The organism is Chryseobacterium formosum (assembly GCF_026460885.1).
GTDB lineage: Bacteria > Bacteroidota > Bacteroidia > Flavobacteriales > Weeksellaceae > Chryseobacterium > Chryseobacterium formosus.
Map to the genome: position 1 here is coordinate 230,687 of NZ_JAOVZW010000001.1, position 57,671 is coordinate 288,357.

61 protein-coding genes (2 of these 61 running past the window's edge) are annotated in these 57,671 nt (G+C 34.0%); 38 read left to right on the forward strand and 23 right to left on the reverse strand.

Annotation, left to right across the window (positions count from 1 at the left end; all coding sequences use genetic code 11):
- The 12 genes from OF897_RS01025 to ypfJ all read left to right on the forward strand — a co-directional run.
- Window positions 1–1,288 carry the 3' portion of a c-type cytochrome gene (locus OF897_RS01025; RefSeq protein ID WP_267263834.1) on the forward strand. Its footprint begins 71 nt before the window's first position, so the window shows 1,288 of its 1,359 coding nt (coding positions 72–1,359); its start codon lies off the left edge, out of view; it ends in the stop codon at window positions 1,286–1,288.
- Between the two features lie 23 nt (window positions 1,289–1,311).
- On the forward strand, window positions 1,312–4,368 hold the full coding sequence (locus OF897_RS01030; protein WP_267263835.1) for a TAT-variant-translocated molybdopterin oxidoreductase: 3,057 nt from the start codon (window positions 1,312–1,314) through the stop codon (window positions 4,366–4,368).
- A gap of 29 nt (window positions 4,369–4,397) precedes the next feature.
- Complete coding sequence (nrfD, locus tag OF897_RS01035; protein ID WP_267263836.1) at window positions 4,398–5,795, forward strand: NrfD/PsrC family molybdoenzyme membrane anchor subunit; 1,398 nt, start codon at window positions 4,398–4,400, stop codon at window positions 5,793–5,795.
- Complete coding sequence (locus OF897_RS01040; protein ID WP_267263837.1) at window positions 5,782–6,303, forward strand: DUF3341 domain-containing protein; 522 nt, start codon at window positions 5,782–5,784, stop codon at window positions 6,301–6,303. The genes nrfD and OF897_RS01040 overlap by 14 nt, the downstream gene beginning before the upstream one ends.
- Window positions 6,296–6,988: a c-type cytochrome gene (locus tag OF897_RS01045; RefSeq protein WP_267263838.1), complete on the forward strand. Its 693-nt coding sequence runs from the start codon at window positions 6,296–6,298 to the stop codon at window positions 6,986–6,988. The genes OF897_RS01040 and OF897_RS01045 overlap by 8 nt, the downstream gene beginning before the upstream one ends.
- Window positions 6,989–6,996: 8 nt before the next feature.
- Window positions 6,997–8,328, forward strand: a complete 1,332-nt coding sequence (locus OF897_RS01050) for a quinol:cytochrome C oxidoreductase (RefSeq protein ID WP_267263839.1) — start codon at window positions 6,997–6,999, stop codon at window positions 8,326–8,328.
- A gap of 140 nt (window positions 8,329–8,468) precedes the next feature.
- Entirely contained in the window at window positions 8,469–9,488 is a 1,020-nt protein-coding gene (locus tag OF897_RS01055) for a hypothetical protein (RefSeq protein ID WP_267263840.1), read from the forward strand.
- Window positions 9,489–9,540: 52 nt separating this feature from the next.
- Window positions 9,541–10,728: a hypothetical protein gene (locus OF897_RS01060; RefSeq protein ID WP_267263841.1), complete on the forward strand. Its 1,188-nt coding sequence runs from the start codon at window positions 9,541–9,543 to the stop codon at window positions 10,726–10,728.
- Window positions 10,729–10,731: 3 nt separating this feature from the next.
- Window positions 10,732–11,268 (forward strand): adenine phosphoribosyltransferase, encoded by a 537-nt coding sequence (locus OF897_RS01065; RefSeq protein WP_267263842.1) that lies wholly within the window; start codon window positions 10,732–10,734, stop codon window positions 11,266–11,268.
- A 160-nt stretch (window positions 11,269–11,428) separates the two neighbouring features.
- Window positions 11,429–12,139 (forward strand): tetratricopeptide repeat protein, encoded by a 711-nt coding sequence (locus OF897_RS01070; RefSeq protein ID WP_267263843.1) that lies wholly within the window; start codon window positions 11,429–11,431, stop codon window positions 12,137–12,139.
- A 3-nt stretch (window positions 12,140–12,142) separates the two neighbouring features.
- Window positions 12,143–12,670: a 6,7-dimethyl-8-ribityllumazine synthase gene (gene ribH, locus OF897_RS01075; protein ID WP_267263844.1), complete on the forward strand. Its 528-nt coding sequence runs from the start codon at window positions 12,143–12,145 to the stop codon at window positions 12,668–12,670.
- A 47-nt stretch (window positions 12,671–12,717) separates the two neighbouring features.
- Window positions 12,718–13,575, forward strand: coding sequence for a KPN_02809 family neutral zinc metallopeptidase (gene ypfJ / locus OF897_RS01080; protein ID WP_267263845.1), 858 nt, complete (start codon window positions 12,718–12,720; stop codon window positions 13,573–13,575).
- 38 nt (window positions 13,576–13,613) lie between these two features.
- On the opposite strand, the gene OF897_RS01085 is transcribed toward ypfJ, so the two are convergent.
- Window positions 13,614–14,453, reverse strand: coding sequence for a GLPGLI family protein (locus tag OF897_RS01085; RefSeq protein ID WP_267263846.1), 840 nt, complete (start codon window positions 14,451–14,453; stop codon window positions 13,614–13,616).
- Between the two features lie 145 nt (window positions 14,454–14,598).
- Between OF897_RS01085 and OF897_RS01090 the strand changes: the two genes are divergently transcribed.
- The 7 genes from OF897_RS01090 to sufD all read left to right on the forward strand — a co-directional run bounded on the left by OF897_RS01090 (window position 14,599) and on the right by sufD (window position 19,506).
- Window positions 14,599–14,928: a HesB/IscA family protein gene (locus tag OF897_RS01090; RefSeq protein ID WP_267263847.1), complete on the forward strand. Its 330-nt coding sequence runs from the start codon at window positions 14,599–14,601 to the stop codon at window positions 14,926–14,928.
- A 180-nt stretch (window positions 14,929–15,108) separates the two neighbouring features.
- Complete coding sequence (locus OF897_RS01095) at window positions 15,109–15,345, forward strand: four helix bundle protein (RefSeq protein ID WP_456064443.1); 237 nt, start codon at window positions 15,109–15,111, stop codon at window positions 15,343–15,345.
- A 38-nt stretch (window positions 15,346–15,383) separates the two neighbouring features.
- Complete coding sequence (sufB, locus tag OF897_RS01100) at window positions 15,384–16,832, forward strand: Fe-S cluster assembly protein SufB (protein WP_267263848.1); 1,449 nt, start codon at window positions 15,384–15,386, stop codon at window positions 16,830–16,832.
- A 30-nt stretch (window positions 16,833–16,862) separates the two neighbouring features.
- Entirely contained in the window at window positions 16,863–17,072 is a 210-nt protein-coding gene (locus OF897_RS01105; RefSeq protein WP_191736885.1) for a DUF2683 family protein, read from the forward strand.
- Window positions 17,063–17,335, forward strand: a complete 273-nt coding sequence (locus OF897_RS01110; RefSeq protein WP_267263849.1) for a Txe/YoeB family addiction module toxin — start codon at window positions 17,063–17,065, stop codon at window positions 17,333–17,335. Before OF897_RS01105 ends, OF897_RS01110 begins: the two co-directional genes overlap by 10 nt.
- 5 nt (window positions 17,336–17,340) lie before the next feature.
- Window positions 17,341–18,084 (forward strand): Fe-S cluster assembly ATPase SufC, encoded by a 744-nt coding sequence (gene sufC / locus OF897_RS01115; protein ID WP_267263850.1) that lies wholly within the window; start codon window positions 17,341–17,343, stop codon window positions 18,082–18,084.
- Between the two features lie 114 nt (window positions 18,085–18,198).
- Window positions 18,199–19,506 carry a Fe-S cluster assembly protein SufD gene (sufD, locus tag OF897_RS01120; protein ID WP_267264212.1) on the forward strand — a complete coding sequence of 436 codons (1,308 nt, stop codon included), beginning with the start codon at window positions 18,199–18,201 and terminating at the stop codon, window positions 19,504–19,506.
- Window positions 19,507–19,582: 76 nt separating this feature from the next.
- Here the strand turns inward: sufD and OF897_RS01125 are convergent, their stop codons facing one another.
- A complete protein-coding gene (locus tag OF897_RS01125) occupies window positions 19,583–20,515 on the reverse strand; it encodes a DUF3078 domain-containing protein (protein WP_267263851.1) in 933 nt (310 codons plus the stop codon).
- Between the two features lie 216 nt (window positions 20,516–20,731).
- Between OF897_RS01125 and OF897_RS01130 the strand changes: the two genes are divergently transcribed.
- The 4 genes from OF897_RS01130 (at window position 20,732) to OF897_RS01145 (ending at window position 24,704) form a co-directional block, all read left to right on the forward strand.
- Complete coding sequence (locus tag OF897_RS01130) at window positions 20,732–21,499, forward strand: rhomboid family intramembrane serine protease (protein ID WP_267263852.1); 768 nt, start codon at window positions 20,732–20,734, stop codon at window positions 21,497–21,499.
- Window positions 21,500–21,538: 39 nt separating this feature from the next.
- Window positions 21,539–22,648: a DNA-processing protein DprA gene (gene dprA, locus OF897_RS01135; protein WP_267263853.1), complete on the forward strand. Its 1,110-nt coding sequence runs from the start codon at window positions 21,539–21,541 to the stop codon at window positions 22,646–22,648.
- Window positions 22,649–22,839: 191 nt separating this feature from the next.
- Window positions 22,840–24,198, forward strand: a complete 1,359-nt coding sequence (gene gdhA / locus OF897_RS01140; RefSeq protein WP_267263854.1) for an NADP-specific glutamate dehydrogenase — start codon at window positions 22,840–22,842, stop codon at window positions 24,196–24,198.
- A gap of 143 nt (window positions 24,199–24,341) precedes the next feature.
- A complete protein-coding gene (locus OF897_RS01145; RefSeq protein ID WP_267263855.1) occupies window positions 24,342–24,704 on the forward strand; it encodes an iron chaperone in 363 nt (120 codons plus the stop codon).
- A 125-nt stretch (window positions 24,705–24,829) separates the two neighbouring features.
- On the opposite strand, the gene OF897_RS01150 is transcribed toward OF897_RS01145, so the two are convergent.
- The gene (locus OF897_RS01150; RefSeq protein ID WP_267263856.1) at window positions 24,830–25,318 is read right to left on the reverse strand and encodes a YkgJ family cysteine cluster protein; all 489 of its coding nucleotides are present in this window, start codon (window positions 25,316–25,318) and stop codon (window positions 24,830–24,832) included.
- Window positions 25,318–26,289, reverse strand: a complete 972-nt coding sequence (locus OF897_RS01155; protein WP_267263857.1) for an ion channel — start codon at window positions 26,287–26,289, stop codon at window positions 25,318–25,320. Before OF897_RS01155 ends, OF897_RS01150 begins: the two co-directional genes overlap by 1 nt.
- 170 nt (window positions 26,290–26,459) lie before the next feature.
- On the opposite strand from OF897_RS01155, the gene OF897_RS01160 reads away from it, so the two are divergent.
- Window positions 26,460–26,840: a group III truncated hemoglobin gene (locus OF897_RS01160; RefSeq protein WP_267263858.1), complete on the forward strand. Its 381-nt coding sequence runs from the start codon at window positions 26,460–26,462 to the stop codon at window positions 26,838–26,840.
- A 24-nt stretch (window positions 26,841–26,864) separates the two neighbouring features.
- The gene (locus OF897_RS01165; protein ID WP_267263859.1) at window positions 26,865–27,389 is read left to right on the forward strand and encodes a hypothetical protein; all 525 of its coding nucleotides are present in this window, start codon (window positions 26,865–26,867) and stop codon (window positions 27,387–27,389) included.
- Between the two features lie 29 nt (window positions 27,390–27,418).
- On the opposite strand, the gene OF897_RS01170 is transcribed toward OF897_RS01165, so the two are convergent.
- From OF897_RS01170 to hflX, 9 genes are all read right to left on the reverse strand, one after another.
- On the reverse strand, window positions 27,419–28,489 hold the full coding sequence (locus tag OF897_RS01170; protein WP_267263860.1) for a calcium:proton antiporter: 1,071 nt from the start codon (window positions 28,487–28,489) through the stop codon (window positions 27,419–27,421).
- Window positions 28,490–28,554: 65 nt separating this feature from the next.
- Window positions 28,555–28,893 (reverse strand): DUF6122 family protein, encoded by a 339-nt coding sequence (locus OF897_RS01175; RefSeq protein ID WP_267263861.1) that lies wholly within the window; start codon window positions 28,891–28,893, stop codon window positions 28,555–28,557.
- Between the two features lie 4 nt (window positions 28,894–28,897).
- The gene (locus tag OF897_RS01180) at window positions 28,898–30,127 is read right to left on the reverse strand and encodes a hypothetical protein (RefSeq protein ID WP_267263862.1); all 1,230 of its coding nucleotides are present in this window, start codon (window positions 30,125–30,127) and stop codon (window positions 28,898–28,900) included.
- Between the two features lie 84 nt (window positions 30,128–30,211).
- A complete protein-coding gene (locus OF897_RS01185; protein WP_267263863.1) occupies window positions 30,212–32,191 on the reverse strand; it encodes a hypothetical protein in 1,980 nt (659 codons plus the stop codon).
- Between the two features lie 93 nt (window positions 32,192–32,284).
- Window positions 32,285–32,953 carry a hypothetical protein gene (locus OF897_RS01190; RefSeq protein WP_267263864.1) on the reverse strand — a complete coding sequence of 223 codons (669 nt, stop codon included), beginning with the start codon at window positions 32,951–32,953 and terminating at the stop codon, window positions 32,285–32,287.
- Between the two features lie 63 nt (window positions 32,954–33,016).
- A complete protein-coding gene (locus tag OF897_RS01195) occupies window positions 33,017–33,736 on the reverse strand; it encodes a DNA alkylation repair protein (RefSeq protein WP_267263865.1) in 720 nt (239 codons plus the stop codon).
- 14 nt (window positions 33,737–33,750) lie between these two features.
- The gene (locus OF897_RS01200; RefSeq protein ID WP_267263866.1) at window positions 33,751–35,037 is read right to left on the reverse strand and encodes a cation:proton antiporter; all 1,287 of its coding nucleotides are present in this window, start codon (window positions 35,035–35,037) and stop codon (window positions 33,751–33,753) included.
- Window positions 35,038–35,058: 21 nt separating this feature from the next.
- A complete protein-coding gene (locus OF897_RS01205; RefSeq protein WP_267263867.1) occupies window positions 35,059–35,682 on the reverse strand; it encodes a DUF4919 domain-containing protein in 624 nt (207 codons plus the stop codon).
- Window positions 35,682–36,911: a GTPase HflX gene (gene hflX / locus OF897_RS01210; RefSeq protein WP_267263868.1), complete on the reverse strand. Its 1,230-nt coding sequence runs from the start codon at window positions 36,909–36,911 to the stop codon at window positions 35,682–35,684. The genes OF897_RS01205 and hflX overlap by 1 nt, the downstream gene beginning before the upstream one ends.
- Window positions 36,912–37,119: 208 nt before the next feature.
- Between hflX and OF897_RS01215 the strand changes: the two genes are divergently transcribed.
- From OF897_RS01215 to OF897_RS01225, 3 genes are read left to right on the forward strand one after another with little or no spacing between them, the layout of a single operon-like run.
- The gene (locus OF897_RS01215; RefSeq protein ID WP_267263869.1) at window positions 37,120–37,599 is read left to right on the forward strand and encodes a T9SS type A sorting domain-containing protein; all 480 of its coding nucleotides are present in this window, start codon (window positions 37,120–37,122) and stop codon (window positions 37,597–37,599) included.
- Between the two features lie 4 nt (window positions 37,600–37,603).
- Window positions 37,604–40,150 carry a beta strand repeat-containing protein gene (locus OF897_RS01220; protein ID WP_267263870.1) on the forward strand — a complete coding sequence of 849 codons (2,547 nt, stop codon included), beginning with the start codon at window positions 37,604–37,606 and terminating at the stop codon, window positions 40,148–40,150.
- A gap of 7 nt (window positions 40,151–40,157) precedes the next feature.
- Entirely contained in the window at window positions 40,158–40,562 is a 405-nt protein-coding gene (locus OF897_RS01225) for a hypothetical protein (RefSeq protein WP_267263871.1), read from the forward strand.
- A gap of 60 nt (window positions 40,563–40,622) precedes the next feature.
- Here OF897_RS01225 and OF897_RS01230 read toward each other — a convergent pair whose 3' ends face one another.
- Window positions 40,623–40,985 (reverse strand): META domain-containing protein, encoded by a 363-nt coding sequence (locus OF897_RS01230; protein WP_267263872.1) that lies wholly within the window; start codon window positions 40,983–40,985, stop codon window positions 40,623–40,625.
- Between the two features lie 158 nt (window positions 40,986–41,143).
- Between OF897_RS01230 and OF897_RS01235 the strand changes: the two genes are divergently transcribed.
- Window positions 41,144–43,342, forward strand: coding sequence for a S46 family peptidase (locus OF897_RS01235; protein WP_267263873.1), 2,199 nt, complete (start codon window positions 41,144–41,146; stop codon window positions 43,340–43,342).
- 109 nt (window positions 43,343–43,451) lie between these two features.
- Window positions 43,452–44,333, forward strand: coding sequence for a GLPGLI family protein (locus tag OF897_RS01240; RefSeq protein WP_267263874.1), 882 nt, complete (start codon window positions 43,452–43,454; stop codon window positions 44,331–44,333).
- 8 nt (window positions 44,334–44,341) lie between these two features.
- Here the strand turns inward: OF897_RS01240 and OF897_RS01245 are convergent, their stop codons facing one another.
- Window positions 44,342–45,877, reverse strand: coding sequence for a YifB family Mg chelatase-like AAA ATPase (locus tag OF897_RS01245; RefSeq protein WP_267263875.1), 1,536 nt, complete (start codon window positions 45,875–45,877; stop codon window positions 44,342–44,344).
- A gap of 130 nt (window positions 45,878–46,007) precedes the next feature.
- On the opposite strand from OF897_RS01245, the gene OF897_RS01250 reads away from it, so the two are divergent.
- From OF897_RS01250 to OF897_RS01265, 4 genes are read left to right on the forward strand one after another with little or no spacing between them, the layout of a single operon-like run.
- The gene (locus tag OF897_RS01250) at window positions 46,008–47,003 is read left to right on the forward strand and encodes a phosphotransferase (RefSeq protein WP_267263876.1); all 996 of its coding nucleotides are present in this window, start codon (window positions 46,008–46,010) and stop codon (window positions 47,001–47,003) included.
- 47 nt (window positions 47,004–47,050) lie between these two features.
- Complete coding sequence (locus tag OF897_RS01255; RefSeq protein ID WP_267263877.1) at window positions 47,051–47,398, forward strand: tRNA-binding protein; 348 nt, start codon at window positions 47,051–47,053, stop codon at window positions 47,396–47,398.
- 30 nt (window positions 47,399–47,428) lie between these two features.
- Entirely contained in the window at window positions 47,429–48,130 is a 702-nt protein-coding gene (locus tag OF897_RS01260; protein ID WP_267263878.1) for a 3'-5' exonuclease, read from the forward strand.
- A gap of 36 nt (window positions 48,131–48,166) precedes the next feature.
- Entirely contained in the window at window positions 48,167–48,493 is a 327-nt protein-coding gene (locus OF897_RS01265; protein WP_066677091.1) for an SUF system Fe-S cluster assembly protein, read from the forward strand.
- 127 nt (window positions 48,494–48,620) lie between these two features.
- Here OF897_RS01265 and OF897_RS01270 read toward each other — a convergent pair whose 3' ends face one another.
- From OF897_RS01270 to OF897_RS01290, 5 genes are all read right to left on the reverse strand, one after another.
- On the reverse strand, window positions 48,621–49,457 hold the full coding sequence (locus tag OF897_RS01270; RefSeq protein ID WP_267263879.1) for a sulfurtransferase: 837 nt from the start codon (window positions 49,455–49,457) through the stop codon (window positions 48,621–48,623).
- Window positions 49,458–49,672: 215 nt separating this feature from the next.
- Window positions 49,673–50,074: an OsmC family protein gene (locus OF897_RS01275; protein ID WP_267263880.1), complete on the reverse strand. Its 402-nt coding sequence runs from the start codon at window positions 50,072–50,074 to the stop codon at window positions 49,673–49,675.
- A gap of 10 nt (window positions 50,075–50,084) precedes the next feature.
- The gene (locus OF897_RS01280) at window positions 50,085–50,849 is read right to left on the reverse strand and encodes a DUF6000 family protein (protein WP_267263881.1); all 765 of its coding nucleotides are present in this window, start codon (window positions 50,847–50,849) and stop codon (window positions 50,085–50,087) included.
- 41 nt (window positions 50,850–50,890) lie between these two features.
- Complete coding sequence (locus OF897_RS01285; RefSeq protein ID WP_267263882.1) at window positions 50,891–51,739, reverse strand: hydroxymethylglutaryl-CoA lyase; 849 nt, start codon at window positions 51,737–51,739, stop codon at window positions 50,891–50,893.
- Window positions 51,740–51,947: 208 nt separating this feature from the next.
- Entirely contained in the window at window positions 51,948–52,259 is a 312-nt protein-coding gene (locus OF897_RS01290) for a helix-turn-helix domain-containing protein (RefSeq protein WP_267263883.1), read from the reverse strand.
- A 119-nt stretch (window positions 52,260–52,378) separates the two neighbouring features.
- Between OF897_RS01290 and OF897_RS01295 the strand changes: the two genes are divergently transcribed.
- The 3 genes from OF897_RS01295 to pepT all read left to right on the forward strand — a co-directional run bounded on the left by OF897_RS01295 (window position 52,379) and on the right by pepT (window position 54,853).
- Window positions 52,379–52,699, forward strand: coding sequence for a hypothetical protein (locus OF897_RS01295; RefSeq protein WP_267263884.1), 321 nt, complete (start codon window positions 52,379–52,381; stop codon window positions 52,697–52,699).
- Window positions 52,700–52,732: 33 nt separating this feature from the next.
- Window positions 52,733–53,521, forward strand: a complete 789-nt coding sequence (locus OF897_RS01300) for a GLPGLI family protein (RefSeq protein WP_267263885.1) — start codon at window positions 52,733–52,735, stop codon at window positions 53,519–53,521.
- An 84-nt stretch (window positions 53,522–53,605) separates the two neighbouring features.
- A complete protein-coding gene (gene pepT, locus OF897_RS01305) occupies window positions 53,606–54,853 on the forward strand; it encodes a peptidase T (RefSeq protein ID WP_267263886.1) in 1,248 nt (415 codons plus the stop codon).
- 58 nt (window positions 54,854–54,911) lie between these two features.
- On the opposite strand, the gene OF897_RS01310 is transcribed toward pepT, so the two are convergent.
- The 3 genes from OF897_RS01310 to OF897_RS01320 all read right to left on the reverse strand — a co-directional run bounded on the left by OF897_RS01310 (window position 54,912) and on the right by OF897_RS01320 (window position 56,881).
- Window positions 54,912–55,181 carry a CPCC family cysteine-rich protein gene (locus OF897_RS01310; protein WP_267263887.1) on the reverse strand — a complete coding sequence of 90 codons (270 nt, stop codon included), beginning with the start codon at window positions 55,179–55,181 and terminating at the stop codon, window positions 54,912–54,914.
- 65 nt (window positions 55,182–55,246) lie between these two features.
- Window positions 55,247–56,311 carry a thiamine-phosphate kinase gene (gene thiL / locus OF897_RS01315; protein ID WP_267263888.1) on the reverse strand — a complete coding sequence of 355 codons (1,065 nt, stop codon included), beginning with the start codon at window positions 56,309–56,311 and terminating at the stop codon, window positions 55,247–55,249.
- A gap of 75 nt (window positions 56,312–56,386) precedes the next feature.
- On the reverse strand, window positions 56,387–56,881 hold the full coding sequence (locus tag OF897_RS01320; RefSeq protein ID WP_267263889.1) for an acyl-CoA thioesterase: 495 nt from the start codon (window positions 56,879–56,881) through the stop codon (window positions 56,387–56,389).
- Between the two features lie 267 nt (window positions 56,882–57,148).
- Here OF897_RS01320 and OF897_RS01325 point away from each other — a divergent pair, with 267 nt between their 5' ends.
- Window positions 57,149–57,671, forward strand: the start of a protein-coding gene (locus tag OF897_RS01325) for a BaiN/RdsA family NAD(P)/FAD-dependent oxidoreductase (RefSeq protein ID WP_267263890.1). The gene runs 680 nt beyond the window's last position; only the first 523 of its 1,203 coding nucleotides appear in the window; its start codon is at window positions 57,149–57,151; the stop codon falls past the right edge of the window.

The following is a 57,671-nucleotide window of genomic DNA, read 5'->3' on the forward strand; positions in this document are numbered from 1 at the left end:
AATTTACGGGCAAGACGGCGATCCTAAAAATGGTGAAAAACTTTTTAAGGCAAACTGTACAGCATGTCACGCTTTAGACAAACAAGTTGTGGGACCTGCACTGAAAGGTGTAGTAGCAAGACTTAAAACTGAGCAAGGACTTGATACAGATTGGCTTCACAAGTGGATTAAAGACAACGTAGCATTGAGGGCTTCTGGTGACAAGTATGCTAATGAAGTTTTTGAGAAGAACAACAAAACTGTTATGCAGCAATTTCCGAATCTTTCAGATAAGGATATTGACGATATTTTAGCATATACAACTAATCCTCCTGAGCCAGCTCCTCCAGTTGATGATAAAAAAACTTCTACTGTTGATACGGCAAATGCAGCACCTGCAAACAATACAACTTCAAGTGTTGTAATCATTTCACTTATTGCTATTGCTGGTCTTTTAGTTTGGATCTTGGTTAAACTGAGACAGTTAGTAAAACTAGGTCAGTCTGAAGACTTGGCTGGACTTAACGAAACAAGAGTAAAATCTTTCAGCGAAATTTACGAAAAGTACCACTTTATTGGTAAAGGAGCTTTAGCAATTCTTGCTATTCTAGCGACTTATGGTATTTGGAACTGGATTATGTGGATTGGTGTTTACAAGGGTTATAAGCCTGAGCAACCGATTTACTTCTCTCACAAAATTCACGCTGGAGAAAACAAAATTGACTGTCAACTGTGTCACTCAAGTGCTAAGTACGGTAAAGTATCTGAAATTCCTTCTATGAACGTTTGTATGAACTGTCACAGATCTATTTCTGAATACAACGGTAAATACATTGAGCCAGGAAAAGACAAAGCATTCTACGACGGAGAAATCCAGAAAATTTATGCTGCGACAGGTTGGGATTCTGAAAAACAACAATACACAGGTAAAACAACTCCTGTAGAATGGACAAGAATTCACAATATGCCGGATTTCGTTTACTTCAACCACTCTCAACACGTAGTAGCAGGTGAGCAAGCGATTATCAATTCTTTCAACAAGAAAAATCCAGACAACAAAATCGACGTAGTTTGTAAAGCTTGTCACGGAAAAATCGATACAATGAACGTTGTACAAATGGCAAACGATTTCACTATGGGATGGTGTATCGAATGTCACAGAACAACCGAAATTGATATGAACAACGGTTATAATAAAGAATACTTCAAAAATCTACACGAAAAGCTTAAAAAGCAATACCCGAAAGATGGTGGTAAAATCACTGTAGATGCAATTGGAGGTCTTGAGTGTGGTAAATGTCATTATTAATAACTAAAAAATTAGAAGTATAAATGGCTTCAAACAAAATACAATTTAGAAGTATTCACGAACTTAAAGACCCTGCCTTAAACGGTAAGCTGGCTCTTAAAGAGTTCCAAGAAGAAATTCCGGTAGAGGATTTTGCAGAAGGTGCAGAAAAAACTGACGGTACGTCTAGAAGAGATTTCTTAAAATTATTAGGATTTTCTACAGCAGCAGTAACATTGGCTGCTTGTGAAGCCCCAGTAATCAAAACGATTCCTTATGTAGTAAAACCACACGAAATTATACCTGGGGTTCCCAATTACTACGCATCAACATATTTTGATGGTTTCGACTTTGCAAGTGTTTTAGTAAAAACAAGAGAAGGTAGACCCATTAAAATAGAGGCAAACCCTATTGCAGGTGATTTAGGTAAAACCAACGCAAGAGCTCAAGCAAGTGTACTTTCGCTTTATGATAACGATAAAGTAAAGCAACCAAAACTTGACGGTAAAGACGAAACTTTCGATAAAGTAGATGATTTCGTTTTGAAAGGATTAAATGAAGCTCAGTCTGCAGGTAAAAAGATTGTTCTTTTATCTCAGTCTTTTGCTTCACCTACATTCAAAAAATTATTTGCTGAATTTAAAGCAAAATATCCTACAGCTGAATTAGTAACTTATGATGCTTTCCCTTATTCTGCAGCTTTAGATGCAGCTCAGGAAGTTTTCGGACAAAGAGCATTACCAGTTTACGACCTTAAAGGTTCTGAATTGGTGGTTGCTTTCCAAGCTGATTTCTTAGGAGACTATAACGCAGCTAGCTTAGAGACTTCTTACGCAGCAGCAAGAGTTCCGGGAGCAACGATGTTGAGACACATTCAGGTGGAATCTAATATGTCTTTAACGGGTGCAAACTCAGATTCAAGATACAGAGTAAAACCAAGTGATGTAAACAAAGCTTTGGTTGAAGTTTACAACGCTATCGTTACAGGAGCTAACCCTACAAGCAAAGTTGCTACAGAAATCGTAAAAGAATTAAAAGCTAAAGGAAGCAAAGCTGTTATTTTAGCTGATGGTTCTAAAGGTGCTCAGGTTTTAGCACACTTAATTAACCAAAAATTAGGTTCAGTTGCTTTCACTGGTAAAGCAAACTTCTTAAAAGAATTTGACAACGCAAGATATCAGGAATTTTTAGGATGGGTAAATGCAGGACAGGTTGGAGTATTGATTACAAACAACGTTGACCCAATTTATTCTCACAACAAAGGTCAGGATTTCAAAAAATCTTTGACAAAAGTTCCTCACGTAATTGCGGTTACAGATAAGAAAAACGAAATGTATAAAGCAGCGAAAGCTGTAATTCCTGTAGCTAACTGGCTAGAATCTTGGGGTGATATGGAGCCTCAGACTGGAGTTTATACATTAATGCAGCCAACAATCCAGAAAATTTACAAGTCAAGACAGATTGAAGAATCTCTATTGGTTTGGAAAAATGGTAAAAACAATGCTGCTAATAATTATTACGATTATTTAAAAGCTAATTCGGCTTCTGTTTTAAGTGGAACATCTTTCAACAAAGCTTTATACAACGGTATCGTTGCTTCTGCTAATGCTACTACTCTATCTTATGCAGGTGGAAATGGTGCTCAAGCTGTTGCAGAATTAGGAAACTTTAAAGCATCAGATTTAGAATTAGTTCTTTATACTAAGACTTCAATCGGTGACGGTACTCAGGCAAACAACCCTTGGTTGCAGGAATTACCGGATCCTATTACAAGAATGTCTTGGGACAACTATTTAACAATGTCTCCAAAAGATGCAGAAAGATTAGGAATTGATAACGATCTTAATGCAAGAATGCAGTTAGACGGTTCTCTTGTAAATCTTACCGTAAACGGAGTAAAAATAGAAAACGTACCTGTATTTGTTCAGGCTGGTCAAGCTGACGGTTCTGTTGGTTTAGCTTTAGGATACGGTAAAAAAGATTCAGGAGCAACGGCAGATACCGGAGTAAATGCTTATCCTTTATTTGATGGTTCAAACTTGGTAATTTCTAATGTTACTCTTCAGAAGACAGGTGAAGACCATGAATTTGCAGGAGTACAACTTCAAAATACAATGATGGGACGTTATGATATCGCTAAAGAAGTTCCTTTGGCAGATTTCCTTAACGTTGCATTTGATGATGAGCATAAAGGATGGAACAAGCCTTTGGAATATCACACTATCAGTGGCGCTCTTCCAGCAGGTAAAATTGACCTTTGGGATGCTTTTGATGATACAGACGGGCCTCACTTTAACTTATCAGTAGACTTGAACTCTTGTACTGGTTGTGGAGCATGTATTATTGCTTGTCAGGCAGAAAACAACGTTCCTGTAGTAGGTAAAGAAGAGATCAGAATGTCTAGAGATATGTTCTGGTTAAGAATTGACCGTTATTATTCTTCTAAACAAGATTTGACAGTTTATGATGGATTGGCTCAAGGAAAAGCAGTTCCAGAACTTTACGGAAGTAGCGTTTTAGGAATTGAAGGAGCTTTAGAAAATCCTGCAGAAAATCCCGATGTAATCTTCCAGCCGGTAATGTGTCAACACTGTAACCACGCTCCATGTGAAACTGTTTGTCCGGTAGCGGCAACTTCTCACAGTAAGCAAGGTCAAAACCATATGGCTTACAACAGATGTATCGGTACAAGATATTGTGCAAACAACTGTCCTTACAAAGTAAGAAGATTCAACTGGTTTACATATAACTTGAACGACAAGTTCGATTTCAACATGAATAACGACCTTGGAAGAATGGTACTTAACCCAGATGTTGTTGTAAGAACAAGAGGGGTAATGGAGAAATGCTCACTTTGTATTCAAATGACTCAGGCAACAATTCTTGAGGCTAAAAAAGAAAACAGAAAAGTGAAAGATGGTGAATTCCAGACAGCTTGTTCTAAAGCTTGTTCTACAGGTTCATTACAGTTTGGAGATATGAATGATAAAGAATCTCACGTTAGAAAAATTTATTCTGACAATAGAAGATATCATTTACTTGAAGAGATCGGAACAAAACCAAATGTGTTCTATCATACTAAAGTAAGAAACAGAGTATAAATAAAGTTTAAATAATAAATAGGTAAAAAATGTCAGGACATTACGAAGCTCCGATAAGGGAACCTCTGATTATTGGTCACAAAACTTATCACGATATCACAGAAGATATTGCACGACCTATCGAAGAAAGAGCAGGTAAATTATGGTGGATCTCACTATATGCAGCCTTAGTTCTATTCATCTACGGATTCGGCTGTATCGCCTACACTATCGGAACAGGTATTGGAGCATGGGGGCTTAACAGAACTATTAACTGGGGTTGGGATATTACCAACTTCGTATGGTGGGTAGGTATCGGTCACGCCGGAACACTTATCTCCGCAGTATTATTATTATTTAGACAACGTTGGAGAATGTCTGTAAACCGTTCTGCGGAAGCAATGACAATCTTCGCTGTTGTACAGGCAGCAATCTTCCCGCTTATTCACATGGGTAGAGTTTGGGTAGGATATTGGGTATTCCCTCTTCCTAACCAGTTTGGTTCACTTTGGACTAACTTCAACTCTCCTCTACTTTGGGATGTATTTGCAATCTGTACGTATTTCTCAGTATCAACAGTATTCTGGTTTATCGGTTTGATTCCTGACTTTGCAATGATCAGAGACAGAGCTAAAACTCCTTGGACTAAGAAGATTTATACATTCCTAGCATTCGGTTGGGGTGGTAAAGCAAAACACTGGCAGAGATTCGAAGAAGTATCTTTGGTTCTTGCAGGTTTGGCAACTCCGCTTGTATTCTCAGTACACACTACTGTATCTTTTGACTTCGCAACTTCAGTTATTAAAGGATGGCACTCTACGATCTATCCTCCTTACTTCGTTGCAGGAGCAATCTTCTCAGGATTTGCAATGGTACAAACACTATTGTTAATTGCTAGAAAAGTTTGTCACCTTGAAGATTACATCACAATGTATCATATCGAAATTATGAACATCGTAATTGTATTAACTGGTGGTATGGTAACTGTAGCTTACGCAACTGAATATTTCATCGGATGGTACTCTGGTTCAAGATATGAAGACTTTACTTATCTTTCTCCGGGTGCAGCTGTTGGACCTTATTGGTGGGCTTTCTGGGCATTGATTATTTGTAACCTTGTTATTCCAGCATTATTCTGGTTTAAAAAAGTAAGAACAAATATTATTGCAACATTTATCATCGCATTAATCATCAACATCGGTATGTGGTTTGAGCGTTTCGACATCATCGTTATCAACCTTTCAAGAGATTACTTGCCTGGTTCTTGGACGATGTTTAAACCAACAATTATTGATGTAGGTGTATATTTAGGAACTATCGGATTCTTCTCTGTATTATTCTTACTATACGCAAGAACATTCCCTGTAATTGCACAGGCTGAATTGAAATCGATTTTGAAAATCTCAGGTGAAACATATAAAGTAAAAGAAGGAGATGAGCACCACTAAAATTGTATACGGACTTTATGCGGACGACGACGATCTAATGAACGGCGTTAAAGCATTCAACGATAAAGGGATTGCAATAAACGAAGTTTATACACCATTTCCTGTTCACGGGCTAGACAAAGCTTTGGGTTTAAAGAAAACTAGAATTTCTGATGCTGCTTTTATCTACGCACTTTATGGAGTTTCTATCGGTTTGACGGTTACTTGGTATATTATGAATCATGACTGGGCTCAAAATATTGGTGGTAAACCATCTTTTAGCTGGGTAAATAACTTCCCTGCTTTTATTGACCCGATGTTTGAATTAATGGTATTCTGTTGTGCTCACTTGATGTCTTTGACTTTCTTTGTAAGAAATAAAATGTATCCTGCTGCACCAGCTCAAAACCCAGATCCGAGAACTACAGATGATAAATTTCTTATGGAATTCATTACTGAAGATGTAGAATCTGTAAAACAGTTGCTAATTGAAACCGGAGTAGAAGAAATAACTGTTAAAGATGCTTAAAATGAAAAAGAATGTATTAAAAATTACAGCAATTTTAGGTTTAACTACAGTTTTACTTAATTCTTGCGGACCAAATGAAAATGCACCTCTAGTTTATTTCCCGGATATGTATTTCCCAGTGGCTTACGATCCGTTGATGAAAGCTCAGGATGCTTATTCAGATCATGAAAATGAAATTCCTGCATTTGTAAAAAATAACGGTGCAACTGGTCTTTCTCCTGTAGAAGGTTCAGTAGCTCAAAATAAAGATGGTGTATTCGAGGAAAGTAAACTTCCAAAGACACCAGACGAATATAACACTGGTTATGATGCTTCAAAAGCAATCAGCGCTTCTCCTCTAAATCCTGCAAATGCAGCTAAAGATATAGAAAGAGGTAAAATGCTTTTTGACCGTACTTGTTCAGCTTGTCACGGAACTGGTGGTGACGGACAAGGGCCAATTGTACAAAGTGGAGCTTATTCTGGTGTACCAAATTATGCAGACAGAGAAATCACTGTAGGATCTGTACACTATGTATTAACAAACGGTAGAAATGCGATGGGATCTTATGCAGGACAATTGAATGCAGGAGATAGATGGAGAGTGGCAATGTATGTAATAAATGCTTTTAAAAAGAGCGCAGCTCCGGCTCCAGCAGCAGCAGCGACTCCAGCTAAAACTGAGACTACCGAAACTAAAAAATAAGAAAAGAAATGTATAGTTTTTCACCAAAATTAAAATCAACTTCTATAATCCTTCTTGTTGTAGGTGTAGTTCTTTTTGCTGCAGGTTTCTTTTTAAACAGAGGACTTTCTACAGAAAAAATTGAGCATATGATGGAAGCAGTACATTCTGCAGGTCATACTTCTCCTACACACTCTAGCGAAATGGTAGGGCCTCAAGATCACACTGCTCACTTAGAGCACGCAGAAATGCAGGTTCACAATCAGCCATTAGCTTCACTTCACTTTGTAGCAGTATTTTTCTTCGGAGTAAGTGCGGCAGTATTATTTTTCTACTGTATCCAGCACGCCGCTCACGCAGGATGGCCAATCATTATTACAAGAGTAATGGAAGCTATTGCTTCTTATATTCCTTGGGGTGGTGCAATTTTAATTATCATTATGATTCTTAACATTACACATAACGGTCACCTTTTCCATTGGATGGATCCTGAATTGACAGACCCAGAGTCTGGTCACTTCGATGTGATCTTATATGAGAAGAAAAAATTCTTAAATATTCCTTTCTACGCAATAAGAACGATTATTTATGTAGTAGGAGCATCTTTCTTCGCTTGGAAGCTTAAAGCTCAGTCTAAGAAAGTAGATGATACTAAATCTTTAGTAGAATATCAGTTCCTTTACAGATGGGCTGTAGGATACATTGCATTCTTCGGATTTGCTTCTGCATCTTGGGCTTGGGATTGGTTGATGTCTATTGACCCTCACTGGTACTCTACAATGTATATATGGTATTCAATGGTAAGTTGTTTATCTAGTGGTATAGCAGTAATCATTTTATTAAGTGTTTATCTTAAGAAAAACGGTTTCTTACCACAGTTTAATGACAATCACTTGCACGATTTAGGAGTTTTCCTTTTCGCTACAAGTTTACTTTGGACGTATACTTGGTTTGCACAGTTCATGCTTTATTGGTATGCAAACGTACCGGAAGAGGTAAATTATTTCTTCGGAAGATTTCAGCATTACTCTCCAACATTCTTACCAATGTTAGTTGTAAACTTTGTATTACCATTGTTGGTATTAGTAAGTAGCAGTATTAAGAGAAACTATAAAGTGGTAACCGTTATGGCAATCATAGTAATCTGCGGTCACATCTTAGATTACTTCAACATGGTAATGCCGGGAACAGTAGGACCTTACTGGAACACTCCTGAAGTACTATTATTAGTTCTAGGTTCTATCCTATTTGTAGTTGGATTGTTTATGTTTACAGTGCTTTCAGCATTAACTAAGCTTAAATTGATTCCTACAGGTAACCCTTACTTACATGAATCTGAAATTTATGAGTATCCTTTCTAAGGACTTGTAACAAAATAAATTTGAAAAAGACTGATTATTAAAAATCAGTCTTTTTTTTGTTTAAAACAGGCAACCTTTTTCAAAATTTGTTGTCTTAATAATAGACTTAATTCCTTAACTTTTTAAACTAAATTAAAACCATGAAAAAATCGTATCTATTAAATTTTCTATTCATTATTTTCTTCAGCATCTTCAATGCTCAGAGCATCAGTTTTGTTTCTGAAAAAACAGGACAGCCATTACCAAAAGTTGTTGTATTCGGAAACGATGGAAATATTTTAGCAACCTCAGACATCGACGGAAAAATTGAAAAATCTACTCTTTCACAAGATCAGGAAAAATTTCAATTGGTTTACGATAACATTTCAATTGCAACCCTATCATTTAACGAAATCAACAAAGATGTTGTAAAACTGAATGATCGAGTAAAAGAAATCGAAGCGGTTGTCATTAAAAATAATAAACCAGCAAAATATGTTTTAGTAAAAGGAAACTTTAATGCTTATCTAACAGTAAACGGTAAGTTGAATTGCTATGTGGACGGAATTGCAACTTATGTTTTTGATAATAAAACAAAAAAACTGAAAAGCACAAACGTACAGCAATATAGAGTTTTCAGGTTAGAGAATCCGTCAACCGACAGAAAGAAAACCGGGCTTTTAGACTACAACGCATTTTTAGACCTTCCGAAACTACCGAATGTTGGAAATATTGAAGAATACAAAAATAAAAAAGCGACCATCAAGGAACTGAAAGGAAATACAAAAGACGAAATAGAAATCAGTGGAAGTGCTTTACAAGAAAAAGAAATGGCTCTTTTTGGTTACAGACTTTATGATATCAAATCATTAATTAATCATTCTTATGAAAAGGACTCTAAAAAAGATTTAAGAGATTTCCTGGAATCAAACGAGATTGGTTATATTAAATTTAAACATAAAAGCGAACCAGATTACAACCAACTTATTTCTTACAAAAACTTTTATCCTACAGAATTAGATTTCAGTGATGATAATGATGTAGAAGGCAAAGTAAAATTAAATAAAGACAATAGCAATTACTCATCAAATTACTGGCAAGATGCTTCTTTCCCAAATATGCAGGCAATTTTTAGTTCATTCTTTAAAGAGTATTTAAAAGAAAAAGAAAACAAAAAATAAAAAATCTGTATTAATAAAGGTTTTACTAAATTTGCCATAAACCATAATTAAAATGAAAAAGTTTTCTTTGCTACTCATGTTCAGCCTATTGCTTTTTACTTCGTGTAAAAAAGACAGCGTAGATGCAACTACAACCCAGACTTTACAGTCGAGTATCAACGATATGGCATCGAGTCTTACCACAATTAAGCAGATAAAGTTTAACGAAGCGCTTTATATTTTGAAGACTTTCGGTGTAGAAGCGGAGGGCGATGTAAACGAATTAAAGGCTTTAGGTCAATTGATCAACGGTAAAAAAGTACCCGAAATTTTATCTCTTGCAGACCAAGTTGCGCAGCAAAATGGCATAGAATGGGCAAGTACAGCTCCACCGTCATTAGGTGAAATGAATATTTTCGGGGATGATAAAGCTAAAGAAAGTGATCCTAATGATGTAAGAGCAAGTTCATTGAGTATTCTTACCCAACTTTCTGGTGATACAGGTAACGGTCCTACTGCAATGCAGATTGTTCCGAGATTGGTTGACAACTCAGGAAATCCTATTGCGTTTACAGGAGCTGGTTTGGAAACAACTTTAGAAGTTTTCAGCAACGGTGTAAAGCTTTCAACTGCCAAAAACTTAATGCAGGATAACAATTTCAAAGGTTTTAACCTTAAATTTTCATCTTTATTAGCTTCAAAAATTGTCGATAACAAAATTGATATAACAGTTTCTGTAAAAACAACTGCGAAAACATTTAAAATGTCTAAAATTGGTTTAGATGTAAATCCTTCAGCTTTAAAAGTTCCTGAAGTACCAAAAACAGACTCTACAATGATTGTGCAAGATCCAAATGCTGTAAGTGATCCGAGTAATCCAACTCCTCCAACTACAGGAACAGATCCTGCAACAACGACACCTGTAGCACCAAAACAACCGACTGCAGATCCGAAAAATACAGTAAACAAATTTTTAAGCAATGTAAGCTCACAGAATTTAAAAGCTGCTTTTGATTCATCAAGTAATCCAAGTTGGGGATCTTACGAATCGTTCTCAAACCCTACTTCAGGTTTTGGAGCGATTAAAAATGTAAGCGTAAAAAATGTAACAACAAATGCTTCAAACGCAAATTCATCAAGTGTAAATGCAACGTATGATGTGACGGATAAAAACGGAAGAACAACATCTTTAAAGGCAACTTTTGGTCTTAAAAATGTAAACGGAGAGTGGAAAATTTCAAGTTATAAGATTAATCCATAAAACATGGCATCGCAGGAACTTATTTCAAAGCTTGAAGCAACCATAGAAAATATCGCTGATTTTCCGATTCCGGGAATACAGTTTAAAGATATTTCGCCGATTTTTCTTGATCCAAAATTGTATGAAGAAGTAATCGAAGATTTGGTAAAATTCAGCAAAGGAAAAGTAGATGCAGTCTGCGGAATTGAAAGCCGCGGTTATCTTTTCGGAATTGCAATAGCAGTCGCTTTAGAAGTTCCATTTATTTTAATTAGAAAAAAAGGGAAACTTCCGCCACCGATTATTTCAGAAAAATATGATTTGGAATATGGAAGCGCAGAAATAGAAACCAGAGAAGGACAGATAAAAAAAGGACAGCGAATTTTAATTCATGATGATCTTTTAGCAACCGGAGGAACAACAGAAGCTGCTGCAAAATTGGTAAAAAAACAAGTTGCAGAAGTAGTACAGTTCAGTTTTTTAATTGGCTTGAAAGATTTGAAAGGCGAAGAAAAACTTAAAAAATTTAATGCTGAAATCTATCACACTTTAGAATATTAAATCTAGAATGAAAAAGTGAAGAAATGCTACAATAACTGTTTTAACAATTAATTATTGGCAAATCATTTTACTTTTTTAAATAAAATCAACAATCCCCTGCAAAGTATTTTGTAAATCACTCAGAAACAATTAAATTTGCAGTTCAATTTTTAAAAAATTTATGGCAAAATTGGGAAAGAATGCTCCAAACGAGCAAGAAGGCAAAGAAACAGTGGAATTTTTTAAAGACCTTGACAGAGAGGCTTTAAACACAGAAAGATTCCTAGAAAAATATCAAAAACCATTAAGTGCCGTATTTGTAGGTTTGGTAGTTGGGGTTTTGGCTTATTTCGGATATCAGCAGTTTATAGTTGCTCCAAATAATGCTGAAGCTGTAAAAACATATCTTACAGCACAAAAAAATCTTACAGAAGGTAAAGATAAAGAAGCTTTAGGAGGAAAATCTGCAGCTAACCCAGGTTTCTTGGGAACGTATAACGAATATTCTTCAACGAAAGTGGGTAAACTTTCTGCTTACAACGCAGGTTTGCTTAAATTTAAAGAAGGAAAATATCAGGAAGCTTATGATCTTATGGATAAATTTTCGTCTGATAACAAAACATTAACAGCAATGAAATTTGGTGTAATGGCAGATGCAAAATCTGGTCTTAACAAAAATGATGAAGCTTTAGCATTATTAGATAAAGCTGCAGCAGCATCTGATGATCCTTATACTTCTTACTATTTTACAAGAAAAGCGGGTATTGTAGCTTTAGGAATGAAGAAAAATGCAGAAGCTAAAAAATACTTCGCTACAATCGACGAAAAATATCAGGACTACGACAACGGAATGTCTGATTCTTATATCGAAATGACTAAATATTTAAATTAAAACATGGCAACAGTTAATCTTTCAGATTACAAGCCACTTAATATTACCAATGCCGAAGATTTTTCTATCGGCATTGTTTTTTCTGAGTGGAATGACTTTGTAACATACAATTTACGTGATGCAGCTTTAGAAATTCTTGAAAAAGAAGGTGTAAAAGCTGAAAATATAAAACAGTTTTCCGTTCCCGGAGCTTTTGAATTAAATTATGCGAGTATGCAGCTTTGCAAAGAACGTAAGTTTGATGCTGTGATTGCAATTGGATGCGTCATCAGAGGTGAAACTCCACACTTTGATTTCGTTTGTGATGCTGTTGCACAGGGAATTAAAGACTGTAATATTTTAACCGATACTCCTACTATTTTTTGTGTTTTAACAGATGATACAAAAGAGCAGTCAATTGCAAGAAGCGGCGGAGATTTAGGAAACAAAGGTGTTGAAGCAGCTGTAACCGCTTTAAGTATGATCAATTTTAAGAGAAATCTTTCTGACAAGAAAGGAAATATTGGCTTTGGAAATTCTCAAAACAATTAATTTCTGATTCATTAAAATTTTTAACTTTACTTTAAAAATTACAAATTATGAAATGGACTGAAGATAGAAGTACCAACGTAGACGACAGACGTGGTTCTGGAGGCGGTGGCGGTGCAATTGTTGGTGGTGGATTAGGCACTATAATTATCGCAGCAATTGTATTTTTCTTAGGTGGAGATCCTTCTGCAATACTTTCTTCGGGAGGTGGAAGCGCTCCTCGTCAAACAGAAAAACGAGAATTAAGTCAAGGAGAACTGCAAATTGGAGAATTTGTAAAAATGATTACTGCAGAGAACGAACAAACCTGGGCTCAGATATTTAAAGATAACGGTATGCAATACAGACCTGCAAAAGTAGTTTTATTTGAAAGCGCAACAAACTCCAGTTGTGGAACTGCACAATCTGCAATGGGACCATTTTATTGTCCGGCAGACGAATCGGTTTATATGGATATGAGTTTCTTCAAAGAATTGCAGAAAAATTTTGGTGCTAAAGTTACCGAGTTTACTATTGCTTATGTAATGGCTCACGAAATGGGACATCACGTACAAAATCTTATGGGAATTTTAAACGAAACAGATAATGCAAGAAGAAGCGACAAATATTCTGAAGCGCAATTGAATAAAATCTCTGTAGCAACAGAACTTCAGGCTGATTTTTATGCCGGACTTTGGGCTAAATATTCTAACGAGAGAGAGCATTTTCTTGAGCCAGGAGATATAGACTCAGCAATTGAAGCTGCTGAAGCTGTTGGAGATGATAATATCCAAAAAAGATCTCAAGGATATGTAAATCAGGAAAGCTTTACACACGGTTCATCCGCACAAAGAAAAGAATGGTTTATGAAAGGATATAATGCAACAAATATCAAACAAGGCGATACATTCAGCCAACTTTTAAGATAAAAACAAAAAAACCTGAAGAAGCTCTTCAGGTTTTTTTATTATTTCAATTCAATTGGATTGCTGTTATTTTTGGCTTCCTCTTTTACTCTTTCCTCCATTCTTTTTCTCATCTCTGCTGGATTTTGATTTCCGCCACCATTGCCTCTTGGACCGCCAACAGCAAAACCGCCACCGCCACGTTGGCTGCTCATAAAAGCAGAAGGATCACTTTTATATTTTTCCTGTTGCTTTACGTAATCTGTTCTTTTTACTTTTACCACATTTCCGAAAGTATTCATTTCAGGGAAACTAGCGATTTTAAAGTTTTTCATTAAATCAAAAGAATATTCGCCGGTAGAATCTTCTGCTTTTACGACTAAACCTGGAAGTCCGCTAAATTTATAGGGTCCGTCTTGATAAGGAAGATCTGTTGTAAACCAAGCCGTCCATTTTCTTCCGCCAAAATCAGTTTCTGCTTTTTGTACTTTATAGTCACCTATTTTTGTAGTTTCAGATAAAATTTTCCAGTTTAAAGGTCGATCTTCTTCGTAAGTATAAATATCTCTACCAATTCTATCTTTATAAGTCGTTTTCTGATCTTTTTTGTCTTTTTCAATCGAATAATTAATGATTGACCTTAAACTTTCCATTTGATCTCTGTTAAAACCTCTTCCTCCACCGCTTTGAAAATTCGCTCGCATAACAGAATCTCTTTTAATTCTGTTTTCAGAATAGAACATCGATTTATCTGCTGAAATGTCTAAATATGCATTTTCAGTCTTAATATCATTCTTATCACTTGCATTTGGTTTCATTGTAACTTGATACACAAATCTGTTTGCCTGTGCAAAACTGAGTTGCGCTAATACTACCATAGCAAAAACACCAATTTTTTTCATTATTTTCTTGATTTATAGTTTTGATTTTAAATTTTAACCAAAGTTAAAGCATCGATGATAAAAATCGATAAAATAAAATCACCGATTTTTATTTACTGATTATTGTTCGTATTTTTGCAAGATTAAATCATTCTAAATTAATACAATGATAAAGGTTTCAGATCAGGCAAAGGTAAAAGCGGTTCAGCTGATGACAGAAGACGGCTTTAACCCTGCTGAAGATTATATAAGAGTTGGGGTAAAAAGTGGTGGTTGTTCAGGACTAGAGTATATGTTAGGTTTTGATAATAAGCAAAACGAAACAGACCAGATTTTTGAAGATAATGGAATAAAAATCGTTGTCGAAAAAAAATCTATACTTTACTTGGCGGGTACTATTTTAGAATATTCCGGAGGTTTGAATGGGAAAGGATTTATTTTTAATAATCCTAATGCATCCAGAACGTGTGGTTGTGGAGAATCTTTCAGTCTTTAGACTGATCAAAAGATTCAGAGATTAAGAAATTCAGAGATTATTTATGACTGTTTCATTTGAAAATTTTCCAATTTATAAAAAGACAATTTCATTTACAGTTAAAATTTTCAAAATTCTTATAATGAAAATTTACACAAAGAATTTTCACTCAAAGATCAACTAAAAAGAGCAACTTTATCAATAAGTAACAATATTGCAGAAGGCTCAGAATATGGAAGTAATAAACAATTTATCAGATTTCTTTGGATTGCAAAAGGGAGTTGCGCTGAAGTAAGAAGTATGTTATTTGTTTTATATAGTTTAGAGAAAATCGACAGTGAAATTTTCAATACTCTTAATGAGGAGTGTTTGGAAATAGCTAAGGAGATTTATCATTTTATAAAATATCTTGAAAAGAGCACTTTAGACATTAAGTAATATCGAAATTTCTTAATCTCTGAATCTCTTAATAAATTATGAGTAAATATACTGAAGACGACTTAAGAGTCGATTTAGAAAACAAAAAATACGAATTCGGCTGGGAAACGATACTCGATTACGAAGATTTCCCAACTGGTTTAAACGAAGACATCGTCCGTGCTATTTCTGCTAAAAAAGAAGAACCGGAATGGATGACAGAATGGCGTTTGGAATCTTTCAGAATCTGGTTGAAGATGGTTGAGCCTGAATGGGCAAACATCAAATACGAAAAACCGGATTTCCAGGCGATAAAATACTACGCCGCTCCAAAAGCAAAGCCTGAATTGGCAAGCTTAGATGAGGTTGACCCTGAATTATTAGCAACTTTTGCAAAATTGGGAATCAATATCGAAGAGCAAAAGAGACTTTCAAATGTCGCTGTAGATATCGTGATTGACTCAATTTCTGTAAAAACAACTTTTCAGGACACTTTAGCAGAAAAAGGAATTATTTTCTGTTCAATTTCCGAAGCGATTAAAAATCATCCGGATTTGGTGAGAAAATATCTTGGAAAAGTAGTTCCAAGAGGAGATAACTTTTACGCAGCATTAAACTCCGCAGTATTTTCTGACGGAAGTTTCTGCTATATCCCAAAAGGGGTAAGATGCCCGATGGAATTGTCAACCTATTTCCGTATCAACCAATCTGGAACAGGTCAGTTTGAAAGAACGCTTGTGATTGCAGATGAAGGAAGTTATGTTTCTTATCTTGAAGGTTGTACAGCTCCTTCGAGAGATGAAAACCAGCTTCACGCTGCGGTGGTAGAATTGATTGCTTTGGATAATGCTGAAATTAAATATTCTACTGTTCAAAACTGGTATCCCGGAAATGAAGAAGGCAAAGGTGGTGTTTTCAATTTTGTAACTAAAAGAGGATTGTGCGAAACTAAAGCAAAAATCTCATGGACTCAGGTTGAAACTGGTTCTGCCGTAACTTGGAAATATCCGTCTTGTATCTTAAAAGGTGACGGTTCAATCGGTGAGTTCTACTCCATCGCGGTAACCAACAATCATCAATATGCCGATACAGGTACAAAGATGATTCACATTGGTAAGAATACAAAATCAACGATTATCTCTAAAGGAATTTCTGCAGGAAAATCTCAAAACTCATACAGAGGATTGGTAAAAGTAATGCCATCTGCAAAAGGAGCAAGAAACTTTTCACAATGTGATTCATTATTAATGGGTAACGAATGTGGAGCACATACTTTCCCTTATATTGAAATAAAAGATCCTACAGCTCAGCTGGAGCACGAAGCTACGACTTCAAAAATTGGTGAAGACCAGATTTTCTACTGTAACCAGAGAGGGATTGATACAGAAAGAGCGATTGCTTTGATTGTAAATGGTTTCAGTAAAGAAGTTTTAAATAAATTACCAATGGAATTTGCCATTGAAGCTCAGAAATTGCTTGAGATTTCTTTGGAAGGGTCTGTTGGATAGAATTTTGTAATTTTAAATAAAATTTAAGTTATGGAAGTTGTTCTGAAAAATTTGAAGAAAAAAGATTTTGAAGTGATCAAATCACTGGCAAAAGCATTGGGCTTTGAAATTGAAAAAAAGGAAGAACAGAGTCCGTACAATCCAGAGTTTGTAAAGAAGATTTTGGATGCTCAAAAAGAAATAGAAGAAGGGAAAGGTACGAAAATGACCCTTGAAGAACTGGATGCTTTATGGAAATAATATTTTCTGATAAAGCAAAAAATGATTTGCTTTTTTGGCAGAAATCAGGAAACAAAATTATTTTGAAAAAGATTTCGCAGCTTATTCGTTCCATACAAACTAATCCTTATGAAGGAATTGGAAAACCAGAACCTTTGAAATATAATTTATCTGGAACCTGGTCAAGGAGAATTGATAAAGAACACAGGATAATTTATCAGATTACTGAAGAAAATACAATTGAAATTTTAAATATTTTGTCTTTAAAAGGGCACTACGAATAAAATATATGTTAAACATTAAAAACTTACACGCCAGAATTGAAGATGGCGCACAGATATTAAAAGGTATCAATCTTGAAATCAAGCCGGGAGAGGTTCATGCGATCATGGGGCCGAACGGAGCTGGTAAATCTACCCTTTCTTCTGTAATTGCAGGAAAAGAAGATTACGAAGTGACGGAAGGAGAAATCCTTTTTCAAGGTGAAAACATTATTGAGGATGCTCCTGAAGAAAGAGCTCACAAAGGAATTTTCCTTTCTTTTCAATATCCGGTAGAAATTCCTGGCGTTTCTGTGACGAATTTCATTAAAGCTGCTTTAAACGAAAACAGAAAAGCAAACGGATTTGAAGATATGCCTGCAAAAGAAATGCTGGCAATGATTCGTGAGAAATCTGAGAAACTAGGTATTAAAAAAGATTTCCTTTCAAGATCATTAAACGAAGGTTTTTCGGGAGGTGAGAAAAAAAGAAACGAAATTTTCCAGATGATGATGTTAAATCCTAAATTAGCTATTTTGGATGAGACTGATTCAGGATTGGATATCGACGCTTTGAGAATCGTTGCAGATGGTGTAAATACTTTCAAAAACGAAGGAAATGCCGTTCTTTTGATTACACACTATCAAAGATTGTTAAACTACATTCAGCCTGACTTTGTACACGTTTTAGCAAACGGAAAAATCATTAAAACAGGCGATAAATCTTTAGCTTTAGAATTGGAAAGCAAAGGTTACGATTGGTTGCTTAACTAATAAAATATTTTTGGTTAAGTTTTTTATCAATCCTTAGTCGAAAAGGCAGTGAAAAACTGCGATATTGATACAAATTAAATTTATAATAAAGGTGTGATGGCCGAAATATCAGTAATGGCTTTATACGATCAAACAATAGAAAATCACAGTGAATTTTTGGAGAGTCTGCGTCACAGATTTTTAGATGACGACAGAAAAATTGCGCTTCAGAAATTTGCAATCAAAGGTTTTCCTACAAAGAAAGACGAAGAATACAAGTATACCAACCTCAAAGAAATCACGGAAAAAGATTATAATTTTTTCCCGAAAGAAAGTCACAACATTACCAAAGAACAGCTTGATGAGCTGCATTTGGGAGAAGAAAATTTTGACTGGATTGTTTTTGTAAACGGTCAGCTTCACAAAGAGCTTTCAAACATTTCTATCGAAAACGCAGAATTTTTGTCTTTCAACTACGCTTTGAATGATGAGAATCATAAAGATGTTTTCGATAAATATTTTAACACAATTGCCGCAAAAGATTTAGCTTTTACAAATTTAAATCAGGCATACTGCAAATACGGATTTTTCCTGAAAGTTCCGAAAAATGTAATTATCGAAAAACCAATCCACGTTTTTTACCTTTCTCAAAATCAGGAAGAAAATACTTTTTACAATACGAGAAATTTATTAATTGTAGAAGAAGGAGCAAAAGTTGAAATCATCGAAAGTCATCATAATTTTGATGAGAGTTTTGTTTTTACCAATTCAGTAACCGAAATTTTCACGTATCAGAATGCAAAAGCAGACTGGCACAAGATTCAGAATGACAGCGACACTTCTTATTTGGTAGATCATACGTTTGCAAAACAGGAAAGAGACAGCTTAACGACGGTAAATACGTTTACATTCGGAGGAAAAATCATCAGAAACAATCTTGATTTTATTCATAACGGAGAAAATATCAACTCTTTCATGAACGGAATTACCATTATCGGAAAAGATCAGTTGGTCGATCACCATACAGCGGTTCACCACAATACTCCAAACTGTCAGAGCTACCAGAATTACAAAGGTATTTTTAAAGATAAATCTCACGGAGTTTTCAACGGAAAAGTTTTTGTTAATAAGATCGCTCAGAAAACCAATGCTTATCAACAAAACAACAACGTTTTATTAAGCGAAGGAGCAACAATCGACACGAAGCCTCAGTTGGAGATTTTCGCAGATGATGTGAAGTGTTCTCACGGTTGTACAGTTGGTCAGTTGAACAAAGATGCTCTGTTCTACTTAAGAGCAAGAGGTATTTCTAAAAAAGAAGCTCAGGCATTATTGCTTTATGCTTTTGCCAATGACGCAATGCAGAATATCGACATTGAACCTTTAAAAGTAAAAATTGAGCAACTTTTAGCCGAAAAACTTGAAGTTACTATGGAATTTTAAATTTCCATTTAAGACATATACAAAAAGCACTTCGATTGAAGTGCTTTTGTTTTTTTTTATAATGTCTAATTATAATCTATTTTTTCATCCACCACTGGCTGTCTTTTCTGTCAGAACGCTTCACGCCATTATCAATATTATAGGCAAAACCAATTCCTAAAGTCTGCTTCAACTGAGTTTTCTGAATCTGATTGTGATCATACATCAAGTCTAAAGTTACAATGGATGATACAAATCTATTGATTTTCATATTTAGAAGCATATTGTATGATAAAACCATGTGGTCAGGATTTTCAAGATAATTTGAGAATACAGATCCAGTATTTGTCATTTCAATATTCTCCATCAATTTCACTTTATAAATAGCTGAAGCTAGGAAACCCATCTGCATCAGGAAAAAATCACCGTCTGATTTTAAACCGTAGTTTCCTGCAAGCTGCAATTCTTTATCTAAAACAAAGGTAAATCTACCATTGGCAGGCCTTAAAGTAACCGTAAGATTATCATTCGGTCTGTAAGTGATCCCTAAACCGGCATTCACATATCCCGGAGCCATAAAGTTAGAAATTTTCTTGGCTTCAGGATTATTTCCATCCTCAAAACCACCTGAGAATTGCGAAAGCAAACTTGCACCTGTAGAAACATACCAGCTCTTTGAAAACTGTCGTCCATAGTTGGTAGAAATGTTCAGAACATCCTGTGTTTTTCTAGTTCCTACACCTTTTGTGGTGTTTTGTCCGTAATTTAGGATAATGATATTTTCCCAAAGGTGACGACCATTTTCATAAACAAGATTATAGTTTGCACTAGCTAACCATCCTACGTTATTAGCTCCACCGCCAACCCAATTAGAGAACGCTGCCTGATTAAACATCACGCTGTTTTTTGCAAGCACAGACCAGTGTCTCGGTTTTTTTATGGTATCAACCGCCGCAGAATCGCTGATGACCACCTGCGCAAAAGAATGTACGCTCAGATACATAAAAAGTAAAACGAAAATCTTTTTCATAAATCTCAATTTTTCCAATTGCAAAAATAGGAATATAATGTGAAACACCAAGTTTACACGTTTTCAGAGGTTTATAATAAAACACCTTTACGTCATAATTTTAAAACACCATAGTATGAAAACCTTACCTTTTGTCTCAAATATTTTAAAAAAATTAAAATCATCGACAAATTTTCCGAAATTTATACTTGGCTTTTGATTTGACGCCTAATCAACATGATTAAAAATATAATTCACAAAAAAGCAATCTTTGCACCCTTACTTATGCTGTCAGCAATGTGGTTGGGATACTTTTTACAGAGTTTGGGATTTTTCTCGAGTTGTTTTGGTGCCATTATTCCGCTTTTGCCGGAAGGTTTGCTTGGAATTATAACTTCACCAATTTTACATGGAAGTATGGATCATATTATAGGAAATTCAATTCCAATTGCAGTTTTGATGTTTTTGCTTTATCAATTCTATCCTGAAGTTGCTACGAAAGTTTTTATCATGGGTTGGTTAAGTTCCGGATTACTTCTCTGGCTGCTTCCACCTATCGATATTCTAACCGGTGAATATGCTTATACCTGTACCATCGGAGCAAGTGGCGTAGTTTATGTTTTGGCATTTTTCTTATTTTTCAGTGGCGTTTTTAGATGGAATATGAAACTTTTGACCATTTCGCTTCTTGTCGTTTTATATTACGGAAGTTTGATCTGGGGAATGTTTCCCGAAGAATTGTTTTATAACCTTAATGAACCGAGTAAAATTTCTTGGCAGGCGCATTTATCTGGAGCATTAATGGGAAGTGCAATGGCATATATTTATAAAAGTTCAGGCGAAAAAAAGAAAAAATACATTTGGGAATTTCCTAATTATTACAGCGAAAAAGATGATAAACTTTGGCAGGAATATAAAGAAAACAATCCCGATGACTTTTTGGACCTTCCTCACAAAAAGAGAGATGATATTTGGGATCATTTGGAAGAATTAAGAAGAAAATAAAACTTAATTTCAGTATATTTGAGTAAAATAAAAACACAAATGTACACCGAGGAACAACTCTACTCCATCGCATTGCGAGAATGCAGTCTCATTGGCGATATTACATTCTATAAACTTGTAAGAATTTTTGGAAGCGCAAAAACTGTTTGGGAAACACCAAAAAAAGAACTTAGCAAAACAGACGGAATCGGTAAAAAAACCATTTCTGACATAGGGAATGCGGAACATTTAAAATTTGCCGAAAAAGAAATTGCGTTTTGTGAAAAACATTTAATTCAAATAAAACTTAGACATCAAAACGAGCTTCCCGATTTACTGAATGAATGTGATGATGCTCCCGCAATTCTTTATCAAAAAGGAAATTTTAATCCTCAGTTAAAAAATGTAAGCATTGTCGGAACCAGAAATATCACTTCTTACGGCAAAAAGTTTATTGAAGATTTCTTTACTGAAACTAAAAACTGCAAATATCAATCGGTAAGCGGATTGGCTTTAGGTGTTGACAAAGAAGTTCATGATTTTTCAATTCAAAATAAAATTCCTACGATTGGGGTTTTAGCACATGGTTTTCATACCCTTTATCCTTCAAAGAATAAAAAACTTTCAGAAAAAATACTGGAAGAAAACGGAGCTTTACTTACAGAGTTTAATTCTTCCCGAAAACCAGACAGAGAAAATTTTATTCAAAGAAATAGAATCGTTGCGGGAATTTCTCCATCTACAATTGTTGTAGAAACAGCCTTCGGAGGAGGTTCAATTTCTACAGCTACGTTTGCAAACAATTATAATCGTGAAGTTTATGCGCTTCCCGGAAGAATTACAGACAAATACAGTCAGGGTTGCAATCAGTTGATACTACAGAATAAAGCGACCGCTATTTCAACTATAAAAGACCTTATCGATTTGCTTGGTTTTAATGAGCCTTCACACAAAATTGAAGAGCTTTTTCCATCAAGCAAAATTTCAATTCAATTATCTGAAAATCAAGAAATAATATATAAAATTATTGACGAAAACCCGAACATCAATTTAGATGATTTGGCACAGAAGATTTCACTCTCTTCACACAAAATATTACCTATCATTCTTGAATTGGAACTTTTAGGGAAAGTAAAATCATTTTCCGGGAGACAATTTGTAGCAATGTAAGAATTAATGATTTCTTAATATTTCATTATTTCACAAATAACATTTAATTTTTAATAAAGTTTAAATCAAAATTATCAATTTAACAATATTATGTAGCATTATTATTCAATTATCCACAAATAACAAATAAGCTATTGTGAATCTTGAAAAAAAAATTAAATTTGTTGACATAATATTCAACCCTACCTAATATGGAACAATATAATATTGACCAGAAAATCCAAGAATTTATCGCTAAAATTGAGGCGAAAAATCCTAATGAACCGGAATTTTTACAGGCTGTAAAAGAAGTTGCAATCACTGTAATTCCGTTTATTTTGACCAGAAAAGAATATACCGGCATGAAGCTGCTTGAAAGAATGGCTGAAGCTGAAAGAATTATAATTTTCAGAGTTCCATGGGTTGATGACAAAGGAGAAATTCAGGTAAATAGAGGTTTCAGAATTCAGATGAACTCTGCAATCGGACCTTACAAAGGAGGGATTCGTTTCCACCCTACTGTAAACCTTTCTGTACTTAAATTTTTAGCTTTCGAACAAGTTTTCAAAAACTCTTTGACAACTCTTCCAATGGGAGGAGGAAAAGGAGGTTCAGACTTCGATCCACAAGGCAAAACTGATATGGAAGTAATGCGTTTTTGCCAGGCTTTCATGACAGAATTATGTAAGCATATTGGTCCTGAAACTGACGTTCCTGCAGGAGACATCGGAGTTGGAGCAAGAGAAATCGGATATTTATTTGGTCAATACAAAAAAGTAAGAAACGAATTTACAGGAGTTCTTACAGGAAAAGGCCTTGCTTATGGTGGATCATTAATCCGTCCTGAAGCGACTGGTTACGGTGTGGTTTACTTTGCTGAGCAAATGCTGAAGACTATTGGACAAACTTTTAAAGATAAAACGGTAACAGTTTCAGGTTTCGGAAACGTAGCTTGGGGAGTTATCAAAAAAGTAAACGAATTAGGCGGAAAAGTGGTTACACTTTCTGGTCCGGATGGTTATGTTTACGATAAAGACGGTATTGACGGCGACAAAATCGATTATTTATTAGAACTTAGAGCTTCTGGTAATAACAGAGCTGAAGATTATGCTAAACAATATCCTTCAGCAATATTCTACGCTGGAAAACGTCCTTGGGAAGTAAAATGTGATGTAGCAATTCCTTCTGCAACGCAGAACGAACTAGATTTAGAAGATGCAAGATTATTGGTAGAAAACGGTTGCGTTTGTGTAACTGAAGCTGCAAATATGCCTTCCACACTAGAAGCAATCAATTATTTCCTAGAAAACAAAGTATTGTTCTCTCCAGGAAAAGCTTCAAACGCAGGTGGTGTAGCAACTTCTGGTTTAGAAATGACTCAAAACTCAATCAGATTAAACTGGACTTCAGAAGAAGTTGATGCAAGACTGAAAGAAATCATGATCGGAATCCACAAAGCTTGTAGAGACTACGGTAAAGAGGAAGATGGCTATGTGAACTACGTAAAAGGTGCCAACATCGCCGGATTCGTAAAAGTAGCAGAAGCAATGCTTGCTCAAGGAGTAGTATAAAAATATAACGGTCGGGAAGTTTTCCCGGCCTTTTTTCTTACAACCTGTCCCGGGATTTATAAATGGGAAAAAAGTAATAGTGAAAGTGAAAGCATTGAATGTCCAGTTCAATGCTTTTTTTTATTTTTAAGGAAACATTTACCATGAAAAATACATTCACAAATTTTAATGAATATTTCCTGCTTTTTCCTGAAGACGTACAGCTTAAACTTGAAATTATAAGAAAAACAATTCATTCTCAAAATCCTGATTTGGAAGAATATATAGGCTATCAAATGCCTGCTTTTAAATATAAAAACAAACCTTTGCTTTATTTTGCAGCGTATAAAAAACACATTGGCTTTTACCCGCTTCCGGATGTATTAAAAGAATTTGAAAATGATTTTATTGAAAGAAAATTTAGATATTCTAAAGGTGCAGTTCAGTTTCCTCTGAATGAAGAATTGCCTTTAGATTTGATTGAAAAAATGGTAATATTTAGGATTTCTGAAATTGATAAAATTTGATCGTTTTGGATTCGGCTCCGTAGGAGTCAAACCTTTGTAGAAATAATTACAATATTAAAAGAAGCTCCGTAGGAGCGATACGATTATAGTTTCTAAAACTTAAAGCAAAATTTTAAACTCTAAAGCTATTTATTTAGATTCTTCATCATACTTTCCACAAACTCAAATGCAGCAGGACAAATCACTGTATTTTTTATCATTAAATCATTAATCTGATAAATCTTTTTTCGATCTGTATGAGGATATTCTCTACAAGCTTTTGGACGAACATCATAAATAGAACACGTATTATCTTGATTTAGAAAAAAGCAGGGAAGATTTTGTAAAACTTTATCATTATCTTCATCAACACGTAGAAATTTAGCTTCAAAATCAGCTTGTTTCATGCGAAGATGTTTTGAAATTCGCTCAATGTCTTTTTCAGTATAAAGCGGACCAGTAGTTTTGCAGCAATTGGCACATTGAAGACAGTCAATTTTTTCAAAAACCTCTTCATGCGTTTCCTGAACAATATAATCGAGATTTTTGGGAGGCTTTTTTTTCAAACCTTCCAGAAATTTTTTATGTTCTTTCTGCTTTTGTAAAGCTTGTTTTTTGTATGATTCTAAATTCATTATGATCTTTCCGCATCAAAAACAGGAAGTTCTGCTTTTTGATATTCATTAATTTTATCAAGATCCAAAACCGTTGAATCTTTCTCTTTATCAGGATAATACATTGGGAGAAATTTTGCTCCATAAATAATTTCCCGCGACGTATAAGACGATCTTTGAACAACTGTATTTGAAAACACTTCATCAAATGCTCTTACATGAACGATGATTTCGATATTAATATTCTGAAAATCAGCATCTGAAAAACCGTAAAAGGGAGAATTCTCATCAATTTTATGAACAACCGTCCAGTTTAAAGCCAACGTATTAATCTTACTTAATTGAGTTTCTAAACGGTAAAAATTACTCTTCGTTGTTCCCTCTTCATTAATCTCAATTGCTGTAGAAAGTGTAACATCTGCATCAGTCAAAGCATTATTTTTATACGGAGCCAACCTAAACATCAACGCTGTAACACCCTGAAAAGGAGCAATTACCGCAATATCTGAGAATCTGAGATAAGCTCTCGGTCTTGAAAACCTCCCATAAAATAAACCTGTTGCAATGGCAAAGGTAAGCAATCCTAAAAATGCCTCAAAAGTAGCCACCAAACTTGCGGTAAATCCTATCGGAGCAATTCTTCCGTAACCAACCGTTGTAAAGGTCTGTGAACTGAAAAAGAATACATCAATAAATTCGTTTAACGGATCACTTTTATCGATTCCCGTAAGATGCTCTACACCAATCAAATAATAAATAAACGCAAAAACAAGATTAATCAAAATATACATTACCACCAAATAAGTAATGAACCGAAAAGAAGACAAATTCAGCATCGTATGATACCAACTTAATCTGTTGAAAACATTGACTCCTCTTCTTTTTACATTGGGAAGCCCGTCTTTATTGATAAATCTTCCGGAAGCGCGACTTCCAAAACCACTGTTTTCCGTATTTTCCTGTTTGATTCTTTTTCTGAAACCTTTTGCCATAATTAACTATATCATTTGTGTGATTTTTATTTTAAAACTTTAAAAAGATAAAATAATTTACAAAGATAAAATATTGTTTTTATGAATTTTATCAATAATATCGTCATTATAAAGATTTAGAATTAAACTAAATTTGATGTATAATTTTTAGCTTAAATTAAATTTTAAAAATGAAAAATTTAGAATCAAGAGAAGATATAGAATTGCTCGTTAATTCTTTTTACGATAAAGTAATTAAGGATGAAACAATTGGTTTCTTCTTCAAAGACATTATAAAAGTTGATTTTGACAAACATTTACCGAAAATGTATTCTTTCTGGGAAACAATTCTCTTCGGGCAAATGAGCTATAAAGGAAATCCAATGGCAGTACATTTCCCAGTTAATGCATTGAAAGCGATGGAAAAAAGGCATTTTGAAAGATGGCTTGAATTATGGAAGCAAACCATCGAAGAAACTTTCACGGGTTTAAACGCCTCAATGGCAATTACAAAGTCTGAAAATATTGCTAATTTAATGGCTTACAAAATGGAAATGGCAAGGAAATTATAATACATTTATTTACACTAATACTTCATGAAACTAAAACTTCTAATTGCTGCATTAATTTTAAACTTTTGTTTTTATTTTGGACAAAAAATAGAAATAGTAAACATTGAAAAAACTATCGAAAATGAATCTACACATTACATTTTGTATTGTGAACTCATTAATAATTCTAATGAAGAGATCATTTTGCCTTTACCTACTGACCATCCAGGTAAACTTAACCCTAACGAATATAATTACTTTTATAAAGTCGAGGTTTCTCCTAAAAATTCAATTGATCAGTGGGAAGTTCCACCTTATCAGCTTCAAGAAATTAGAAAATTAAATATAGAAGATTTTGTCATTGCAAAACCAAAAGAGAAAGTAAAGTTTCAAATCAATACAGAGTACATCATTTTTTATAATCGAAGATTCAATAAAAATTTACCCCCGAAAAGTATTAAACTAATCTATAAACCTTCTGATATTGATAAAGAAAGAAATTTAAGTTCACAATTACAAGGCTTGAAAATTTATTCTCAAAAAATAGTTTCTAAGAAATACAAGCTATAAAATGATTTTATAAATGATTTTAGGATTTATTAAGGGACGATTACCGTAAAAATATATGCCGCTAAATTCACAAGTAAAACTGTTCCGTACAAAACATTTGTTTTTCCTCGACTTAAAGACAACATTACGATGAATACAGATAAGGTAAGTAAAATAATATCTTTCTTATCTAATCCCAAAACCAAAGGAATATCATACATAATACTTACCGCAGAAATCGCCGGAATACTCAAACCAATACTTGCCAAAGCTGACCCTAAAGCTAAATTTAAACTCGACTGTATCTGATTATTTCTAGCTGCACGAATTGCCGCAACACCTTCAGGAAGCAAAACTACTCCCGCAATAATAACTCCCACTAAAGATTTTGGCGCTCCCATACTCTGCACCATATCTTCAATAGTTTTTGAAAGTCCTTTTGCCAAAAGCACAACAATCACAAGACAAACTACCAAAAAGAGAAAACTTACAATCGCCTGTGTTTTATTCGGCACAAAATGCTCTTCTGCATTTCCGTCAGCAGGCACAAAATAACTTCTGTGTCTTACCGTCTGAACCATTAAAAATACTCCATAAATGACAATACAGGCAATGGAAACAAAAACCAATTGCGCATTGTTATAATAAGGACCATTTACGCTGGAAGTAAAATTAGGAAGCACCAAAGTAATCACCAATATTGAAACGATACTTACCAAATACGTTGTTGCAGAAGTTCGTGCAAAAAACTGCTCGAAATACTTCACACCACCCACTAAAACACAGATACCGATAATTCCGTTGAGAATAATCATTACAGCAGCAAAAACCGTATCTCTGGCTAAAGTAATGGCTTGTTCACCACCTGCAACCATCAGTGATACAATCAACGCAACCTCAATAATCGTTATACAGAGCGCAAGAATAATCGTACCATAAGGTTCGCCAACTTTGTGGGCAACAACTTCTGCATGATGAACTGCAGACAAAACGCTTCCCGTAAGAAGAATTCCAGCAATAACATCGTAGATGACTCCGCTTCCCATTAAATTAAGGAAGTAATAAATTACTGCCAATACAGGAAAAATGTAGGTATAGTGTAAAAAGTCTTTTAATTTCATAAGTGTCCCTAAAATACAAAAAATCTATGGAAACCGCAATCTTAAGAGAAAATATTAATAATATTTTAATGACACCACAACTCAAAATCCTGAAAATCTGTGAGCATGTGAAAAAGTAATCCTATGCCAATTAATCTTAAGTTTCCTTTGAAAAATAACAGCAAAAAATACACCGCAATCGCATAATAAGAATGTAAAAAATGAAAACCAACACTCATTCTGTTGGGGTCAAAAATTGGATCTGCAAACAAATGATCGAGATCGACCAACATCGTTGCCAAAAGAATTAAATATGCTTTTTTCCACCGTTTGCGGTAAAAAACAAAGGCAATCACTGCAGGGAAACCTAAATGCAGAAAGTAATGAGTACATGTTTTTAATAAAGCAATTTCAGGAGGACACATTTATTTATCTGAGAATTAATGGATATTTATCTTTCTTGAATTTAATTTTCACTGAATAATCTTGATTTTTATTTCCGTAAAAAATATATTCGATGTTTTTAAAAATCGGATTATTTAAAGTCTTAAATGACGAAAATAATAAAGGATTATTTTTCACAAAAACGAAATTTTGATTTTTGTTTTCTTCTACTTTATCTGACTCTCGAGTTGATTTAATTAAAATCTGATTTCCGTTTTTACTAATTAAATTAGGTTGAAACGGAATCGCTGTAAATTGATTTTGCGCAGTAATCCATTTTTTATTTTGAAAATAACTCCAGGTTTTTTCAGGATTTGACGTTTGAAGTAAAATTTCATAATCCGGCTGAACGATTTTCTGATAACTTATTTTTTCTATCTCATTAAAATTGTCATCGTAACCATAACTGATTATCGTATCGTTAACTTCCGAAAGATTCGCACTCATTTTCAGAGAATTAACAGATAGAGAATCATTTAAATTTTCATTGAAAAAAGAACTTATTTTTTTGATATTTTCTGAATCTAATTCAGACTGCAAAAATTGAGTTTTCTTTTCTAAATCAGAGATTAATGACTCAAAATCTATAGCATTTCCTTCATTCTTAATTTCAATTTCATCATCATTTAAGTTAATTGAAAAGTTTTGAGTTCTTAATTCAGAAATGAAAGAAATACTCCCTAATCCGTCTTTTATAAATGAATCTGCATTTAATTTATTATTTCTAAATTTCTGAGAAAATGCTTTTCCAATATTGTCAAAATTCAGATTTGAAGTTCCGACAATGCATTTTTCACCTTCGATTTTAATGAAAAACTGACTATTTTTAAATCTATCTTTCCCATCATTTACAAATTGTCGATTTTTCAAAAACGCTGAAAATTTCTCTTGATCATCAATTTCTAAAATTGCATACCACTCAGAAATTTTTGTCTTTTTCAAATGAAAAACCTGAAGGAAATCAGGGATTTCCAGACCTGAATTTTTAATTGAAATTTTATTTTTATCTTTTTTTCCTTCTTCAAACCATTTCGAAGGATGCGTTATAAAGCTGGAAATATATTGTCTTGTCGCTTTTTTCACATCAAGCAAAACCACAATATCTGCATTTTCAGGAATGTATTTCAGATTTTTATCTTTTTGAAAAAACAGAAAATAAACTCCAATTGAAAGCAGAATTGCTATAAAAAAAGCAATATGTTTTTTTCGTATCAATCTTTTATAAATTATAAGTTTTGGCTAAAGCCAAAATTGATTAGAAATTTCAAAAAACGGACTAAAGTCCGTTTCTATTGATATTTACAAAGTTTTTGATGATTTGTCAGTCTGTGAATTTTTATAAAAATCATCGATCAGATCAAAGAAATACATCAAACTGTTTTCAGAATTTGATTTGATATTATAATTCATTTCAGTCTGAATACTTCCTCCTTTAGACTCCGTTTTAAAATAAACTTCTCCTGCATTTTTTCTTAAAATGTCAAGCGTTCCTTTTTCAGATTTTCTCTTAAATTCTTTATCCAATCCACCCAAAAGCTTCTGAATATTCAGTCTTCCAGATAAAGGATATTTTGAAGAATCTTTCATCCATTGCTTAGAAATTTCAGACTGATTATTGGTGTTGATATTATCTTTTGAAGTGGTTACATAAACGATTCCGTCTTGTACGGTGAAAAATAATTGTTCAACATACGTGTTTTTATTTTTCTCATCTTTGAAGGCGTAAAATTCGCCACTTTTCGAGAAGTTTTTAGCAAAAGCTTTATTAGAAGTCAAGACATTAAAAACGCGCTTCCAATAGTTCTCATTTTCTGTAGCGAATGCAAAAGTAAAGTCTGGAACCATTACATCTTTCGTTTTCTTTACTTCTTTTTCGTTGTAATTTTCGTCGTAATCGTAATCGGTATATTCTACGTTTTTAGATTTCAATTCATTCAGAACAAAAATTCCGTTTCCTGGAGCAATTTTAGAGATGGCTTCTTCATCCAAAACGATTTTCATGGTTTCGATAACCAACTCTGCTTCTTTTTGATATTCAGAATCTCCCGAATTTTTGAGCATTCCATACATCATATCAAAATATTTAGAACCATTCACGTTCATCACATAATAACCGATGCTTTTATCGTTGATTAACGCAGCCAATTTTTTATTCTTTTTGCCTTTATAAACGTCAGAAATGTTTTTTTGCGTTTCAGAATCTTTGTGCTGATAATTATTAACGAGTCTTACTTTATCTTTGTCAAAATATAAGTTGTAAGAAGTATTTGAATTATATAATTTACCTAAAAGACCTGTGAAATTGAAGTTTACAGGCATTTTTTTGTAGATTCCGTCATTGATGATTTTACCGTAATCTGCATAAATAAAAACATCAGAATTAGGATCTCTGAAGCTCAACATATCTTTGGTAACCGAAATCTCCTTATTTGAATTAAAATATTGATCAAAACTATCTTCCGCAAACTTCTTTACAATTTTAAATTTCTCAATATTCAGCGAATCCATTTCTTTCTGATAAGTTGAATCTAGAGCGTAAGATTCTTCTTCGTAGTAATCATCTTGGGAAATTGGAGGCGGCAAGACTTCTACTTTCGGAGCATACACAGAATCCTCAACGGTAACATCCAGCTCTTTCTCTTTCTTTTCTTCAGGATATTTGTGATGCTTTTCAAGATAATTAATGTCTTTTTGCAACTTTAAAATCTCCGCATTATTATCTTTAATGCTTTCTTTTAAATATTTAATATCATCCTTTAGATACTGTATTTCTTCTTTATAATCAAAAGGTTTTGCTTCCTCAATATAAGCACTGTCAATGGCAACATTAGCTGTACTATCAATCGCCGCAATAACACTATCGGTCGCATAACCATCATCCCATTTGTACGGTTTTTGATAACTGATCAAACTTAAAACCGCACGACTTCCGCTCCATGCTACAAAAACATCATTATCAATATCAATGTATGAATAGTTGTTTTTCTTGGTAACTTCCTGTCCTTTTTTCTTTATTGAATTAATAAATTCGAGAAATTTTTCCTGATTATCTAAAGCAAAATGCATATTGTAAGACTTTACAGAATCATTCATCGTGGCATAATGATATTGAGTTGCATCATACTTTATTCCCGTTTTAGAGTAATCATTCCATGAAGCTTTTTTGTCTTTTTTGCCCATTTCTTTTAGCAGCGGATTGAATTTTTCCCAATTGACTTTTTGATTCAATTGTTTTCCGTTCACTTCCATATAAAAAATAGGATTTTCGGGAGTTTTCATGCTATTTTGAGCAAAAACATGCACAAAACCGAAGAGAAAGATGAAAATTACTTGTGTTTTAAAAAATAGAGATTTCATATTTGAGTTTAGTTGTTATTGAAAGGTGATGTTGTTTTGAATCTGTTTTTTCTGAAGGATAAAATCTAAAATATTCCCGTCAAGCTTTAAAGCTTTTTTGTTTGGAGCCAATAAATAAGCGGGGTTTGACTGAGATTTTATGCTGTTTTCAAACTGTAAAATCGATGTATATTTTGCATCGTTAAAAACTTCTTTATCGGCTTTACTCAGTTTATCGTAGTCGCTTTTGAAGGTACTTATCTTATTTCTTGTGAAAGATTTTCCACTTAAATTTTGACTGTAAATGTGAGTTGGAATCATTTTACCTAAAATATTTTTGGCTTTCAACTGTTCTAAACCAGCATTAATATTTTCAATTTTTTTGAAATTACAGCTTAGTTTAATGATATAATTATCAAAATCCATTGAAGTTTTTACGTTGGAAATTCCAGGAACGCTTTTGAAAATTTTTTCAGCTTCGTTGATTTTACTTTCAATCTCAGCTTTTTTAGGAACTTTTTTACCATTGACAGTTTCCATTTTTGAAATAGAAGCCAATCTGGTTTTGCTTTTACTTGCGTTGAGAATTAAAGAATATTCTCCGCTTCCATCGGCTTTGACATTGACTTTATCTAAAATATCAAAACAGCTCGTCAAAAGAAATAAGGGAATCAGCAGAAAAATCTGCTTTAAGTATATTTTCATAAATCGGTGTTGAGAAACAAATGTACCTCTTTTTAGTTTGCCTGAATGTGAAATTCATCATGTTTAAATTCTGCCTTTCAAATAATCCTGTCGCAAATCTTCGTCTAATTTTTCAATAGCGTAACGAAGACAGGTTCGTGGCATTTCTTTGTAGTATTGATTCAGATAAGAGATCAATTCTGCCTCATTTTTATTTCCCATTTCTCTTAAAAGCCAGCCGTTTGCTTTATGCATCAAATCGTGTGAATGATATAAATTTTGGGTTACAAGTTCTTTTGTTAATTCAAAATAACCTTTTTTCACGTAATACATTGTTCCGACAACCGCTACTCTTTTGTACCACATTTTTTCGGAAGCTGCCAAATCTCTCAACAAGTTTTCTTTCTGATTTTCAAACGCATACCTGCCTAAAATTTTATAACAACTTGTATCAACCAAATCCCAATTATTAACATAATCAAGATGCTTCAGATAGAAATTAATGATCTCTTCTTTTATAGCTAAATCTTTCGTTTTTTCAAATTTAGAAATCAGCATTAGTAGAGCTGTCAAACGATGTTCGTGATAAGGAGAACACAACAATTCACCCAATTCTTCCAAAGATATTTTAGCATAAAATTCTTTGGCAACCGCTCTTTGATCCGGAACTTTTACTCCCAAAAACAAATCACCTTCGCCATATTCTCCTTTTCCGGTTTTGAAAAATTTAGGAAAAAAAGCTGCTTTCTCCGGAATGGACAAAACAGCTAATGATTCTTTGATATCTTTAAGAATTGTTCTCATTGATTTACAAATAATTAATGACTTTCTTCTAAAGCAATACTTTCCATTTCTTGTTCTTCATCAGCAATCCTCTTTGGATTTGCAACTTTTGCAATCGTAAGTCCCTGAACAATAATAGAAAATACAACCACACAATAAGTAATACTTAAAATAGCATTGCTGTATTCGTTTTTCGGAATAGACATTGCCAAAGCGATGGAAACACCGCCACGAATTCCGCCCCAAAATAAAACTTTTATGGTTTGTGGACTAAACCTTGTTCTGAAAGACATGAATTTAGTAGGTCCCCAAATTGAAATAAATCTTGCTATTAAAACAACCGCAATTGCTGCAATTCCCGGAATGATATAATGATTTAAATCTTTAATCATTAATAATTCAAAACCTATAAAAAGGAATAAAACGGCATTTAAAATTTCATCAATCAACTCCCAGAATTTTATTAAATAATCCTGAGTGATCGATTTCATTTTAAACTTCATACTAAAGTTCCCCATAAACAAACCTGCTGCAACCATCGTCAAAGGACCGGAAACGTGCATTTGTCTTGCTACAAGATAACCTCCCATGACCACGGCAAGCGTTACTAAAACTGAGATAATATAATCATCAACTTCACGCATTAGTCTTGATGTCGTCCAACCCAAAACAATTCCCAGCAACAATCCACCACCTGCTTCTTTTATTAGTAATATAGCGATGTTTTCAATCCCTAAATCGACTTCATTTCCAATTGCCAACTGAAGAACGACTGTGAAAACCACAACCGCCATACCATCATTAAACAAAGATTCTCCTGCAATTTTTGTTTCTAATGATTTTGAAACATTTGCCTGTTTTAAAACACTTAAAACAGCAACAGGGTCAGTTGGAGAAATCAAGGCTCCAAAAACCAGACAGTAAATAAAAGGAATATGCAATCCTATAAACGGAAGTAAATAAAACATTCCAAAACCCACAATAAACGTCGAAATAATGACTCCCGCAGTTGAAAATATGAGAACAGGACGAAACTGCTCTTTCAAGTCATTAATATTAATGTGAATTCCTCCTGCAAAGAGCAGGAAATTTAGCATTGCTCCCATCAAAACTTCAGTAAAATCGATTCCGCTCATTAAATCATGTAAATGAGTAAATGTTTTCGGAAGAAATTTCTCGCCAAAAAAAACGAGGATGATAGAAACTACAATCGCAATCACCATGATCCCAATTGTACTTGGAAGTTTTAAAAATCTGTAATTAATATAAGCAAAAATAGAGGCTAATACAATTAGCGCAGAAAATGAATAATATAACTCCAAAACTAAGTTTTTTAAAAAATTTTAAAAGTCCATATACAGAACTTTAATATATATTGTGTTGCTGTCTTTTGTCCAGACATCAATCACCGAATCTTTGTATGTTGTAGAATGCCTGGAATAATCTTGTCCGACATTCATAATATTGAGAAAAATATATTCGTCACCAACCGAATTAACCACAAAGGCTGTTTTCTCAGATTTTCCGTCACCGGAAGTTCTAATGGCGTTGGTTAAAAGTCTCAATTGTGAAAGATGATGTACAAAATCATCTGCTTTTTTGATCTGATCATACGCTCTCAGCAAAATGAGAATCACATCAAGATTGGTAGGATCTTTTATATAAAGAATCTTTCCTTTTTTGATGCATTCTTCAAAATCACCCGCTTTAAACGAATCTGCAAGTCCTTTAAAATCATCATCTAAAGTCGAAATTCTATCTTTTTTAAAATTCCTCCCATAGTACAAATGACGTGCTTCAATACTGTCTAAAGATTTAGGCATTCCTTTAAATTTAAAAATCAGTTTATCGTAATTAAAATTCGACTTCGGATTGTTGAGATTTTTCTCAATTTCTTTGAAATCAAGTTTTTGACTGAATCCTAAAAAAGGAATGATCAGAATAAGAAATAAGAATTTGAATTTCATTATTCTTTATTTTCTTGTTCCTCTTCATCGTTATCGAAATATTCAAAAAGGAAATCATTGTAAGGAAATCTTGAAATATGGATTTTCATTACCTCATCGTACACCAATCTTTTCATCTCTGGGAAATTTTCTTTCGTTAAAGCTGAAATGAAAACTGTAGGATATTTTGATTTACCCATCCACGTTTTTTTCCATTCGTCTAAAGAGATATTTTTATTCGAACCCGGCGTTAAATCATCCTCGTCTTTCTTTTCATAGCTGAAATCATCAATTTTATTGAAAACCATGATCATCGGTTTTTGATGCGCATTGATTTCCATTAAAATCTGATTCACCGATTCGATGTGATCTTCAAAACTTTCGTGAGAAATATCTACAACGTGAATCAAAAGATCTGCTTCACGCACCTCATCCAAAGTAGATTTAAAAGATTCTACCAACTGCGTTGGCAATTTTCTGATGAAACCAACCGTATCGGTCAAAAGAAAAGGTAAATTTCCGATAACAACTTTTCTAACAGTGGTATCTAAAGTTGCAAACAATTTATTTTCAGCAAAAACATCAGATTTTGAAATGGCATTCATCAAAGTAGATTTTCCTACGTTTGTGTAACCTACCAAAGCCGCACGAACAACCTTACCTCTATTGTTTCGCTGTGTTGCCATTTGTTTGTCGATTATTTTCAGTTTATCTTTTAATAAAGATATTCTGTCACGAATAATCCTTCTATCGGTTTCAATTTCCGTTTCACCGGGACCACGCATTCCGATTCCCCCTTTTTGCTTATCTAAGTGAGACCACATTTTGCTTAATCTAGGCAGCAAATATTGGTATTGAGCCAATTCAACCTGTGTTCTTGCATAAGAAGTCTGTGCTCTCTGTGCAAAAATATCAAGGATAAGATTAGTTCTGTCGAGAATTTTTACTTCAATTTCTTTTTCAAGATTTTTAAGTTGAGAAGGAGACAATTCATCATCAAAAATAATGGTTCCTATTCCGTTTTCCTTTACATATTCTTTTATTTCCTGAGCTTTTCCGCTTCCTACAAAAGTTTTAGAATCAGGCTGAGTTAAATTCTGAGTAAAGCGTCTATCTACCGTAGCGCCTGCCGTTAAGGCTAAAAACTCCAGCTCGTCCATATATTCCTGTAACTTATCTGCATCTTGATTTTGAGTGACAACGCCCACCAAAACAGCCTTTTCGTAACTATGTTGTTTCTTTTCTAACATTAAATTCTATATAATTATAAGATTTACAAGATAACATTTTTAATCAATAAATGCAAATTGACAATCTAAAAACAGGCAAAACACCTTTTAAATTCCAGTTTTTTACCTCTTACAAATCTGCCGTTGCCACATCTACCTTTACACCGTAAAAAATTCATTTACAGAGACTAACCTCAAAACGATTTTTAACAACCTAAAATTAAATAACATGAAAAGAACTTTTACCTACAGCTTCTTTTTGGTCTTTGGTTTAGCGATAAGTATAAATGCTCAAAAAGCAGTTCTCGCCACCGGATCAAATGCTACAGGAAGCAATGGCTCTCTTTCTTACAGTGTCGGACAAATCGACTACTACAACAAAGGAAGCAACAGTCAGATTATGGAAGGTGTGCAACAAGCTTATGAAATTACCACACTTTCGACTAACGAAACTTCAGCAACAGACAAAAAAGACATTTTATTGTATCCGAATCCTTTTAAAGACTTTGTTTTTCTGGATTTCACTACAAACGATTACAAAAATTCTGAATATCAATTATTCGACTCTTCGGGAAAACTTTTAAAAGAAGAAAAAATAAAAGAATCGAAATCGGAATTTAATTTTTCTACTCTTCCATCAGCGATGTATATCATCAGAGTCAACCAAAATGGAAAAAACCTAAAAACATTTAAAATCATTAAAAAATAATATCATGAAAAAAGTTTTACTAACAGTCGGAATTTTATTAGGCTGTCATTTAGTTTCAGCTCAGGCTCCAGAAAAAATGAGCTACCAAGCGGTAATGAGAAATACAGGCGGGCAATTATTAATCAATCAAAACATCGGAGTAAAAGTAAGTGTACTTCAAGGATCTTCGTCAGGAACGGTAGTTTATTCTGAAAGATTAACCGGAACAACGAATACAAACGGCTTGGTAAGTCTTGAAATCGGAACAGGAACAGTACTTTCAGGAACTTTTGCAACAATCAATTGGGCATCCGGAAATTATTATTTGAAAACAGAAACCGATCCTACAGGAGGAACAACCTACTCTATCGCAGGAACAAGCCAATTACTAAGCGTTCCTTATGCAATGTATGCCAAAACTTCGGGCAGTTCAGGAGGAGGTTTTACATTACCTTATACTGCAACAGTAAATAACGCCAACAATCTTTTTTCTATAACAAACGACGGAGACGGAACTTCTCTTGATGGAACCAACAATACCACAACTTCAAGTGTTGCAGCAGTAAGAGGAACGGTTTCTAATGTCGCTCCGGGTGGATTTTCATCTGCCGTTCGCGGAATCAACAACGGAACAGGAGGTTTAGGAATTGGTATTTGGGGATCTCAAGCCGGAAGCGGATGGGGAGTTTACGGTGTTACTCCAACTGGATTGGGAGTTTATGGAAATTCTTCAGGAGCAGGTTATGGAGTTTATGCCAACAGTAATACAGGAACAGGTTTAAATGCAACAAGTACAAATGGTCCTGCTGCCAACATTTCAATTTCAAATAATGCAAATAATAATACTGTTCTTACAGCAAATACTTTAGGAAACGGTACAGTAATCAATGTTTCAACTACAGGATCAGGAGCGGGTATCGTAAGTAATACGGGAGCAGGTTTTGGAGTTCATGGTATTACAAGCGCACAAAGTTCTGCCGGAGTAATTGCCGATAATAACGGAGCTGGTGAAGCGGTAGTTGGAAGAAACACAAGTGACATTGCTGGAGCGGTAGTTGGAAGAAATGACGGTGGCGGTTACGGAGTTCATGGTTTTATTGGAACTAATACATCCGGAAGCGGTATCGGAGTTTACGGAAGAGTTGGCGTAAGCGGAAGTAAAGGTCGTGCTGGAAGATTTCAGAATTTCAATGCAGCAAATGACAGAAATACTTTTGAAGTAGAATCAAACAGTACAGGAAATATTCCGGATAATACATTGGGAAATGTTGCATCTTTTCTTTCAAGTAATACAAACAGCGTAAGTGCGGCCGTAAGAGGTGAAGTAAAATCAATTTTCGGAAACTTCGGTGCAGCAGGAATCTTTGGAGTTTCTTCCGGAACGGGAGGTTTTGCAGGACTTTTTCACGCTTCAAATGCAACGGGAAATGGTAATGCATTAGTTGCATTAACAGACGGAAATGGTGATGCAATCAGAGCTAATGCTGGTAAAGACGGCGATGCTGTCGAAGCAAATGTAGATGGAGCAGGACGCGCAATTTATGGTTGGGTTCCTACATTCAGCTTAGGAAAAGCCGCTGAGTTTAAAAATTTCAATACATCAAATACAAACGATGCAATGACGGTATCAACAGTAGGAAACGGTATTGCAGGAAATTTCAAGGTAGACAGAACAACAGGAACTTCTGCTGCGGTAAAAGGTGAAGTCAATTCTCAGTTTGCCAACTTCGGTACTGCCGGTATTTATGGAGTTTCTTCCGGAACGGGTGGTTATGCAGGATTATTCCACGCATCAAATCCTGCGGGAAACGGACCTGCCGTAATAGCAATCGCCGATGGTAACGGAAACGGAATTACTGCTAATGCAGGAGGAAGTGGAGACGGTGTAGAAGCCACAGCAGATGGTAATGGTTCCGCTATTTATGGATGGATTCCTAATTTCGGAACTGGTAGAGCCGGATATTTCAGAAATTTCAATAATGCAAACGGACAACCAGTCGTTCACGTAACAACAACAGGTACTGGTTCAACATTATTGATCAACCATCAAGGACCATCAGGAAATATCGCAGTTTTTCAAAGTGCAGGAGCAAACGTGGCAAGAATTAACAAATCAGGACAAGCATTCTTTAACGGAGGAACTCAAAACAGCGGTGCCGATTTAGCAGAAGCATTTGACGTAGAAGGAAATATTTCAGAATACGAAATGGGTGATGTCTTAGTAATCTCCACTTCGAGTGACAGAGCTGTAGAAAAATCTTCAAAACCTTATTCGTTTTTAGTTTCTGGAGTTTATGCTACAAAACCGGGAGTTTTATTAACTGAAGAAAGCGTTGATGCCGACATTTCAGATAAAGTTCCGATGGGTGTAATTGGAGTAATTCCTACTAAAGTTTGTCTTGAAGGTGGTGAAATTAAAAGAGGTGATCTTTTGGTAACCTCGTCAAAAGCAGGAGTTGCCATGAAAGCCGACATGAAAAAAGTACAGATTGGGCAGGTTCTTGGAAAAGCACTCCAAGATTACAATCAAAACGAAATCGGGAAAATAAAAGTATTAGTTAACATTAAATAATCTACTCATGAAATCACTATATATCATCGCATTTTTAGCATTTAGTCTAAATATTTATGCACAGCAAGACAAAAAATCTGTAGAAATACAGCAAGCCGAAAACTACAAAGAATCTAAAGCGTTTGAAGCAAAAATAATGAAAGAAGCTCAGGAAAACGCTACCCAAAAACCAAGAACAGGATTGGCTTCAGAACAAGGTCTTGAAGTAAAAGAAAAGCAAAAAATTGCACCTTCTGAAAATAATTCCGGAAAACTTTTACCAAATACAGCTACGATGGAAGAAATTTTAGCAACGATTCCGGGAAGACAGTCTCAGAAAAACAGAGTTGCAAAAAGTGCAAGTGACAATATTCCACAACTTCCAAATACAGCAACTTTAGAGGAAATCAAAAAAACGATTCCTAAAAATTAATTATCTCTTTTATAATTTTAAGTTTGATAAAGTTCGTCATAATGGCGAACTTTATCTTCTTTAATCCCAATCTGCAGCGATAAATTTCATCTGATTTCCTTTTTCGTCTGAAAGCGTCAAAAAATGACCTTCAATTTGATAACGAGTCATTTTTTCAAATGATTGAGCAAATTTTGTTTCTAAATCCATTTCCTGACAAGCCATTAATGTACTTCCCACTCCGGAAATCTCTACCCTATTTTTAGATTTAAATTCAGAATTAAAAAACATTCTGTTACAACCCATAAAAGCGGTTCCTCTTATTTTTCCGTCTTTCTTTTCCGCTGTAAGATTAATTTCTGCTTTGTTTTTCACCAATTGATCTTTAGAAAACTGGTCAAAAGAAACCAGCATCCATTGTCTTTGAATATGCTGATTTTCCATCTTCGCCGAGGTACATTTTAAGACAAATCCTAAACAAATAACTCCGATAAATATTGTTAAAAACTTATTCATAATGCACAGATACCCATTTTCGTACCATTTAAATAATAAATACAGTAAAAATTAGTAAATTAGCCCCACTAAAATTATTTTAAAAAATGAAAAGAATATTTTTACTATTCACTTTCTTATTAGGTTTTGCTCAAATGAGAGCAGACGAAGGGATGTGGCTGTTGATGCTCATCAAAAGACTTAATGGCGTTGATATGCAGAAAGAAGGTCTGCATTTGACTCCAGAAGAGATTTATTCTGTAAACAACTCCAGCATGAAAGATGCTATTGTAAGTTTCGGAGGTTTTTGTACAGGAGAAATTGTATCAGACAAAGGTTTGATTTTTACTAATCACCATTGTGGTTACGGTGCAGTTGCTGCGGCTTCTACTCCGGAAAAAGATTACCTGAAGAATGGTTTCTGGGCAAAAAATGAAAAAGAAGAATTCAACTCTAAAGATCTTTATGTAAGATTTTTGGTAAGAATGGATGATGCTACTCAGAGAATCAATTCTAAACTAAGCAACGATATGTCTGCAGCCGATAGAAGAGCTGTAATTGAAGCTGAAACAAAAGCAATTCAGACAGAAAATTCTGAAAACGGAAAATATACTGTTGTTGTAAGAGATTTCTTCAACGGAAATGAATTTTATTTCTTCGTTTATCAGGATTATAAAGATATCAGATTAGTAGGTGCACCGCCATCTGCAATCGGAAAATTCGGTGGAGATACCGATAACTGGGAATGGCCAAGACATACAGGAGATTTTACAGTATTCAGAGTTTATGCTGATGCTGCAGGAAATCCAGCAGAATTTAAGCCTACCAATGTTCCATTAAAACCTAAACATTTCTTACCTGTTTCTCTAAAAGGAATTAAGCCAGGAGATTTCTCAATGATTTTAGGATATCCTGGAAGAACAAACCGTTACTTAACTTCTTACGGAATTGAACAAATGGTATCTAAAGATTATCCGGCTTGGGTAGAGACTTCTAAAATGGCGATGGACGTTATGAAGAAGTACATGGATAAAGATAAAGCAACTCAATTGGGTTACGCTTCTCAATATGCTTCTGTAGCCAACTATTGGAAAAACAGACAAGGTACAATTGATGCTGTTGAAAAAAACGGTACAATTACTGACAAAAGAGAGCTTGAAAAGAAATTTCAAGATTGGGCATTAGAGCCAGGAAATGAAATGTATGAAGATGTTTTGAAAAGAATTCAAAACTATTATTCACAAGTTTCAGATAGAAATGTAGAAAGAAACTACGCTTCTTTATTGACTAGAAATGCTAAATATCTTGCTCTTGCAAACCAACTAGCTCCTGCATTGGATGCTTATGCAAAACAAGATATGGCAGGAAGATTAGCAATGAAAGCTAAGTTGGAAACTGCTGTAAAAGAAGCTTACGACAACATCAACACCAATCTTGAAGGAGAAATGTTGAATTCTTTGGTAAATCTTTATCAAACAAGAGTAAAAGCAGATGTTGCATCTCCAACAATTACGGCTTTGGATTCTAAAAACTTGTCAACTTTAGCTTTCTCATCATTGTTCGCAAACAAAACGTCTGTAACGAACTATATTATGAATCCTGATCGTTTAAAATTGGATGCTGATCCACTTTTAAAAATCGCAAGGGGAATTATTGCAGATCAAAAGACATCAAACGAGAAATATGTATTGTTGGATGACAGTTTTGCTAAAAACAACCGTCTTTTCTTAGCTGGTTTAATGAAAGCAATGCCTGAGAAAAAATTCTATCCGGATGCAAACTCTACCATGAGATTAACGTACGGAACAATTGATACCTTACCAATCAGAGACGACAGAAACTATTTTGGTGTAACAGATAACTATTACACTACAATGGAAGGTTTAGTAGGAAAATACAAAGCGGGTGACGAAGAATTTGATCTTCCACAAAGAGTTATTGCGCTTCAAAATGCTAAAGATTATGGTCAATATGCAGATAAAGCAGGTTACCTTCCAGTAAACTTCCTTTCAAACAATGATATTACAGGTGGTAACTCTGGTTCTCCGGTAATTGATGGAGATGGAAATCTTATCGGTATCGCATTCGACGGAAACAGCGAAGCTTTAAGCGGTGATATCGTATTCGAAAATGATTGGCAGAAAACCATCAGTGTAGACATCCGTTTCGTTCTTTGGACGATCGATAAATATGCTGGTGCAAGAAGAATTGTAGACGAACTGAAATTGGTAAGAGACGAAAATACTCCAGCTGATACAGGAAAATCTAAAATTAAAACTGCTACTCCTGCAAAGAAGAAAAAATAATTTTTTTGAAATATATTTTTGAAACCGTGGAATTTTATTTCACGGTTTTTTTATGCTTAAATTTCTCAATTTTAAGTGAAAAATATTTATTTTAGTGAAAATATTATTAATGAAAATCTACGCATTTCTATTCTTATTAATTTCTGCATGGTGTTCATCACAAATCCAACGCTTTACATACGAATATCATTTTATTACAGACTCTACAAATCAAGCCGATGTAAAAAAGGAGTTGATGTTATTAGATATTGGCGAAAAAGGTTCTAAATTTTACAGTTATGATGTTTTTGTAACAGACTCAATTATTAATTCAGATTTAGAAAAGCAAGGAGATACAGGATTTCCAACAGCATTTATAAAACCAGGTAATTATAAAGGTCAGGTAAGAAGTCAGGTAACAAAAGAATATCCCAGTTTTACAACTTATTTACACACAAGCTTAAGTTCAGACTTTTATAAAATATTAGAAACCGAAAAGCCTATTTGGAAAATTCATCCCGAGAAAAGCAAAATTGGAAATTATTCAGCTCAAAAAGCCACTACAAAATATCTTGGCAGAGAATGGACTGCCTGGTTTTCTACAGATTTTCCTTTTCAAGACGGTCCTTATAAGTTTCATGGTTTACCTGGGCTAATTGTAAAACTAGAAGACAAAAGGCAAACTCAAATAATGACCTTGGTTGTCAATAAGGCAGTGAAGAAATCTTTCGATAAAGAAATGATTTTTAATAAGAGAGATAACGAAATTGCAGTAAACAATGCGCAGTTTAATAAACTTTGGAGAGAATACGTTAAAGACCCCAATAAAATAACAAGACAAAAAATAGCAAGCGCAGATCGTGATGCTCAGGGAAATCCTAATTACACTTTTATGGATGCGTCCGGAAATAAATTAGACCCAAACGAAGTGATGCGAAAAAATGCAGAAAATTTTAAACAGACATTAAAAAGGAGCAATAACAGATTAGATTTTGACTTATATAAATATTGATTTTAATTTTAAACATTCCAAAACTCACGATCAAGACTTCTGTATTGTATCGCCTCCGAAATATGATGTGACAAAATATTTTCAGATTCTTCAAGATCAGCAATTGTTCTTGCAACTTTTAAAATTCTGTCGTAAGCTCTTGCAGAAAGATTCAATTTTTCCATTGCCAGTTTGATGAGGTTAAAAGATGCATCGTCTAATTCGCAAAACTTTTCCAATTCTCGAGAACCAATCTGAGCGTTATAACTGATTGACAAATCTTTATACCTTTCATTTTGAATCTCACGAGCAACCAAAACACGTTTTCTAATATCCTCACTTTTTTCGCCTTTTCTTTTTTCAGCCAATTGCTCGAATTCTACTTTCTGAACTTCAACATGAATATCAATTCGGTCTAAAAGCGGTCCCGAAAGTTTGTTCATATATCGTTGCATTTCAAAAACAGACGAAGTATTATTCGGATCATCCGGAAAATATCCGCTCGGACTTGGATTCATTGAAGCTACTAACATAAAGCTTGAGGGATAATTGATCGTAAATTTCGCTCTTGAAATCGTTACTTCCCTATCTTCCAATGGTTGACGCATCACTTCTAAAACTGTTCTTTTAAATTCAGGCATTTCATCTAAAAATAAAACACCGTTATGAGCCAGAGAAATTTCTCCCGGTTGAGGATAACTTCCGCCACCGACAAGTGCTACGTCCGAAATGGTGTGATGCGGACTTCTAAATGGACGAACAGTCATTAAAGAGGTTTCCGTTCCCATTTTTCCGGCAACAGAATGTATTTTTGTTGTTTCTAAAGCTTCCTTTAAAGTAAGGGGTGGTAAAATACTCGGAACTCTTTTCGCCAACATGGTTTTTCCACTTCCGGGCGGACCAATCAAAATAATATTGTGACCTCCTGCAGCAGCAACTTCCATCGCTCTTTTGGCAGTTTCCTGTCCTTTTACTTCAGAAAAATCAAACGGGAAATTATTTATCTTCTCCTGAAATTCTTTTCGGGTATCTAAAATTACTTTTTCAAGAGGTTTTCCTTCATTAAAAAAATCGATAACTTCTTTGATATTTTCAACACCATAAACATCTAGATTATTTACAATTGCAGCTTCTCTTGTATTTTGTTTAGGTAAAATAATTCCTTTAAAACCTTCTTCACGAGCCTGAATTGCAATCGGAAGAACTCCTTTTATCGGTTGTAAACTTCCGTCGAGAGATAATTCTCCCATAATGATATAATCTTGAACATTTTCGCCAACAATCTGATCAGATGCAACTAAAATTCCAATCGCAATGCTCAAATCATACGCAGCACCCTCCTTTCGCAAATCTGCAGGAGCCATGTTAATCGTAATTTTCTTTCCAGGGATTTTATAACCTACGTTTTTGAGAGCCGCAGAAATTCTGTAACTGCTTTCTTTTATTGCATTATCAGGCAAACCTACAAGATGATAACCGACTCCGCCCGTGTCTACATTGACTTCGATTGTGATGGTTTGGGCAGAAACGCCGAAGATAGAACTTCCGTAAATTTTTATCAACATTATTGCGTGTTTTGAGTAAAGTTAAAAATTTTTCGTGTGGTATTAAATTATTTTGATGAATTTTTATATCTAAATTTTAATATTTTTGTTTGCTCCTTTTCTGATAAGGTATTTATAAAACAAAAAATTGATGAAAGAGAAATTTCCGGTAATAAATAGTACACTTTCACCCACTGAACTTGGTAAAATTATTCAACAGAAATATCAGCTAACCGACAAAACTGAGTGTAGCATATTTCGGCTTGCGATGAACCATTTATATATCGTTCAGGATGGTGAAAACAAGTACGTTTTTAGAGTTTATACTCACAATTGGCGTACGAAATTAGAAATCGAAGAAGAATTGAGACTTTTACTTCATTTAAAAGATTCGAATACACATGTTTCTTATCCAATAGCAGGAAATTCGAATGAGTACATTCAGGAAATTGAAGTTCCGGAAGGAAAAAGATATGGTGTTTTATTTTCTTATGCAAAAGGTGAAAAAACAGCAAGATTCTCACCGGAAACGAGTTTTCTTATTGGACAAGAACTTGCAAAAGTTCATCGATCGACTGAAAATTTCACACTAAAAAGAATATCTTATAATTCTGAAAACTTACTTGCGAATTCTATTTTAAGTATAAAAAATTTCTTCAAAACAACTAACAGTGAAATTGAATTTCTAGAAAAACTATCTATTTTCTTAACTTCAAAACTTGATAATATTGATTCACAAAAGATAAGAGCAGGAAGTATTCACCTTGATGTATGGTTTGACAATCTGCATATTAATAATGAAAAGGAAATAACATTTTTTGATTTCGACTTTTGTGGAAACGGCTATTTATGCTTTGACATTTCTTACTTTCTATTTCAATTATTTACAACAAATTTGAACGAGGAAGAATATCAAGCAAAGGCGGAAAGTTTTTTAAAAGGCTACGAAATGATAACAGAAATAAGCAATGAAGAAAAAGAACTTTTACCTTTTGCCTGTTTAGCAATTATGACCTATTATATAAGCGTTCAATGTGATAGATTTGAATTTTGGACAAATATTTTCCTGAACCAAGACCATTTAAAAAGAATGATTGGAAATTTAAAACGATGGATTGCCTACAATAACATAATAACATCGAAATAGAATAATTATAAAAATTTAACCGTATTTTTATTTTAAATTAAATCTAAATGAGCATTAAACCTGAAATTTCCTGGGCAGATTTTGAGAAATTAGACATTAGAAGCGGAACAATTATTTCCGTAAATGATTTTGAGAAAGCAAGAAACCCTTCTTATCAGCTTGAAATTGATTTTGGTGATTTAGGGATAAGAAAATCTGCAGCACAAATCACAACGCTTTACAACAAAGAAGATTTGGTCGGAAAACAAATTTTAGCCGTCGTTAATTTTCCTAAAAAACAAATTGCCAATTTCTTCAGTGAATGTCTGGTTTTGGGAGTTTACGGAGATGACCATAAAGACGTTACGCTTTTGAGCCCATCTTTAGTCGTGAAAAATGGACTTCAGGTTGGATAATTAAATTTAATTCAAAAAATTTCATCACAAATGATACAAAATATTCCATTAGAAAAGGTTTTATTTATTGATATTGAAACGGTTCCGCTTTACGGAGAATGGAGCGAAATTCCGGAAACTGAGCAAAAACTTTGGGAGAAAAAGACAAGACATCAACGAAAAGATGAAATTTCTGCCGAAGATTTCTATGAAAGAGCCGGAATTATGGCAGAATTTGGAAAAATCATCTGCATAACAATTGGAATGCTAGAAAAAAACGACACTTTAAAAATAAAAAGTTTCTTTGGTCACGATGAGAAAAAATTGCTGATGGAATTTGGAGAAATATTTAACAGTCCGAGACTTCGTGATGTCATTCTTTGTGCTCACAATGGTAAAGAATTTGATTTTCCGTGGATTGCGAGAAGATTTTTAATCAACGGAACAATGCCTCCTACTCCATTTCAGATGTTTGGAAAAAAACCTTGGGAAATTCCCCATATTGACACCATGGAATTATGGAAATTTGGCGACTACAAAAGTTTTATTTCTTTAGAATTGTTGGCTCATGTTTTCGGAATCCCAACCCCAAAAGATGATATCGACGGATCAATGGTTTCATCAATCTACTACATAGAAAAAGACTTGCAGCGAATAGTTGACTATTGTGAAAAAGATGTCTTAACTTTGGCAAACATTTTCAGACGGATGCGTCAGGAAGATTTATTACAGAGAAATATCAATTTAGATTAAATAAAATGCCGTGAAAACGGTTATTAAAACGATAAAATGAAGTTTACAGACGACCAGATTGCCGATATAGGAGAAGAAATTATTAGAATATTAAAAACAGTTTATGACCCCGAAATTCCTGTGGATATTTATGAATTGGGGTTGATTTATGATGTACAGATTTCCGATGAAGCCGATGTAAAAATCATCATGACTTTAACGACTCCTAACTGTCCGGTTGCCGAAACTTTACCTCAAGAAGTAAAAGATAAGGTAAAAACTGTGGAAAATGTAAATGAGGTTGAATTGGAACTTACCTTTGAGCCAAGCTGGAACAAAGATATGATGAGCGAAGAAGCGAAGTTTGAACTAGGAATGCTTTAGAATTCATTTAAAAATATAGAAGCTGTCAATATTGGCAGCTTTTTTTGGTTTAAAAATTTACTTTTAACCAGTAAGATTATTAAATTGATAAGAAATATTAAGTTTGATTTTATCTTAAGACTTGAATTCAAACATGTTTCGCTACTTCTTTTCCTTCTCTTATACTCCATTCACTCCAAGAGCCAACGTATAAATTTGGAATTTCAAATCCGGCATAAGTAAGAGCGAGAATGGTATGACACGCCGTAACGCCTGATCCGCAATGGATAATTAATTTCTTAGGTTTATTTTCTAATAATTTTAAATATTTTTCTTTTAAAATTTCAGGCTTTAAAAAATTTCCTTTTTCATCTAAATTTTCAGAAAAAGGAATATTGATTGCTCCCGGAATATGACCTGCAACTAAATCTATCGGTTCAGATTCACCTTTAAAACGGTAAGAATCTCTTACATCAATGATTGTTGCAGAATTGTTTAAAATCTCATTTTCAACATCTTCCAAAGCCGATTGAGGAAGAAGCCAATTTTCATTTTTAATTAATTCTGATTTCTGAAAAGTTTCTTCTCCTGATGAAAATTCCAATTCTGCTTTTTCAGCATTCTGAATTCCTCCATCTAAAACCTGTACGTTTTTTAATCCAAAAGATTTTAACATCCACCAAGCTCTTGCTGCTGCATTTGCGCCGTTTTTATCATCATAAATTACGATGTGAGAGTCTTCCGAAATTCCAAGATTGGAAATTGTTTCTGCAAATATCTCAATACCGGGAAGCGGATGTCTTCCTCCAAATGCTGCGTCTTGAACAATTCCAGGTAAATCATTATCTAAATTGATAAATCTTGCATCTTTAATATGTTTCTTCAAATAGTTTTGATAAGCATCTTTTCCTGTTCTTGCATCAAGAATTATTAAATTTTCGTTTGGGAAATTTTTCAAATCAGAAACTGAAATTATTGGTGACATTTTGCAGGATTTAGTTGATAATTTTAATGTTTTGAAAAATTAAGATTCAAACAATTTAATTATACATTCTCAGAACAATGTTTGTCATTCTGTAGGAATCTTAGCGATGATTTTCAAAACATAACTTAGATTCCTACGGAATAACAAAGACTCTGTTAATTTTAATAATTTTGAATTTTAACAAAAGAAAACCGCAGGAAAACTGCGGCAATTATTTATTGATAAATGAAAACCATCGTCTGTACCAAATCGGGATGAAGGCTTTTCGCAACCGGACAATTGTGTGCGGTTTCTTCGATGAAAGCTTTCTCTTTGTCTGTATACGTATCTGAAAAAGTAAAATTACACACAATCTCACTGATTCTTCTAGGATTTGCAGCCATAATTTTCTGCAAGGTACAATGCGCTCCATCAATATTGATATTTTTATCTTTTCCTAAGATAGCAATCGTTGTCAAAACACATTCTGCCAAAGAAGTTGCACACAAATCAGTTGGAGAAAATTTCTCCCCTTTTCCGTGGTTGTCTGTTGGCGCATCACTTTCGATAATAGTTCCTGACTGTAAATGTTCTGCTGAACATCTTAGTCCGCCGATGTATGTTATTTTTGAAGTCATAATTTTATTTTTATTTTTGAATGGTACAAAGAGATTGCAAGTCTTTAAGAATCTCAATCTGCTTATCAGTAAAATCAGTATTAATTTTCTTCTTGTAAGAATTATCTTTTGATAAAATCAAGTTTAAATACTTTTCAGCATCTTCTTTCCCTTGCTCTTTTTCAATTAATTTTGACATTTCGAAAGCGTTTTTATTTTCTATCTTATTTCTTTCGATATTAAAGTCCTCCCAACTTTGATTATATTGAGAATAGAAATTTGTTCCATTTATTTTATCCAAATAAACAATTGATTCTAAGACTGATTCTTGGTCAAAATATAACTCAGGTTTTTTTAAATAATATTTCAGATAAGAATGTAAATATTCATTTGTTTGTTCATTGTTGTAGAACGCTAAAATCAAGGCATAAATATGACCGACGCAACATACTTCACTTTTTAAAAAATGATTACCGATAACGTATATTTGATTCTGAAAGTTTTTGACCGCAGAAAAATATGCTCCAACAAGCCTAGTTCTCCAATTAAAATCACCAAGCAACTTTAACGTTACCTCTTCTGTTATTTCTTCTGAAATCTTAAGGACATTCTTTACCCAACTATTATCATAATGATGTCCTATAGACATATAAAACGGCAGCACCCACTTTTCAATAAAGTCAGCGTCCAATTCAAATCCATTTTTATGAGATTTTATTTCGTCAAACATTGACTCATGTCTTACAATCGCACCAGCAGAATGAAGTTCGAGTTGTTTTTTCATATCTGCATCCATAATTTAAACCCTATTAATTTAAAATAAAAGAGACAACGTCTCTAGAAATGAAAAATATCTTTCGCTCTATTATAAGAACTTTCGAAATTCAATAAGTTTAGTTTGTGTTCCGTTTTTTCAACGCTCATAAAGTTGATAACTTGTTCAGTCGGCATATTTCCTACCAAATCATCTTTCGCCATCGGGCAACCGCCTATTCCTTTGATGGCAGAATCGTATCTTCTGCAACCTTGATCATAGGCTGCTTTTAATTTAGAATAAGAGTCTTCATAACGGTTGTGAAAATGCGCTCCAAAATCTATTTCAGGATACTTTAACGGAATTTTTTCAAATAATAGAGCAATTGTTTCCGGCGTTGCAACTCCTGTTGTATCAGAAAGAAGGATATTTTTAATTCCTATTTCTGAAAATCTTTTTGTCCAAAAATCAACATCTTCCCATTTCCACATTTCGCCGTAGGGATTTCCAAATGCCATTGAGAAATAAAGATTCAGTTCCTTGCCTTCACTTTTTGTCAGTTCGACCATTTTCACAATATCATCAAAAGCTTCCTCTTGATTTTTGTTGGTATTTCGGTGTTGAAAAGTTTCAGAAATAGAAAAAGGAAAACCCAAAATATCTACAGACTGATGTTTCAACGCTTTTTCGGCACCACGATAATTTGCAATAATTGCAGAGACTTTTGTATTTGATAAAGATTTGTCGATATTTTCGGCAACCTCAGCGGAATCTGCCATTTGCGGAATTGCTTTCGGAGAGACAAAACTCAGGCAATCGAGCACATCAAAACCCACTTCCATCAGTGAATTGATGTAATCTATTTTTTTGTCGGTCGGAATAAATTCATCCCAACCCTGCATTGCGTCTCTGGGACATTCGGTAAGAAACATTTTACTTTTGATTTTCTCAAATATAATAAAACTAAACTATTTAGTTCTGATTTAAAACAAAGCTAATATTAAATTGATTATCAATAATTTATTTCCGATTTATAATTTCGATAAGATACATTCAGCAACAAATAACCTATTATAAACTTTTAATTTATTAGTTTTTGATTTTAAATATTCAAGATAATTAGATGTTGAATTAGAATTTTTACTTTTTTTCAATTAATTTTTCAACAACCTCAACCAACTTATCTAATTTTTCCGACACTTTAAGCAATACCTCTTTTGTTTCATTTTCTGTAACTAAATTAATATTATTTCCTTTCGCTGATGAAATCAAATCATTAATATCAATGTTATAAAGTTTAGCAATTTTTGATAAATTTTCGAATTTAGGAAACGTTCTATCACTTTCCCAGTCACAGTATGTGCTTTGCGAGATATTTAAGAGTTCAGCAACTTCTTGTTGGGAGTTATTATTTTTATAGCGAAATTCTCGTAGTTTTTTGCCTATTTTCATATTTGTGGTTTTGGCAAATATATAAAAAATCTGATTTCCTATTAAAAATATCGGCAAAATAATACAATCAAACACAAAATCCTTATCATTTTTGTTTTTGTAATTAAAATAAGAATACAATGAAAAAGATTTTTTTAGTAGCTTTATTAGCTACAGCAAGTATTGCAAGCGCAAATGATTTAAAAATGGAAAAAAATTCGGAGGTAAAAAAGGAAACCAAGCAACAAACAGAAAAAGCCAAATCAGAAAGATGCTATACCTACGGAATGGTTGCTTGGTGTAAACCCAATGATATTATTGCAGACACAATTTGTTATGAAACTTCCGACCCACAGGGTTATGATCGCTCTTTAGCTTGTAGAGGGGAGAACACTGATTTATATAATATTTTCATGTGTGGTACTCGTGATTATGCTGGATTCACGAATACAATTTATTAATATAGTTTAATTATTTTTATTCTTAAAAATTTCATGAAGTTTAATCTAATAATTCTGGCTTTTCTATCAAATTTCTTTTTTGCACAAAAAAAAGATAGTTCCTTTATTGAATGTAAATATTTAGCTACTTTTCTTATTGATACAGCAAATACTAATACTTTAAAAAAAGAACTTGTTTCGCTTAAAATTGGAAAAAATTCTTCTATGTTCAAAAGCGATTTTAAAGAAAAAGCAGATTCCATGAGATTTGCAGAAATGGATAGAAGTGTTAAAAACCCTGTCAATGGAATTGCAATAGTAAGACCTGAAAAATGGGTTTCTGCAAAATATATCCCCGAAGTTTTTTATAGTAAAGATGAGTTACTTGTATATGACAAAATATTAAATGTCACTTATAACTACAAAGTAGAGGAAAGAACCAAATGGAACTTTTTAAATGAAACAAAAAAAATTCAGGGTTACACCTGCAAGAAAGCTGTTGGAAAATATCACAACAAAACAATTATCGTTTGGTACACTGAAGAAATCACTATTTCAGATGGACCTTATACATTCAAAAATTTACCAGGCCTTGTTTTAGAAGCCTATGATTCAAAAGGTTACTTCCATTTTACTTTAGAAAGCTTAAAGAGAGTTGTAAAACCTATTCGCCCTTTGGAAGGAACAGTTAATACTGATTACGATAAGTTTTCCAAGAAAAGAGCGCAGATATTTAATGATCCCATTGGAGCTTTCATTAGTGTTTTTGGAAGAACACCTCCAAAAGAAGATCACGAACGAATGATTAACAATATTAGAAGTATCAATAATTATCTCGATTAAAATTTAAAACCTTCCGAACGAAGGTTTTTTGTTGGTAATGATTTAATATAGGCATCGTATATTTGTAAAAATTTATAATTCAAAATGAGTACAATAGAATTCAACTCGATGTGGAGAGAAAAATTACTGAACCGTTTTCTCAGCTATGTAAAAATATATTCAACCAGTGACGCAGAAAGCGAAACAACACCTTCTACAGAAAGACAGTGGGATATTGCCAATTACATCATTGAAGAACTGAAAACAATCGGGCTGGAAGATATTTCTATTGATGATCATGGGTATATTATGGCATATGTTCCTTCTAATTTGGAGAATGATAATCAGCCTACAATCGGATTTATTTCTCATTATGATACTTCACCGGATTTCAGTGGTGAAAACGTAAAACCTCAGGTTTGGGAAAATTATCAGGGAGAAGATTTAATTTTAAATAAAGAAAGCAACTTTACCCTATCTCCTTCAAAATTTGAAAGTTTAAAAAAACATATCGGTCAAACTTTAATTACAACTGACGGAAATACGCTTCTCGGAGCTGATGACAAAGCGGGTTGCGCAGAAATTGTAACTGCAGCAGAATATCTGATTGCTCATCCTGAAATCAAACATGGAAGAATGGCAATTGGTTTCACTCCGGATGAAGAAATCGGAAGAGGTGCGCACAAATTTGATGTGGCCAAATTCGGAGCAGAGTTTGCTTACACAATGGACGGAAGCGAGGTTGGAGAACTGGAATATGAAAACTTCAACGCAGCCGGAGCAGTGGTAAAAATCCACGGATTGAGTGTACATCCTGGTTATGCTTTCGGAAAAATGGTGAATGCAAGTCTTTTGGCTGCAGAATTTATTCAATCTCTTCCAGCGAACGAAACACCTTCGACAACAAAAGGTTTTGACGGATTTTATCATTTGATGGATGTAACTTCTGATGTTTCGGAATGTAAACTTCAATATATTATTCGTGATCATGACGAAGAGAAATTTGAGGCTAGAAAAAAATTCATGGAAGAAAAAGTTGCTGAATTTAATCAAAAACACGGCGAGAAAACCGCTGAAGTGGAGATTAAAGAACAATATCGTAACATGAAGCAGCAGTTTGAAGGCAAAATGCACATCGTTGATCTTGCTGCAAAAGCAATGAAAGAAGCTGGAATTGAGCCTAAAATCAAGGCAATAAGAGGCGGAACCGATGGAGCACAATTGTCTTATATGGGATTACCTTGTCCGAATATTTTCGCAGGCGGTCTTAATTTCCACGGACCTTATGAATATGTAGCCTTGGAAAGTATGGAAAAAGCTTTGGAAGTGATTGTGAATATTGTGAAAGCATAAGATTTTTATAGATAAAAATTGAAATCCAGCTCAAAAAATGAGTTGGATTTTTTTTATGTCATATTCTAAAATTCTCTTTTCTAAATTTAGTTTCAGGATTTTTTATAATATTTTTTACAAATCTTTCTTCACAGGCTCCATACTTCAAAAAGTTTTTTCTTCCCTCTTCTAAAGTCATGTGATTTGAACCACTATGTCGAAGCAAATCATCACGTCCATCATCTTCCCAAAAACAGACATCGCAGATTTTATATTGCCCTCTTTCTTCTATTGTAAAATATCCACAACAATAACATTGAACATTTAAATCATTATTATCTTTATCCATAAATTTAAAATTAACAAAAAAGCCACTACAAAATGCAGTGGCTTCACAATATTTAAAATTAAATTTTAATCGTTATGTTGATTGCTTAAAAAAGCATCCCAACCTTGTGCTGTTAAAGCTACCAATTGATTAGAACCTCTTGCAACCATAAAATTTCCTTCCTCTTTTTCAACAGCGTGTCCAATGATGGTAAAATCTGGATGGTTTTTAATCTTATCAAAATCCTCCGAAGCAATCGTGAACAATAATTCATAATCTTCACCACCGCTCAAAGCCGTCATTACAGGATTTAAATTTAATTCATCTGCAGTTGTAATCGTCAAGTTATCCATTGGCACTTTCTCCTCATACAATCTGAAACCAACTTTAGACTGATCAGATAAATGCAGAATTTCCGAAGCTAAACCGTCAGAAATGTCAATCATAGAAGTTGGTTTGATATCCAACTGTTCTAAAATACCTTTGACATCAGTTCTAGCTTCCGGCTTCAATTGTCTTTCTAAAATATAGTCGAAACCTTCCATTTCAGGCTGCATATTTGGGTCTGCCAAGAAAACGGCGTGCTCTCTTTCCAAAATCTGAAGCCCCATATAAGCTCCGCCTAAATCTCCAGTTACCACCAACAAATCATTTGGTTTTGCACCACTTCTTTTCACGATATTTTCTTCATCTTCAATTCCTACAGCCGTAATACTCATCACCAAACCAGCATTAGAACTTGTTGTATCTCCGCCAATTAAGTCAACTTTATATCTTCCGCAAGCTGCCTGAATTCCTGAATATAATTCTTCTAAAGCTTCTACGGGAAAACGGTTGGAAACTGCTAAGGAAACTAAAATCTGAGTAGGCGTTGCATTCATTGCTGCGATGTCGCTCAAATTCACAACAACAGCTTTGTAGCCCAAATGTTTTAATGGAACATAGCCTAAATTGAAATGAACTCCCTCTGCCAAAACATCAGTTGTAAGTACTACTTTTTTGTTTCCGGGATTGATTACTGCAGCATCATCTCCTACTCCAAGTTCCGAAGATTCGTTGGACAAAGGGAAAAATTGAGTAAGATGTTTAATTAAGCCAAATTCTCCTAGTTTTGAAATGGGCGTTAATTCTGGTTCTTTATCTTCAAACATAAATTCTTATATAATTGATGGTCGATAATTGATAAATGATGACAAAAAAATCAATCAACATTTATCGATTATCATTTATTTATTAAAAATTGCCGGGTCTATATTTTCCGGACGGAAAGGAAGCTTTTTAAAATCTTCTCTCGTCATTAAAATCGTTTCAGCAGTTTTATATTTATTCATTGCTTCAACAACATCATCTGGTGGAGAAGTCATTTTTCTGAGCATCGTATCAATCCAAACACCCGTGGCTTCTGAAGTTGCACAGTGTGAACCATCGGTAAGATAAAACTTGTGTACAAAACGATAAATTGCGGCATCTTCTGCACATCCGTCGATTTCAAGACTAACAATTACTTTTTGGTCAGCAAAAATTTCTTTAAAAAATGAGAATCTTTCGTGCATAATTACAGGACCAATTCCCCATCGGCTCATTTGGGTAACTCCCATTCTTTCTTTTTTCATAAAAGCCATTCTCGTTTGTGCGCAATATTGCACGTAAGAAGAATTAGCAAGATGTTTATTGGCGTCAAGATCGCTCCAGCGAACTTCAAAAGTATGATAGAATGTCATTTAATTTTGTTTAAAAGTGAACTATTGAATATTAACCATCCAAGTATCTATAATGTTTGTCATTCCGGAAGAATCTAAACAAGACTATTTAAATCAGCTGAGATTCCTTCAGAATGACAAACTGGATAAATAATGAGAAAAACACTTTTGTAGTTAATAATTTCGTTTAAAAATTCAAAAATTATAATCCTCAAAATTACTCAAATAAGATGGTTTATAAAAATTGTAGTTTTGCAAAAATAATCTTCAGCATAAGATTAAATAGTTATGAAGCAAATTATCATTATCGGAGGTGGCGCAGCAGGATTTTTCTGTGCAGCCAATCTTGACGAAAAGAAATATAAAATTACCATTCTCGAACAAAACTCAGACGTCCTTCAGAAAGTGAAAATTTCCGGAGGTGGACGTTGCAATGTTACTCATGGATGTTTTGACCCCAAAGAATTAGTTCAGTTTTATCCGCGCGGAAATAAGGAACTACTAAGTGTTTTCACCAAATTCCAGCCGGGAGATACAATGGATTGGTTTGAAAAACGAAAAGTTTCGTTGAAAATAGAAAATGATAACAGAGTTTTCCCTGAAAGCAATTCTTCACAAACGATTATCAATACTTTTCAGAATGAAATTCAACAGAAAAACGTTGAGGTTAAAACAAAATGTTCTGTAAAAGAAATTGAAAAGCTGGATGAAAAATATGTTGTAAAGACAAGTTTAGGTGATTTTGAGGCTGATTTTGTGATTTACACGACTGGAAGTTCTCCGAAATCGTTGAAAATGATTGAAAATTTGG

Excerpts from the sequence above, each read along its gene's own strand:
- sufD (WP_267264212.1), top strand. The coding sequence starts at position 18,199 with ATGGCTTTATACGATCAAACAATAGAAAATCACAGTGAATTTTTGGAG.
- OF897_RS01295 (WP_267263884.1), top strand. The coding sequence starts at position 52,379 with ATGAAAAAGATTTTTTTAGTAGCTTTATTAGCTACAGCAAGTATTGCA.
- OF897_RS01225 (WP_267263871.1), top strand. The coding sequence starts at position 40,158 with ATGAAATCACTATATATCATCGCATTTTTAGCATTTAGTCTAAATATT.
- thiL (WP_267263888.1), bottom strand. The coding sequence starts at position 56,311 with ATGTTTGAAGATAAAGAACCAGAATTAACGCCCATTTCAAAACTAGGA.
- OF897_RS01185 (WP_267263863.1), bottom strand. The coding sequence starts at position 32,191 with ATGAAAACTCCCGAAAATCCTATTTTTTATATGGAAGTGAACGGAAAA.
- OF897_RS01285 (WP_267263882.1), bottom strand. The coding sequence starts at position 51,739 with ATGTTTCTTACCGAATGTCCCAGAGACGCAATGCAGGGTTGGGATGAA.
- pepT (WP_267263886.1), top strand. The coding sequence starts at position 53,606 with ATGAGTACAATAGAATTCAACTCGATGTGGAGAGAAAAATTACTGAAC.
- OF897_RS01030 (WP_267263835.1), top strand. The coding sequence starts at position 1,312 with ATGGCTTCAAACAAAATACAATTTAGAAGTATTCACGAACTTAAAGAC.
- OF897_RS01255 (WP_267263877.1), top strand. The coding sequence starts at position 47,051 with ATGAGCATTAAACCTGAAATTTCCTGGGCAGATTTTGAGAAATTAGAC.
- OF897_RS01310 (WP_267263887.1), bottom strand. The coding sequence starts at position 55,181 with ATGGATAAAGATAATAATGATTTAAATGTTCAATGTTATTGTTGTGGA.
- gdhA (WP_267263854.1), top strand. The coding sequence starts at position 22,840 with ATGGAACAATATAATATTGACCAGAAAATCCAAGAATTTATCGCTAAA.
- OF897_RS01220 (WP_267263870.1), top strand. The coding sequence starts at position 37,604 with ATGAAAAAAGTTTTACTAACAGTCGGAATTTTATTAGGCTGTCATTTA.
- OF897_RS01235 (WP_267263873.1), top strand. The coding sequence starts at position 41,144 with ATGAAAAGAATATTTTTACTATTCACTTTCTTATTAGGTTTTGCTCAA.
- OF897_RS01105 (WP_191736885.1), top strand. The coding sequence starts at position 16,863 with ATGGAAGTTGTTCTGAAAAATTTGAAGAAAAAAGATTTTGAAGTGATC.
- OF897_RS01130 (WP_267263852.1), top strand. The coding sequence starts at position 20,732 with ATGATTAAAAATATAATTCACAAAAAAGCAATCTTTGCACCCTTACTT.
- OF897_RS01275 (WP_267263880.1), bottom strand. The coding sequence starts at position 50,074 with ATGACTTCAAAAATAACATACATCGGCGGACTAAGATGTTCAGCAGAA.
- OF897_RS01240 (WP_267263874.1), top strand. The coding sequence starts at position 43,452 with ATGAAAATCTACGCATTTCTATTCTTATTAATTTCTGCATGGTGTTCA.
- nrfD (WP_267263836.1), top strand. The coding sequence starts at position 4,398 with ATGTCAGGACATTACGAAGCTCCGATAAGGGAACCTCTGATTATTGGT.
- OF897_RS01265 (WP_066677091.1), top strand. The coding sequence starts at position 48,167 with ATGAAGTTTACAGACGACCAGATTGCCGATATAGGAGAAGAAATTATT.
- OF897_RS01300 (WP_267263885.1), top strand. The coding sequence starts at position 52,733 with ATGAAGTTTAATCTAATAATTCTGGCTTTTCTATCAAATTTCTTTTTT.
- OF897_RS01215 (WP_267263869.1), top strand. The coding sequence starts at position 37,120 with ATGAAAAGAACTTTTACCTACAGCTTCTTTTTGGTCTTTGGTTTAGCG.
- OF897_RS01090 (WP_267263847.1), top strand. The coding sequence starts at position 14,599 with ATGATAAAGGTTTCAGATCAGGCAAAGGTAAAAGCGGTTCAGCTGATG.
- OF897_RS01085 (WP_267263846.1), bottom strand. The coding sequence starts at position 14,453 with ATGAAAAAAATTGGTGTTTTTGCTATGGTAGTATTAGCGCAACTCAGT.
- OF897_RS01245 (WP_267263875.1), bottom strand. The coding sequence starts at position 45,877 with ATGTTGATAAAAATTTACGGAAGTTCTATCTTCGGCGTTTCTGCCCAA.
- OF897_RS01190 (WP_267263864.1), bottom strand. The coding sequence starts at position 32,953 with ATGAAAATATACTTAAAGCAGATTTTTCTGCTGATTCCCTTATTTCTT.
- OF897_RS01170 (WP_267263860.1), bottom strand. The coding sequence starts at position 28,489 with ATGAAATTAAAAGACTTTTTACACTATACCTACATTTTTCCTGTATTG.
- ypfJ (WP_267263845.1), top strand. The coding sequence starts at position 12,718 with ATGAAATGGACTGAAGATAGAAGTACCAACGTAGACGACAGACGTGGT.
- OF897_RS01230 (WP_267263872.1), bottom strand. The coding sequence starts at position 40,985 with ATGGAAAATCAGCATATTCAAAGACAATGGATGCTGGTTTCTTTTGAC.
- OF897_RS01045 (WP_267263838.1), top strand. The coding sequence starts at position 6,296 with ATGCTTAAAATGAAAAAGAATGTATTAAAAATTACAGCAATTTTAGGT.
- OF897_RS01065 (WP_267263842.1), top strand. The coding sequence starts at position 10,732 with ATGGCATCGCAGGAACTTATTTCAAAGCTTGAAGCAACCATAGAAAAT.
- OF897_RS01195 (WP_267263865.1), bottom strand. The coding sequence starts at position 33,736 with ATGAGAACAATTCTTAAAGATATCAAAGAATCATTAGCTGTTTTGTCC.
- OF897_RS01175 (WP_267263861.1), bottom strand. The coding sequence starts at position 28,893 with ATGTGTCCTCCTGAAATTGCTTTATTAAAAACATGTACTCATTACTTT.
- OF897_RS01145 (WP_267263855.1), top strand. The coding sequence starts at position 24,342 with ATGAAAAATACATTCACAAATTTTAATGAATATTTCCTGCTTTTTCCT.
- sufB (WP_267263848.1), top strand. The coding sequence starts at position 15,384 with ATGAGTAAATATACTGAAGACGACTTAAGAGTCGATTTAGAAAACAAA.
- OF897_RS01270 (WP_267263879.1), bottom strand. The coding sequence starts at position 49,457 with ATGTCACCAATAATTTCAGTTTCTGATTTGAAAAATTTCCCAAACGAA.
- OF897_RS01320 (WP_267263889.1), bottom strand. The coding sequence starts at position 56,881 with ATGACATTCTATCATACTTTTGAAGTTCGCTGGAGCGATCTTGACGCC.
- OF897_RS01060 (WP_267263841.1), top strand. The coding sequence starts at position 9,541 with ATGAAAAAGTTTTCTTTGCTACTCATGTTCAGCCTATTGCTTTTTACT.
- OF897_RS01125 (WP_267263851.1), bottom strand. The coding sequence starts at position 20,515 with ATGAAAAAGATTTTCGTTTTACTTTTTATGTATCTGAGCGTACATTCT.
- ribH (WP_267263844.1), top strand. The coding sequence starts at position 12,143 with ATGGCAACAGTTAATCTTTCAGATTACAAGCCACTTAATATTACCAAT.
- dprA (WP_267263853.1), top strand. The coding sequence starts at position 21,539 with ATGTACACCGAGGAACAACTCTACTCCATCGCATTGCGAGAATGCAGT.
- OF897_RS01070 (WP_267263843.1), top strand. The coding sequence starts at position 11,429 with ATGGCAAAATTGGGAAAGAATGCTCCAAACGAGCAAGAAGGCAAAGAA.
- sufC (WP_267263850.1), top strand. The coding sequence starts at position 17,341 with ATGTTAAACATTAAAAACTTACACGCCAGAATTGAAGATGGCGCACAG.
- OF897_RS01290 (WP_267263883.1), bottom strand. The coding sequence starts at position 52,259 with ATGAAAATAGGCAAAAAACTACGAGAATTTCGCTATAAAAATAATAAC.
- OF897_RS01205 (WP_267263867.1), bottom strand. The coding sequence starts at position 35,682 with ATGAAATTCAAATTCTTATTTCTTATTCTGATCATTCCTTTTTTAGGA.
- OF897_RS01280 (WP_267263881.1), bottom strand. The coding sequence starts at position 50,849 with ATGGATGCAGATATGAAAAAACAACTCGAACTTCATTCTGCTGGTGCG.
- OF897_RS01155 (WP_267263857.1), bottom strand. The coding sequence starts at position 26,289 with ATGGCAAAAGGTTTCAGAAAAAGAATCAAACAGGAAAATACGGAAAAC.
- hflX (WP_267263868.1), bottom strand. The coding sequence starts at position 36,911 with ATGTTAGAAAAGAAACAACATAGTTACGAAAAGGCTGTTTTGGTGGGC.
- OF897_RS01160 (WP_267263858.1), top strand. The coding sequence starts at position 26,460 with ATGAAAAATTTAGAATCAAGAGAAGATATAGAATTGCTCGTTAATTCT.
- OF897_RS01165 (WP_267263859.1), top strand. The coding sequence starts at position 26,865 with ATGAAACTAAAACTTCTAATTGCTGCATTAATTTTAAACTTTTGTTTT.
- OF897_RS01150 (WP_267263856.1), bottom strand. The coding sequence starts at position 25,318 with ATGAATTTAGAATCATACAAAAAACAAGCTTTACAAAAGCAGAAAGAA.
- OF897_RS01040 (WP_267263837.1), top strand. The coding sequence starts at position 5,782 with ATGAGCACCACTAAAATTGTATACGGACTTTATGCGGACGACGACGAT.
- OF897_RS01110 (WP_267263849.1), top strand. The coding sequence starts at position 17,063 with ATGGAAATAATATTTTCTGATAAAGCAAAAAATGATTTGCTTTTTTGG.
- OF897_RS01260 (WP_267263878.1), top strand. The coding sequence starts at position 47,429 with ATGATACAAAATATTCCATTAGAAAAGGTTTTATTTATTGATATTGAA.
- OF897_RS01050 (WP_267263839.1), top strand. The coding sequence starts at position 6,997 with ATGTATAGTTTTTCACCAAAATTAAAATCAACTTCTATAATCCTTCTT.
- OF897_RS01250 (WP_267263876.1), top strand. The coding sequence starts at position 46,008 with ATGAAAGAGAAATTTCCGGTAATAAATAGTACACTTTCACCCACTGAA.
- OF897_RS01055 (WP_267263840.1), top strand. The coding sequence starts at position 8,469 with ATGAAAAAATCGTATCTATTAAATTTTCTATTCATTATTTTCTTCAGC.